At 55.8% G+C, this 45356-nt stretch carries 29 protein-coding genes; 26 read left to right on the forward strand and 3 right to left on the reverse strand.

The genetic code is table 11. The annotated features are described in order from the left end of the window. Window positions 1–236: 236 nt before the first annotated feature. From HMPREF2919_RS04515 to HMPREF2919_RS09130, 8 genes are all read left to right on the forward strand, one after another. Window positions 237–2801, forward strand: coding sequence for a Rib/alpha-like domain-containing protein (locus tag HMPREF2919_RS04515; protein WP_070666434.1), 2565 nt, complete (start codon window positions 237–239; stop codon window positions 2799–2801). Window positions 2802–2930: 129 nt separating this feature from the next. Beyond that, a complete protein-coding gene (locus HMPREF2919_RS04520; RefSeq protein WP_070666438.1) occupies window positions 2931–3374 on the forward strand; it encodes an ArsR/SmtB family transcription factor in 444 nt (147 codons plus the stop codon). A gap of 132 nt (window positions 3375–3506) precedes the next feature. Then, window positions 3507–5540, forward strand: coding sequence for a threonine--tRNA ligase (gene thrS, locus HMPREF2919_RS04525; protein WP_070666440.1), 2034 nt, complete (start codon window positions 3507–3509; stop codon window positions 5538–5540). A gap of 346 nt (window positions 5541–5886) precedes the next feature. After that, complete coding sequence (locus tag HMPREF2919_RS09360) at window positions 5887–6270, forward strand: HXXEE domain-containing protein (RefSeq protein ID WP_210398963.1); 384 nt, start codon at window positions 5887–5889, stop codon at window positions 6268–6270. 903 nt (window positions 6271–7173) lie between these two features. Further along, window positions 7174–7653: a hypothetical protein gene (locus tag HMPREF2919_RS09275; protein ID WP_246824050.1), complete on the forward strand. Its 480-nt coding sequence runs from the start codon at window positions 7174–7176 to the stop codon at window positions 7651–7653. 587 nt (window positions 7654–8240) lie between these two features. Continuing rightward, window positions 8241–9662, forward strand: coding sequence for a hypothetical protein (locus HMPREF2919_RS04545; RefSeq protein WP_070666443.1), 1422 nt, complete (start codon window positions 8241–8243; stop codon window positions 9660–9662). Between the two features lie 61 nt (window positions 9663–9723). Continuing rightward, window positions 9724–11424, forward strand: a complete 1701-nt coding sequence (locus tag HMPREF2919_RS09125; protein WP_141754838.1) for a DUF234 domain-containing protein — start codon at window positions 9724–9726, stop codon at window positions 11422–11424. Window positions 11425–11482: 58 nt separating this feature from the next. Continuing rightward, entirely contained in the window at window positions 11483–12442 is a 960-nt protein-coding gene (locus HMPREF2919_RS09130) for a hypothetical protein (protein WP_141754839.1), read from the forward strand. Between the two features lie 257 nt (window positions 12443–12699). Here HMPREF2919_RS09130 and HMPREF2919_RS04555 read toward each other — a convergent pair whose 3' ends face one another. The 3 genes from HMPREF2919_RS04555 to HMPREF2919_RS09135 form a co-directional block, all read right to left on the reverse strand. Continuing rightward, the gene (locus tag HMPREF2919_RS04555; protein WP_070643493.1) at window positions 12700–15609 is read right to left on the reverse strand and encodes an FAD-binding and (Fe-S)-binding domain-containing protein; all 2910 of its coding nucleotides are present in this window, start codon (window positions 15607–15609) and stop codon (window positions 12700–12702) included. A 340-nt stretch (window positions 15610–15949) separates the two neighbouring features. Continuing rightward, complete coding sequence (locus tag HMPREF2919_RS04560; protein ID WP_005505835.1) at window positions 15950–16945, reverse strand: restriction endonuclease; 996 nt, start codon at window positions 16943–16945, stop codon at window positions 15950–15952. 140 nt (window positions 16946–17085) lie between these two features. Then, entirely contained in the window at window positions 17086–17316 is a 231-nt protein-coding gene (locus HMPREF2919_RS09135) for a hypothetical protein (RefSeq protein ID WP_141744435.1), read from the reverse strand. A gap of 113 nt (window positions 17317–17429) precedes the next feature. Between HMPREF2919_RS09135 and HMPREF2919_RS04565 the strand changes: the two genes are divergently transcribed. From HMPREF2919_RS04565 to HMPREF2919_RS04650, 18 genes are all read left to right on the forward strand, one after another. Then, window positions 17430–19112 (forward strand): potassium channel family protein, encoded by a 1683-nt coding sequence (locus tag HMPREF2919_RS04565; protein WP_049345528.1) that lies wholly within the window; start codon window positions 17430–17432, stop codon window positions 19110–19112. A gap of 493 nt (window positions 19113–19605) precedes the next feature. Next, a complete protein-coding gene (locus HMPREF2919_RS04570; protein WP_012903445.1) occupies window positions 19606–20253 on the forward strand; it encodes a hypothetical protein in 648 nt (215 codons plus the stop codon). Window positions 20254–20340: 87 nt separating this feature from the next. Beyond that, window positions 20341–20916, forward strand: a complete 576-nt coding sequence (locus HMPREF2919_RS04575) for an HIT family protein (protein ID WP_049350129.1) — start codon at window positions 20341–20343, stop codon at window positions 20914–20916. Window positions 20917–21406: 490 nt separating this feature from the next. Then, window positions 21407–22624: a hypothetical protein gene (locus HMPREF2919_RS04580; protein ID WP_070666449.1), complete on the forward strand. Its 1218-nt coding sequence runs from the start codon at window positions 21407–21409 to the stop codon at window positions 22622–22624. 187 nt (window positions 22625–22811) lie between these two features. Continuing rightward, on the forward strand, window positions 22812–24095 hold the full coding sequence (locus HMPREF2919_RS04585) for a Mur ligase family protein (protein ID WP_070666452.1): 1284 nt from the start codon (window positions 22812–22814) through the stop codon (window positions 24093–24095). Next, window positions 24095–24862 (forward strand): type 1 glutamine amidotransferase, encoded by a 768-nt coding sequence (locus HMPREF2919_RS04590; protein ID WP_049356834.1) that lies wholly within the window; start codon window positions 24095–24097, stop codon window positions 24860–24862. The genes HMPREF2919_RS04585 and HMPREF2919_RS04590 overlap by 1 nt, the downstream gene beginning before the upstream one ends. Window positions 24863–24994: 132 nt before the next feature. Continuing rightward, entirely contained in the window at window positions 24995–25753 is a 759-nt protein-coding gene (locus tag HMPREF2919_RS04595; protein ID WP_049342025.1) for a YebC/PmpR family DNA-binding transcriptional regulator, read from the forward strand. A gap of 298 nt (window positions 25754–26051) precedes the next feature. Further along, window positions 26052–26741 carry a crossover junction endodeoxyribonuclease RuvC gene (gene ruvC / locus HMPREF2919_RS04600; protein WP_049342024.1) on the forward strand — a complete coding sequence of 230 codons (690 nt, stop codon included), beginning with the start codon at window positions 26052–26054 and terminating at the stop codon, window positions 26739–26741. Window positions 26742–26972: 231 nt separating this feature from the next. Continuing rightward, the gene (ruvA, locus tag HMPREF2919_RS04605) at window positions 26973–27593 is read left to right on the forward strand and encodes a Holliday junction branch migration protein RuvA (RefSeq protein ID WP_005505871.1); all 621 of its coding nucleotides are present in this window, start codon (window positions 26973–26975) and stop codon (window positions 27591–27593) included. A gap of 171 nt (window positions 27594–27764) precedes the next feature. Then, entirely contained in the window at window positions 27765–28751 is a 987-nt protein-coding gene (gene ruvB / locus HMPREF2919_RS04610; protein ID WP_172855776.1) for a Holliday junction branch migration DNA helicase RuvB, read from the forward strand. Between the two features lie 366 nt (window positions 28752–29117). After that, window positions 29118–29477: a preprotein translocase subunit YajC gene (gene yajC, locus HMPREF2919_RS04615; RefSeq protein ID WP_049342021.1), complete on the forward strand. Its 360-nt coding sequence runs from the start codon at window positions 29118–29120 to the stop codon at window positions 29475–29477. 99 nt (window positions 29478–29576) lie between these two features. Beyond that, on the forward strand, window positions 29577–31268 hold the full coding sequence (secD, locus tag HMPREF2919_RS04620) for a protein translocase subunit SecD (protein ID WP_070666456.1): 1692 nt from the start codon (window positions 29577–29579) through the stop codon (window positions 31266–31268). 2 nt (window positions 31269–31270) lie between these two features. Then, window positions 31271–32491: a protein translocase subunit SecF gene (gene secF / locus HMPREF2919_RS04625; protein ID WP_070666458.1), complete on the forward strand. Its 1221-nt coding sequence runs from the start codon at window positions 31271–31273 to the stop codon at window positions 32489–32491. A 281-nt stretch (window positions 32492–32772) separates the two neighbouring features. Beyond that, window positions 32773–35250, forward strand: coding sequence for a RelA/SpoT family protein (locus HMPREF2919_RS04630; RefSeq protein ID WP_070666462.1), 2478 nt, complete (start codon window positions 32773–32775; stop codon window positions 35248–35250). A gap of 309 nt (window positions 35251–35559) precedes the next feature. Continuing rightward, window positions 35560–36783: a DUF3320 domain-containing protein gene (locus HMPREF2919_RS04635; protein ID WP_070666464.1), complete on the forward strand. Its 1224-nt coding sequence runs from the start codon at window positions 35560–35562 to the stop codon at window positions 36781–36783. A gap of 44 nt (window positions 36784–36827) precedes the next feature. Further along, a complete protein-coding gene (locus HMPREF2919_RS04640) occupies window positions 36828–40265 on the forward strand; it encodes a helicase-related protein (RefSeq protein WP_070666467.1) in 3438 nt (1145 codons plus the stop codon). Window positions 40266–40388: 123 nt separating this feature from the next. Further along, window positions 40389–43454 carry a DNA methyltransferase gene (locus HMPREF2919_RS04645; RefSeq protein ID WP_070666470.1) on the forward strand — a complete coding sequence of 1022 codons (3066 nt, stop codon included), beginning with the start codon at window positions 40389–40391 and terminating at the stop codon, window positions 43452–43454. Window positions 43455–43638: 184 nt separating this feature from the next. After that, window positions 43639–44937, forward strand: a complete 1299-nt coding sequence (locus HMPREF2919_RS04650; protein WP_070666473.1) for an AlbA family DNA-binding domain-containing protein — start codon at window positions 43639–43641, stop codon at window positions 44935–44937. Window positions 44938–45356: the final 419 nt, after the last annotated feature.

A 45356-nucleotide genomic window follows, 5' to 3' on the forward strand; every position in this document is an offset into this window, starting at 1 on the left:
ATGTGACTCTAAACCTGAACCTTTATCAAAAAATCGGTGCCCAAAATCACAAACTCGTTTTGCGTTCACCCAAAAGACTATGTAGGGTATGGGGATTATCTGAGAGTTTCCTGAGAACTCCTGCCAGAAGATCAGGACCCACCCGGGCACACCCTCAGATGCATATTTCACTCACGTCCGTGTTTGTTCATACAAACGCACTCACTCAAATAAGCCGACACGAACGAAAGAAAAACATGACCGCAACTGCATCCAAAAACCCGGCACAGCGCCCGGCAAACCGCCGCCGTGCCACCATCGCTGCCTCCGCAGCACTGGCAACCGTCATCACCGGCGCGAATCTCCCCGCGACCTTCGGTGCAACCGCCCCCATCCGCAACGTAGCCGGTACCACCTGCGTCGACGCAGGCTACCGCACCGTGCCAACCCTGGCGAACCTCACCAACGTGGCGCCCGGTCCGACCTGCTACTGGAACCCCGACCAGAAGGCACAGAGCATCGCGACCCTCGCACCGGTTAACTCCTCCCTCACCAAGGCGCAGCTGACCACCACCGAGAACACCTCGCCCCTGAGCGGCAAGCTCGCCCGCGATTCATTCGCCGCCAAGAAGCTCACCGGCACCGAAGCCGTCGCAGCCAATAGCAGCGAAATCAGCCGCACCTTCCTCGAATACTCCGCCGATGCGGGCAACCACCCCATCACCACCGCCATCAACGCGGGCACCGTGAAGAAGGACCGCGCCCAGACCGTCGGTGGCCACGAGAACATCCCGACCCTCGCCGTGAACTCCGCGAACCCGCACCAGGAGTACGTCGAGGTCGTCTCCCGCGATGGCCGCGTCAACGCCAGCGCGGAGAACAAGCGCATCCTCACCGGCGGCGTCCCGATCCCGAACTGGCTTGCCGAGGACCACGGCCTCTCCGGCGACCAGTCCGTCGCCCTGTACGATGAGGCGACCGGCATCTGGCGCTCCTACTTCAAGTTCGTTAAGGATGCAGACGCACAGACCTACACCAGCACCGCCCGCGTGCAGGTGGGCGGCGGCAACGCGTCCACCCCCAAGAGCGCAAAGATTCAGTACGATAATGTCGGCCGCGGCAACGCAGGCCAGACCGTCACCATCAACGCACCCGTGAGCATCGACGCGAAGTCCGGCAACGCCCGCACCTCCTACCCGATTGCTCGCGGCGCGAAGTTCCGCCTGGCAAAGAACGTGCCCGGCGCGTCCATCAACGAGACCACCGGCGAGATTACCTACAAGATTCCCGCAGGCACCCGCGGTACCGTGGACATCCCCGTTGCGGTTGACTACCCGGCGACCTACCACGTGTCCTCCGGCGGCTACATGCTCGCTAAGCCGAACTTCGGCGGCGTGGGCGAAGACAACTACTGGCTGACCCTCAAGAACGGCACCTCCTCCGTGGTGGGTATGGCGAACGAGCTCACCCAGATTGGTGTGGACGAGCTCAAGGCCGGCAAGATCAACCACATGGTGTCCATCACCGCAGCTGACTATGCGGCGCTGACCGCCTCCTTCCCCGCGAAGGGCACCGACGGCAAGCTGGACATGAGCAAGTACCCGAACGCGCCCCGCGCTGGCCAGCGCGGCTTCCTGCCCGCAAGCTTTGACGTGGAAGAGCACCTAGCAAACACCGGCCACGCCGACGACCAGCTCACCCGCATGATCCTGACCGCCATGAAGGAATACGGCTTCATCCTCACGGACCACAACCTCTTCACCAACGCATTCAACCTGGAGGCGGCAAGCTCCTACGCACCCTACGCCCGCCAGGGTAAGAACGTGTACAAGGAAGACCCGCAGCTGGCGGCAATGTTCGCAAACTTCGTTCCCAGCGGCTTCACCGGCAACCAGTTCCCCTGGCAGCAGGTGCAGTGGATGCCCGTGAACTACACTGAATCCGCTGAGAACACTGCACGCCGCAACACCGCCAGCGCAGATACCAGCGTGAAGTTCAAGTACCCCTCGGATTCCTACGGCAAGACCGGCACTGGCTCCGGCGTGTTCTACCAGCCCGCCGAGCACCACGCCACCGTCTACTCCGGCGAGACCGCAGTCGCGCAGAGCGTGCACCAGTCGCACAAGGTCTCCCCGAACTACCGTTACGCCCGCGACTACAACTTCCAGGAAATCCAGCAGACCCCTAACTTCCGCCCCAGCCGCTGGGTCAACAAGGAGAAGGTCAACACTGCTGGCGGCCAGTTCTCCAGTGCAGAGACCGGCATCCGTTTTGCCTCCAACGGCAAGACCGGCACCTACTCGATCGACCTGAACACCCACGACGTCACCGGCACCACCTGGGACCTGCGCCGCGACAACGGCACGAACATCACCGTGAACCGCACCGGCAAGGCACCCGCACGCATGTCCGATGTGAAGGCGAAGAAGGGCTCCGCCGCACAGCTGTACTCGATCCCGCTGAAGGTTCACGTGGTGGACAAGAACAGCCCCATCGCACGTGAGGACTCCGTCTCCCTGTACTCGGGCACCACCCAGAACGTGGCGGTCCTGAACAACGACGAAGCATCCTTCGGCGCATACAGCCGCGGCGAGACCGTGAAGAAGCTGGAGCTGCTCAACCAGCAAGGCCAGGTCGTCAGCGCATACAGCGATGAATACGGCACCTACCGCGTGGTGACCCTGCCGAACGGCACCCAGGGTATCGCGGTTTCCGCGAAGTCCAAGCAGGGCTTCGCACCGGTGGTCCGCTACCGCGCAGTGACCGACAAGGGCGTAAAGTCCGCTGAGGGTTACCTGCAGGTAGCAGTCGCCAACCGCTAAAGGCCTGCTAAGGTTGCATACCCGCGAGCATCAGCGCACATAGGGGAGAGGGGCACGCTCAAGAAAGCACGCCGCACAGGCGTCACTTCCTTGACGTGCCCCCTTTCCTGTACATAAGGTGAAAATACTATGACTCAGAGCCAGCACACAGACCAGACCGAAACCACCCACGCTCACTACGCCGCCGAGCAGGTAGCGAAGCACGTAGCCGAGCACACCGCGGAGCACGCCCACGAGGCGCCCGCCAACGCGCCCCTCCTCGAAGGCAGCGGCCCCAAAGACTGGGAGGAACAGTTCGGCGGATCCGTCGCGATTTTCTCGGCGCTCGCGAACCCGCTGCGCCTGGCGCTTGCGCATCACCTGATGCACCGCCCGCACAGTGTGAGCGAGTTGCACACCTGCCTGGGCATTTCGCAGCCGCTCGCCTCGCACCATCTGCGCATCCTGCGTGAGGCGCACGTGATTGACCGTGAGCAGCAGGGCCGCACCACCATTTACCGTCTGAAGGACGACCATATTAGCCACATTGTGGTTGACGTGTATGAGCATACGCGTGAGCATCATGCGGACTAGTTTGCCCTCAAGCTGAGCGTTGGCTGGGAGCCGTTGTAAGATGGTGTGTGTCCGTGCACCAGTACAGTGCGGAATAGTATGCGCACCGGCGGCGCCCCGAGTGGCACGCTTGCGCCTGAGTTAAGGAGACTTATGTCTGCCGCTGATTCTTCAGCAATTGTTATTAGCGTTTCTGGTGAGGAGCGCGAGGTCACCGCGAAGACTGCCGCTGAGCTGTTCGCTGACGACCCGAAGATTGTTGTGGCACGCGTGAACGGCGTGCTGGTTGATCTCTCCCACGAGCTGTCTGCTGGCGACTCCGTTGAGCCGGTTTTCATTCACGAACCGGACGGCCTGAACGTTCTGCGCCACTCCGCTGCGCACGTGATGGCGCAGGCGGTGCAGGAGTACCGCAAGGACGCCAAGCTGGGCATTGGCCCGTACATTACTGACGGCTTCTACTTTGACTTTGATGTGGCTGAGCCGTTCACTCCGGAAGATCTGAAGAAGATCGAGAAGTCGATGATTAAGATCATCAAGTCCGGTCAGCTGTTCCGCCGCCGTGTGGTCACCCACGACGAGGCTGTCGCCGAGATGGCGAACGAGCCGTACAAGCTGGAGCTGCTCTCCCTGACCCAGGGCCCCGGTTCTGGTGCGGATGCTGCCGAGGGCGCATCCGTGGAGGTCGGCGAGGGCGAAATCACCATTTACGACAACGTGCACCCGAAGACTGGCGAGACTGTCTGGAAGGACCTCTGCCGCGGCCCGCACCTGCCGAACACCAAGCTGATTGCTAACGGTTACGCCCTGATGCGTGCCGGTGGCGCGTACTGGCGCGGTTCTGAGAAGAACCCCATGCTGCAGCGTATTTACGGTACCGCTTGGCCGACTAAGGACGAGCTGGTGGCGTACAAGGAGCGCATCGCTGAGGCGGAGCGCCGTGACCACCGCCGCCTGGGCCGTGAGCTGGACCTGTTCTCCTTCCCGAAGACCATTGGTCCCGGCCTGCCGGTAATCCACCCCAAGGGTGGCGTGATTAAGCGCGAGATGGAAGACTACGTGCGCACCCGCCACATTCAGGAAGGCTTCCAGTATGTCAGCACCCCGCACATTTCGAAGGAAGACCTGTTCTACACGTCCGGTCACCTTCCGTACTATGCGGACGGTATGTTCCCGCCCATGGAGCTGGATAACGGTCATTACCGTCTGAAGGCTATGAACTGCCCGATGCACAACGAGATTTACCGTTCTCGTGGCCGTTCGTACCGTGAGCTGCCGCTGCGTTTCTTTGAGTTCGGCACCGTGTACCGTGACGAGAAGTCCGGCGTGCTGCAGGGCCTGACCCGTGTGCGCATGATTACTCAGGACGACTCGCACTCGTATGTGACGAAGGAGCAGGCACCGGACGAGGTGCGTCACCTGCTGAAGTTCATGCTGAGCCTGCTTGAGGACTTCGGCATGACTGACTTCTACCTTGAGCTGTCCACCCGCGACACTGAGGGTGATAAGAAGGATAAGTTCATCGGTACTGATGAGCAGTGGGAAGAGGCTACCGCGGTTCTGGAGCAGGTTGCGAAGGAGACCGGCCTGGAGCTCGTTCCGGATCCCGGTGGAGCTGCGTTCTACGGCCCGAAGATTTCGGTTCAGGCGAAGGACGCGATTGGCCGTACCTGGCAGATGTCGACCGTTCAATATGACTTCAACCAGCCGAGCCGTTTCGGTCTGGAGTACCAGGCTGCTGATGGCACCGTGCAGGAGCCGGTCATGATTCACTCGGCGAAGTTCGGTTCGATTGAGCGCTTCTTGGGTGTGCTGACTGAGCACTATGCGGGCGCGTTCCCGGCGTGGCTGGCACCGGTTCAGGTGATTGGTGTGCCGGTGGCTGAGGCGTTCAACGACTACATGACCGAGATTGCGGACAAGCTGCGTGCGCACGGTGTGCGTGTTGAGGTGGATTACGGCTCGGATCGCTTCACGAAGAAGATTCGTACCGCGTCTACTGAGAAGGTTCCGTTCATCCTGATTGCTGGCGGTGAGGATGCGGAGCACGGCGCTGTTTCGTTCCGTTTCCGCGGCAACAAGCAGGAGAACGGTGTGCCCGTGGATGAGGCTGTGGCACGTATTGTGGAGCATATCCGCAACCGCGTGAACGAAGACCCCAAGCCCAGCACGGAGGCTGCTGAGTAGTACTAGGCTTTCTGGGTCTAGCTCATATATAGAAACCACCCCCTTTGCGGCGACAAGCTGCGGAGGGGGTGGTTTCTTTGTGTATTCTAAAAAGAGGAGTGTTCCAGTCTAAAATTTTTCACCACGGTCTTATAATTGAAATGATGATTATATTTGAAAAATAATAACGACAAGGAATTATTTGGTCTATGTAATTAAATCTAGATATTTGGAAGGTGAAAGTGGAAGTAAATCTGTGGTTGTTTCCTGTTATTTTTATGGTCCATGAGATGGAGGAGATAGTAGGTTTCAGGGTATGGTTTGAAAAAATCTTGACCTAATAGAAAAATATAGCATCCTTCGAAAATTGTATAGAAACTTCAGTACTGAAGGGTTTGCGGTTGCGGTTCTTGAAGAATACGTGATATGTATTGCGGTGACCTATGTGGCTACAATATGGAAAATGTATGTAGTGTGGATAGGTGTGTTTATCGCATTCTTGATACATTTATTAATTCATATAGCGCAAAGCATCGTAGTAAGGAGGTATATTCCGTCGCTAATTTCAAGCATTGTACTTTTTCCGGGTAGTGTTTATTTAGTATATAGTTCCGTTGAATATTTGGGGCTTACTTTTGAAAGTATAGTTGCAGCATCCATTCTGTGTGTAATTTTAATGTTTCTAAATTTGATATTTGTTCACTGGATAATGGGGGTAGTGACTCGTAAAATTGATAATAAAACACAATGAAAAGATGTAGCACGAAACAACCGTCAGATTCCTCTCAATTTTGGCGATTTTCTCGATAGATCAATATTATGTATACTGTAGATATTTAATATAACCCTGAAATGGCGTATCGCTGTTGATTATTGAGGGAGCACGAGCGTATGAAGTCGAGTAAGTATGTTCCTGTTGGGATGCTGTTCTTGATCCTGGCAATTATCTTGAATGTAGTGTCAAATGTCAGCGACCTAGTGCTTGGGATTCTCTACGGCATCTCGATAGCAGTATTGATTATTGGACTATTGAATAGTCGAAAATAAGTGCTGCAACTGAGAAAAGGGGGCTGGGGGTCTTCCCGGTTTGGCCGCTCAGCTGGGAGTAGCTGCATGGAGCTGCCGAGGTGAATTATAAGCAACCAAGGAGGTATATTATGAAAAGTATTAGTTTTCAGAGCATTGGTGCTTTTATCCTCGTATTTTCTCTTTCCTGTCTGTTCTTGACAGTGATTCAGGGAATGGGAAATCTTTGTTCACCAAACGTTCTTATGATTTCCTTAGGTATGGGTTTGGTATCGGCTACCATGTACTTCTTTGCATTCAGGAATCATGACTAGTCAACCGTGCTATCTTAAAACATCTTAGAGGTAGGGCTATTGTCAGCCCTACCTCTCTTTTGTGTGTCTGTGTCATATGGTGTGTCTACGGTAGCGCCCTAGGGTTCGTTTGAAATCCTGTACTCGCACCTAGTTGTTCCCAATCTTTTTGCGCGACGGCGGCGGTCAAGCACGGTGCTTGCGCGGGTATACCTGTGCCTTCGCTATTACATAGTCGAAGAGAACCGACCCCTGAATAGTATTATGGAAAGCAACGCCGCTTACGAAGAAGCAACAGCCTTTATCGTAGAAGGTGCATTTGAAAGGATTGAAGAATGGCAAGCATCGAAGTGATGAAAGAACGAGCTCGCATCGCGGGACGCTTCAACCTGTCTGCCCGCCGCAATCCAGAACACCGCGCACTCGTAGCCCTAGCGGCTCAACGTGCCGGAGGAGAATGCCACGTCATCCCCGCTGCACCCGGCGAGAAAGTCGCTGACGTCTTCCGCCGCTCCCGTAACATCGCTGGAGAATCAGCCGTCATCATCGTCACCGAAATCAACGGAACGCTCTACGCCCAGATTATCCAAGCCCAACGCGTCCGAAACCTCGGACAAGACTCACGAGGCGTAACAACCGTTGCGAGCGCATCCGGTGTTGCCCAGCCAGAAACCGCACACGAAGACCTGACAATCGGCACCTTCCTGCAGTACGCACAGATGATCCCGAACGGCTCAGTTGTCCTAGAAAGCGACCTGAGCCCGGTGCAGGCAGCGGCGCAGACCGCACTGGGAGCCCACCTGGTCACTGCCTAAAGACAGCCTAGAAGGAAACAAGCATAAAAGGACCCGGCGGCTATCAATCAGATAGCCCGCCGGGTCCCTTCTTTATACGGTTGCTATGCGCTTAGCTCTGTTAGCGGGTGGTGCGTTCCAGCAGCTGCAACACGTTCTGGTAGGTGTGGCCGGTGCGGGCTGACTGCGGTTGACTGTGACCAGCTAAGCTGGCCGAACTGGCACCGAGCCTATATATAGAAACCACTCCCTTTGCGGCGACAAGCTGCGGAGGGGGTGGTTTCTTTGTGCACCTTGAGGAGGCGAGGGTAGGGGAGTGCGGGTGGGCGTAGAAAGTTGTGTTGTGAGGGGAGTTTTCCCTAGTCCGGGCGGGTGTCTTCGTGCTAGTGTAAGTGATGGCGCTAACGTTCGTTGCCGTTCGGATGTGCCGGTAACTGTACGATTCGGATAAGGACGTCTGGATATGATTTGAGCGCTTCACAGGCATTTGATCGTCAGATATTCTATCTACAAGTTTAAGGAGGAGATGCAATATTCACGTATGTAATAATTTAGCAAATTTGATTCAAAAAATTTGGACGCCTAAGGATAATTTAAGGAGTGAGACAATGAAGACATATATTTTGGCTTCAATTTTTACTGATAAAAAAAGTTTAGAAGAATTCGAAAATAATGATGGAAATAAAGAAAAATGCTGGATTTCAGGCGTACCCGATGTGAAATATTTTATAGAAAAGAAAAATAAAGACGGGGAAAGTAAAGATCTTGAAGGGCATACTTCCAATGCTGAGAAACGATGGGATAATTTTTCTGAGACTATTTGGCACCTACTGTATAAAGATAATCATAGATATTATACGGAGAAAATAAAAAGCCACCTCGAAGTGGAGGAGGCAAATGAAGTGTATAAGTATCCTGTTACCCGCATTCAAGTACTTCTAGCTGAAAAAAATATCTGTTTATCAGATGAAATTCCAGGGTTGGCAGTACTTGAGGTTGAGGTACCCAAAGAAGAAACAGGTAAAGAATTTAAAATCAATATTAAAAATGTGTACCAGTATCTTGCTAAAAATCAATTGATTCCTGGACTTAAAATTGATGAGGAAGCAAAAAGGGATATGGATGAATCCGAAGGCGATAAGCTGCGGAAATCTATGTGGAAAAAGAATATTAAAGATTTTATGTTTACAGTGCAAATTGCTAACTCATTTAATTCTTTTGGCTCATCTAATACCCCTAAGAAGATTATGGATATTGGACCATACTCCAGAAAAAAGTTTATCAATGAATTACACGTTCTTGTTGATAGCAAGGGAGCCTCATACGATGCGCAGAAAAAGTGGGAGAAAGAGAGTCCTAGAGGGTTGAATATTTTGGGGTCCGGTGATTGGTGTTTCTATGCTCGTTCAAAAGGTGTAGTCTACTATGTTCCCTTCCAACCTAAAGAGGTTGAGGAGGAATTTTTGCCGCACTTTTTCCAAGGGTATGCGGAATCATTCCATTTGGATGCGATAATGCTGTCGATTTTAAAAAATATCCTTGTAACATATTATACAAATCAAATTCAAGATCGCATTAAATCAGGCGACAATCTAGCAATTAAGGAGATTAATAACACTATTAAAAAAATGTATATTATGTATGATATGGGTCGTACGGTTCCGCGAGGTGGGCAGCATAACATTGTTATGGCAAAGGTTGAATATGCTCTCCATTTTCAAGATAACCTAAATGTTCTAATTGATTCTACCGAAAGGATTGAAGAGGCTAACTCTGTGCAACGACAGGAAAATCTTGCTATTAGTCAAGAAAAACTCGCAAAGAGTCAAGAAGAACTTGCAAGGTATGCATTGTTAGTAGCGATGGTAATGATTATTCCTGGCGCGGTTTCATTTTTGAATGATGGTTCATCAGTCTTGAAAGATATCGGCATTCCCTGTCCACTCTGCTTGACTTGGACAAGTTTGGTTATTGTTATTGTGATTGCATTCATTATTTATAAACAAATTGAAGAAAAGGGAGGTAAGTAAAGTGCGTAAAAATTTACTAAATCTGGTCCGAAATATTTTTATAAAAACGAAGGTTAGTGACATGAATGCTGGGACTTTAGGCGATAAAGAAATGAATAGTGATAAAGAATTTATTAATTATCTTGAAAAATGTCTTGACTCTTTGATTGAAAAATTAGATGGTGAATTTCTTGAAAACTGCTGTATGGAATGTGCTTCCAAAATAGTTCCAAGATTTTTCCCTGATGTAAATGATATGACTCGTAGAATGTTAGTTAAGATATATGCAATAAAAGGTTCAGATCCTGGGGGGTGTATTGGTCCGCTTGGAAATCCTCATGGATGGGTATATGGAGAGTATAAAAGTGAATCTGAAATGAACAGGATTATTAAAGAAAGGGGTAATCAAAAAAATCCAGACATATTTGACGGTGGAATGCTTGGTTCTCATAGTGATTTAGGCAATATTCTATTACCCGTAAAGAATGCGCTATGGAAAGATCCTGACTCGAGCCTCTTTTCCATACACAGTGCAGTATATTGTTCATTTTTACGTCAAATAATTCTAAGTCAACTTCTACAAGATGTTAAATTTGCAAAGATTCGATACATCTTATCTAATGGATTATCTCAAGATCAAAAATCTATTGCTTATTCTGATGGTCTATCTAGACTAAAATCAATGCGAGTTAGGTTTTCGTGGGTTAGCTTTAAAATTATAGATATAATGCTCCAGGTTAAACAATTCTCTAAAATTCAGAAAATACTGGAACGGAATTCTGATGAGCAGCCCAGGGCTCTCCAATATATATTTTCTGAATATTTGAAGGAAATGGGAAGTATCATAAGTAAGAGGGGAGAAGAGAAAACTGGGAGCTTTGACTTCATCGATTATCTATCCAAAACTCAGGGTGAATTAAGGGAAAAATATAATCTAAAAGATATTGTAAGCCTTGACTCTTGGTATGCCAGCAGCGATGAGATTGTCCAGTTTATTAAGTATAAGAGTGGAGATGTATATATGTGTGATGGGCACGAGGCTACTATGGGACTCTATAAAATTCTTTTTAATAAACTAGATAATAGGTCTGGGGACCGTGGGGAAGCATTTGAAAATGTTGTACTGGAATTTTTTCGCAGTTACCTTAATCCTGATTGTGCTGACTCTTTCTATATTAAGAAGAAGGACAATAACGAGACTGATGTTGTAGCTTGGGGGTCAGCCGAAAGAGTCGTGATACTTGGTGAATGCAAAATGAATCAGAGATATAGTAGCCTTAAGGTATCTGCAGAGCGATCTGTGGGTTCCGGGGGTTATATTACAAAATCTGTTGCCCAATTAATAAAACGTAAAGAGCTAATTGAAAATGGAGAGGAGTTAAAACCCGTTATTTCTGGAAATTACGGTATTCCTAATGATATTAAAGAATACGATATTATTTCTTTGTCTATTCATGCTTCAGAGTATATTGCTCCGATGTGTCGGGATGGAGTGCATATAGTCTCTCTCGAAAGTCTGGTTATGATTCTCAGGTCAATAGACGGAATCAAAGACTTTCAGAAGTATATGTCTTTCAGGAAAGAATGTATACATAAAAATAGGGGAATGGAATTTGATGAATTTGATATTCTTTATGCCTTTTGTAAAGGTGTTACCGATCCGGAAAATCTGCAATCCTACCAATGTCACTCAGTCTTGATGCCTTTTGACATTTCTGATAATGGATGGCGTAGATTTATGAAGGGGGAGGGTAAGTATAAAAATTTAGTTTGGCAGATATAAATATATTATCGATTGCTGGTGAATTGATTACTGTATTACATTCCAAAGGAGGAAAACTATGAGTGATAACAACAAGAGGGATCACACAATTCCCGCCTGTGTCATTGGGCGTTTTACAAAAGAGAAATCTGAAAAAGGCTGGAGATGGCAGCGGGTCTGGGCCCGGTTTATCAACCAGGAGAAATATGCGCACCTTGATAGCGAGAATAAAGGTTACGCTGAAGTTGAAGCAGATGAGATTGGATGGTATAGAGGAATATATGACCCAAAATCTGAAACTGTCCTATATGAACTCTCTGACCATGAGAAAATCCCGCATTTAGATTATGAATTTAAGGATATTGAGGGTTCCATCTATAAGTTTGTAAGTGTTTTTGAGAAAAAAGGAGACCTGCATAAGGGGCAATATGAGAAGCAACTTGTTCCATACGTTTCCAGTCTATTTATAAGACCAAAATTTATGGGTGATATGATTGAAAGAGCTCTTCATTCATTATATCCTGCCAGTCATTCTGTGAATCTGGATGAAATTCAAGAATCTGCTAATGTCTCTAGAAAGAATTGGTATCGACATTATTTAGATAGCTATATTTATAAGTATTCGATACGCGTATTAAAAGATTCTAAGAAACGCTTTATACTTCCTGATATAGGAATATATCCTATGCTTACTGGGGAGAGAAGTGCTCCAGCCTTGGTTGTTCCTATATCTGCGAGTATTGCAGTTATGTTTGTGCGAGATGAGGAGCCACCTTTGGAAGGAGTCCATAGTGACTTGGTTCCTATGTCCTATCACGACATAACAAATCACCTAAGTTTGCTTAATGATTTAAATAATGAAGCGGTGAAGTGTTCGAGGGATTTTTATGTTGCATCAGACTTAGAGTTACTTCAAAATTACCTGTCTCAATCGCAACATCCTGACGAATATCTATATGCATACCTTTTCTATGAGATTAATAATGAGCAACCACGAGGGAATCTTAGTGTTCGTTTTGGATTTATGGGCACTCCATAATTTAATATATAAAGAGTTACAGCTGTGATAGGTAATAATTTTAACCATTATTCATTTGTTTATAGGATGTTGGGCGCTGATGAAGATTTTAAAAAATATAAAAATAAAGGTGAAATATTGTTGAAAGATGATTAAACTGTATCGTCCTTCTTTTATCCTATAAATGTGATTACTGGTATACATAAGGGACCCGGCAGGCTATCCATTAGATAGCCCGCCGGGTCCCTTCTTTATACCGCTGCTATGCGCTCAACCTTTTAGCGGGTGGTGCGTTCCAGCAGCTGCAGCACGTTCTGGTAGCTGTGGCCGGTCGCCTCCGTCATGCCCTGCTCACAGGTGCGGTTCGCCGAAATGTATGCGGCAAACTGCTTCTGCTCGCTCAGCTCAGAAGCCTCAGCCTCCGTAGCGCTCGCAGTCAGCTCGGGGTGCAGCATACCGCGGTCACCCGCATAACCACAGCAACCCCAGTGCTTCGGCACGTACACGTCGTCACTCATCGCGTTCGCAATCTTCTCAAACGCAGGCTGAGTACCCAAGTGAGTCATGGAGCAGGTCGGGTGCAGTGCAACCGACGGCAGGGGAGCAGACACGGTCAGCTTGTTCAGCATGTTATCGGCGGCGAACTGCACCGCATCGTACATGCGCAGACGCGAGTAGTCCGGCTCACCCGGCTTCAGGCCGTTCACGATCTTGTGCTCAAGCGCCTTAATAACCTTCTCGCGCATCACCTCAAGGCCCTCAGTACAGGACGAAGCGTCACACACGACCGGCAGGCGGCCACCGTCAGTAGCCTCCCACAGGGACTTCAGCACACGGTCGCTCATGATCGAGTAGCCGTCGGTGAAGCCCTTCGACTTCCACGGGGTAGCACAGCACATCTCACCAATATTGTCCGGGATGCGGTACTTCACGCCGGTACGCTCGCACAGGCGGATGAACGCCTGGGTTGCGTTGACCGGGTCATGCTTGCCGTCGCCGTCCACGCCGCCGAACATGGAGTTCACGCAGGCGGGGAAGAACACAATCTCAGCGGTTGCGTCCTTGTGCGGCTTACGTGCCGGGCCGCCGACCGGCAGGCCCTTCTTGTAGGAAGGAACCGTGTCGTCACCCATGACCTTACGGGCAATGTTGGTGGTGCCGTGCACCACGGGGAACGGCAGCTTCTTAGCCACAGTCAGGGACTTACCGGCAACCTTATCCATGATGCCCCACTGCTGTGCGGCGACCTTCCAGCCGGCGGCGGCCAGCTTGTCCTGGTTCTCAGAACGCAGGCGGCGAATCAGGTCACCAGTGTTAATGTTCACGGGGCAGCGGGTCTGGCACATGCCGTCCACGGCGCAGGTGTCGATGCCGTTGTACTCGTACTCCTTGCGCAGACGCTCGGCGAGCTCGTGGTCGCCGTTCGCCTCAGCGGCAGCAATCTCACGGCGCATCACGATGCGCTGGCGCGGGGTCAGGGTCAGGTTGCGGGAGGGGCAGACCGGCTCGCAGTAGCCGCACTCCACGCAGCGGTCGACTTCTTCCTCTACGGTTTCGGCAACCTTCAGGTCGGTCACGTAGTCGGTGTCCGGCTCGGCGAGCAGAACACCGGGGTTCATGAAGCCCTTCGGGTCAATGAGGCGCTTAATCTGGCGCATCACGTCGAAGAGTTCCTCACCGAACTGGCGGCTCACGAACGGCGCCATGATACGGCCGGTACCGTGCTCAGCCTTCAGCGAGCCGTCAGCGGAAAGGATCAGCTGAACCATTTCTTCGGTGAAGTCGCGGTAGCGGTCCAGCTGCTTCGGGTCGCGGAACTGCTCGTTCAGCATGAAGTGGATGTTACCGTCCTTCGCGTGACCGAAGATCACGGAGTCCTGGTAGCCGTGTGCGTCGAACAGCTTGGTCAGGTCGCTACAGGTGTTACCCAGAACCTCAACAGGAACAACCACGTCTTCAAGCAGTGCGTTAGTGCCGGAGCGGCGGTTACCCGCAACGGTGGTGTACAGGCCGCGGCGTGCCGCCCACAGTGCGTTACGCTCAGACAGCTTGCTGGTCATCGACACCGGCGAAGCCACCGGCAGGCTCTTAAACATGGGTGCTGCAGCGGCAGCCAGGTCGCTCAGCTCCTGCTCGGAGTTGCCCTGGAACTCAACCAGCAGGGCGGCGTGGTCCTTCACGTCGATGGCGGCGAGCGCCTCCGCAGCCTGACCGGTACGCTGAGCCACACGAATACTGGTGGCGTCCATCAGCTCGACGGTAGCGAGCTTGTTAGCAACCAGTTCGGGCACAGAGCGTGCAGCATCAATCAGGTTGTCGAACACGAGCAGGCCGGTGGAAATGTTCTTCAGAATCGGCAGGGTGCGGTAGGTAGCCGAAGCAACAAAACCGAGGGTACCCTCCGAACCAATCAGCAGGTGCTGCAGAATGTCGACGGGGGTCTCGAAATCGACCAGGGAGTTCAGACCGTAACCCATGGTGTTCTTCATGGAGTACTGCTGGCGAATCTTCGCCATGGACTCGGGGTTCTCAAGCACGCGCTTGCGCAGGCGCAGCAGGCCCTCGTGGATTTCGGGTTCAAGGGAGCGCAGCTTCTGGTCAGCGTCCGGCTCGGCGGTGTCGATGATGGTGCCGCTGGGCAGCACGAACACCATGGAGTCCAGGGTGTTGTACGTGTTGTACTTGGTGCCCGAAGACATGCCGGAGGAGTTGTTCGCAACCACACCACCGATGGTGCAGGCGGACCAGGATGCGGGGTCGGGGCCGAGCTTGTAGCCGTAGGGTGCCAGGTAGTTGTTGACCATCATGATGGTCGCGCCGGGCTGCACACGAACCTTCTTGCCATCTTCAAGGACCTCAATCTTCTTGAAGTGGCGGCGGGTGTCGACCATGAGGCCGTCACCGCTTGCCTGGCCGGAGAGGGAGGTGCCGCCGGAGCGGAAGGTGAGGGGCAGGCCGAGGTCGCCGGCTGCGCGGAAGATGTTTGCGACGTCTTCGGCGGAGTCGGGGCGAATCAGGCCGGCGGGCACGAGCAGGTAGTGGGATGCGTCGTGCGAGATTGCCAGGCGTTCGAGTTCGGAGACGCTGGATTCGACGGCTTCTGCGCGTGCATCGGAGAGTAGGCGCTTGAGGGTGTCCTCGTAGGGGGACTTGAGTGCTTTGGAAGTGTTTGACACAACGGTGGTCATGATGAATCTCCTTAGTGAGACTGTCTTACCTTTCAGTATGTGCTCTTGAACACCGTCTTTTCCGCTTAGCTATGGCTAAGCTTGGCGACTACTTGTCACCATAAAGGGGGTGGGTTATACACCGTGCTGATGCGGTGGTTTGCCGCGTATTTGCTGGCTTTCCGGGGGAATACGCCCGGGCCTGCGGAGGCGCACCCACCACACTCTGAACGCCGCGGTTGCTCTTAGGCGCGGCTGCCGAGGGTTGTAACATTCCAGCGGCTAACCCAAAAGGCGGCTAACCCAAAAGAAAGCGTGGGGCAGAAAGCTACATGCTTTCCACCCCACGCTTGTGTAACGTTTAGGCTTCGTCGAAGAAGTCCTCATCAAGCTTCATGATGGTGTACGTGCGTGCCACCTGTACGCCAACACCGTACTTAATCATGAGGCGCGCCAGGTGCTCACCATCAATCAGAACGAGGGAAACTCCGCCACCAAGTTCCTCCGCATAGCCGCGTGCGTCAGACGTATAGGAGCTCGACGTGATGAACACTCCCTGCGTTGCCTTGCCATGCAGTGCGCCCACAAAGCTCTGAAGGGCAGGGCGTCCCACCACATTGTCCTTGGCGTAACGCTTAGCCTGGACATAAATCTTTGAAAGACCCAACGCATCCTGGTCAATGATTCCGTCCACGCCGCCGTCATTGGAAGCCGGAGTAACGGTGCCGCGTCCTGCCGGGCCGCCGTAGCCCATCGCCAACAGAACATCCACCACCAGATGCTCAAAAGCAGTCGGAGACATTGCGCGGACGCGTTCCAAAATATCGTGCGTCAGCGCGGACTCAATCTGAGTGATGCTTTCATCAATGAGTTCCTGCGGGGTGCTATCAGACACCTCAGAGGGTGCAGTCGTGACGGCAACAGTCTTGGTAGCGGTCTTCGGGGTTTCCTGCGGGTCCTGCTCGGAACTATCAGACTGGGAACGCTCACGCGTGCTGCGGGCGGAACGAACGATATGCGCGACGACATCATCGGGGATGCCCCCAGGATGAGCCTCAATCAGCTTCAAGCCTTCGTCAGAAATAACCTGCTGACCGCGGCGAGGGGAATCAACCGCACCGAACATCTTGAGATAGGTCAAGCCCCAACTAATGCGGTCCACATAGACGGGACGCTTGCCGTTCGGCAGGTAGGGTAGTAGCTGCTCGTCAGAAAGCGGGTAGCGCTCTGCTACAGCGCTATAAATCTCTTTATTGGTGCGGGAGTTGCCGTCAGATAGGTAAGCAAGAATGCTGGGAATGAATTCGTAGAACTTGGGAAGTTCAACCTCAGTGGTATCAGGCGACTGAGCGGTCATCGGTGTATCTCCATTGATTGATAACGGCTGGTTAATAACGGCGGGTAGTCCGTTCTTAATATACCTCTAATACAAAAGATAATCGTTACCAGAGGTGCCTGTTTTCCCTTGTGCAGGCTTTATTAGCGCCGCAGCTGCTCTTAGGCGCGGCCGCCGAGGGCCGTAACATTCCAGCTAGCAGTACTATCAGAAGTCACCACACCACAAAACAGGGGAGAACCCGCCGAAGCACGCACCCCCAAATCCTCCACAAACACGCGGCCACCCGCAGGCACACTACGCTCCTTACGATCCACACCCGCACAATACACCGTCATCTTCGCACCCGAACGGTTCTCCACCGCAACCGAACCGCCGCCCGATTTCGACACAGTATCGTGCACAAAACCGCGGTGTAAAGACCGCCGCCCAAAGGTCACAGCACAAGGTCACAGTGCAACGAAATAGAAACGCAAACGCAACGGCGTGGAGTATCATTCACACTATGGATAAGGCAGAACAGAACCAGACAGACAACACGGTAAAGAACGGCACAGCACCCAATACCTCGGGGAATACCTCGGGCAATATTCCGGGGAACAGCCCGGTGGGTGCGTCTGCGCGCCCTGAAACTGTTGCATCTGAAACTACCGCATCTGAAGCCGCCGCTGAGAATACCACGAAGGCTGGTTATACCCAGTCGGCACCGGCAGAATCCAGTGCCGCCAAAACTAGTGCTGCAGCAAGTAGCCCCGCAGAGGCTACCGCCCCCGGCATGGAGGCAGTACAGGTTGATGCCGTGCAGATTGATAGCGCCCGCCTGGACAGCACCCACTCCGTCTACTCCACCGACCTGGACCCCGACGACTACGAAGAGGTCGTCGAAGAATACGCCACCACCGACGCGCCGGACGGTACGCACCGCGAGGAGCGTCGCATCACCCGCACCACGCATCACCCGCACGGCAAGGGCGACCAGAAAGCGGGCACCCAGGGTAACCCCGATGGTGACGCCGAGATTATTGATGTAGGCGAACCTGAAACGCACACCACGACTATCCGCACGGTCACCCGCACCGTCACGGACCCGCCGCGTCGCGCCCCGCGCACCCGCCTGTTCCGCACGCTCAGCAAGTACCGCGGCGAGAAGAACCTGGCGGCGTGGGAGGAACGCTCCTCCACGCCCATGTTCGTGGCGTCCGTACTGTACCTGCTCGCGTTCGCCGCGCCCATCATGAGCACACGCATTCAGGAGCCGTACGACGCGTACCTCAACATCATTCAGATGATCCTGTGGGGCCTATTCGCCGCCGACTACTGCATTCGCCTGTACTTGGCGCCGCGGCGACTCTACTTCATCACGCATAACCTGATGAACCTGGCGATTGTGCTGCTGCCCGCGTGGCGTATTGTCAGCTTCCTCTCCATGATTTATATGACCGCCAACCGCCAATATAAGAGGCTCTCAGAGCTGGCGGTGAAGCTCTTCGGATACACCGCGATCTTCATCATCATGTTTGCCCTGTCGATCTATTCGGTGGAGTCCTCCGAGCCGGGCGCGATGATTCGTGACCTGCCCACCGCCTACTGGTGGATGTTCACGACCCTCTCCACGGTCGGCTACGGAGACGTTTACCCGGTCACCGGTATCGGCAGGGTCATCGCCGTGATCGTCATGCTGTACGGCGGGGGCTTGGTCGCGGTTGCTACCGGTGCGCTCGCGAGCTGGATTATCGAAAAGTTTGGTGGCAGGGAGGAGCAGGAGTACCCCGCAACCAAGGCTGACGTGGACGATCTTCGCCAGGAGATTTCTGAGTTGCGTGCCCTGCTGGCTCGTGAGTATGCGCGCCGTGAAGCCCGCGACTACACGTTGCGTGAGGTCGTGGATGAAGACGGTGTGCACCCGGTTCCTTCGGATGCGGAGGCGGCACGCCGCGCCGGTTTCAGCGCCGCCGCGGGCTTTACTGCCCCTGGTACTCCTGGCGCTCCGGGTGCTGCTGCGGCAGCTTCTGCGGAGGCTACCCCGAACACCGCGCCCGGCGCCGCGCGGGCTGGTGAACCTGCCGACTCCTCGGCATCTCATGAGGTTGCGGTGCGCGAGCAGGAGCCGGTCGCCCTGCTGGAGGAGACCCGCCAGACGTTCACGATTATTCGTGAGAAGTTCTCGCTACGTTCCCGCAAGCAGTAGTCCGCTCGCAAATACCCTGCGGACAGTAACCGGGCTGTAGCGGCTCGGTTGCGGTAGCGCAGATAGCAGCGCAGATATAACAGTTCAGTTGAGGCTTGGCGCTCAAACCCACACCGCATACTTATTGAAGCGGTGGGTTTGGGTGCCGAGCCCACGCGAAGGCAAGACGAAGGCAAGAAAATTGCCGCCCACGCCACCGTGCGGGATATTTCGCCTTGTCGAGGCAAAATTAGCCCGTGGAGAGTGCAAATTGGGGCTCGTGTGCGCGAAAAACCCCTCAACTTAAGATCTAATGTGACCAAACTATCTTTTAAAAATGGCCGCCACTGGTGAAACTCCTAGCCAGAGCCTATAAACTATCTACCGTGCCGGTTATCGAACGCCCTGTAGCCTCAATGCGCTACGGGGTGTCGTCGTATCCCCACCTCACTCACGGGGAGGCACCACTCAACTCACAAACTCACTCAAACACATACTCTGTTAGGACACGTTCGTGGTACCTAAGTCCACTCTGGGCGCGCTCGCTCTACTCGGCGCGCTCTCTCTCACCGCGTGTGCACCCGCACCGAATAACGCCTCCGCAAGTGCGGTTGTTGACCCCGCAGCTTTTGAAACCGTCGAGCCTAGTGCCGTTTCCGCCCCCGGCGATGACAGCACCGGAATTAAGGCGGCGGTTAATGCCTCGCATGACCCGTCGATTCACCCGGCTGCGACCCAGCCCACTGAGACCCCCGCGCCGGACAACACGAGCAACCAGGAGCCTGCCGCATACACCGCGGCGCCCATGCCTTCCTCGGCAGCCGTTGCGCGCTCGCAGAAAATCATGGACGGCACCTGGGTTCAGCAGGACTCTACCAACCTTGAGAACTACATGGACGCAGTCATTCACGACGGCATTATCGAGGTCACCTACCACCTGAACCACGAAGAGCTGGCAACCCCCTTCTGGGCTGGCACTTTCGAGGCGAAGACCGGCAACTTCAGCTACATTTCGCACGTGGACCACGCGAAGCTGAGCCACGCACCGTACGCCTCCGATAAGGAAACCAAGGAATTCGTCATGGAGGACGGCGTGCTGAGCTTCCCCATGACCTTTGAGGGTGCCACCCGCATCATTCACCTGGAAAAGCAGCACAGCTAAGCGCGCTGCCGGGGGAGTTATCTCATATCTGGCACGCATGACGGACGGGGCGTTCCCGTTGCCGCGTGCGGGCTATAGAATGGGACTATGAGCGAGAACACGACCCCCGAGCATGGCACCGCAGCCTCGGTGCAGGATTCCTTCGAGCTACCCAGCGCACCGGACCAGTTCCAGCGCCTGTGGACCCCTCACCGCACCGCCTACGTGAGCGGTGGCCAGAAGGACTACACCGAGAAGACCTGCCCCTTCTGCACCGCGCCCAGCCGCAGTGACGAAGAGTCGCTGATTGTGCATCGCGGCGAGCATGCCTTCGTGATTCTCAACCTCTACCCGTACAACCCCGGTCACCTGCTGGTCTGCCCGTACCGCCACATCCCGTTCTACGATGATGCGACCGAGGCAGAAACCATGGAGATTGCGCAGCTGACGCAGCTCGCCATGAAGGTTCTGCGCGAGGTGTCGCATAATGACGGCTTCAACATTGGCATTAATCAGGGCAAGGTGGGCGGTGCGGGCATTGCTGATCACCTGCATCAGCACATTCTGCCGCGCTGGAGTGGGGATACGAATTTCCTGCCGATTATCGCTCACACCAAGACTATGTCCCGCACGCTGGACGATATGCGTGTGGCTATTGCGGAGGGGTTTGCCCGCCTCAGCTAGATGGCGTGGTTCATCCGTCAGATAGTCCGGCTGAGCGGCTTGGTGATTTTGAAATTTTGCACTAATTGCTTCAATTTGCCAGCTAGTGCATAGAAATTCTGCGTCATAAATGCGCAGATTAGGCAGTCGATGCGTATTTGAATGATGTTATGTACATTGGATATGGCAAAGTTTTAAATGCAGCGACGCTGTTGGGAAGCTTCCGGCTTCCAGAGACACCGCATAGCTCACCGAAAAATAGCGGTCACCGATCGCTTTCGGGCTTGGCAGGGTAAGCGCCCTGCCTCAACCACAGAGGTCAGCGCCTCAGCTGAGAACCCACCCCGTCGTGCGTGAACGCACGGCAACACTGCGGGGGTGCGGATCAGCGTGAAGGACGCTGGCCTCTTTTGCATTTCGAGGGCGCTGCTTTTGCCCCTCGGGGACGTTGCGCCAGGATGCGCCGCACCCCTCGAGAAAGAACCCGCCAGACCCGCTAGAGTGGAATGCTATGGACTACCCCAACCTGCTTGAGACTGCTTTCGACGAGTTTGCTGCTGCGCCCGCCGCCGGTAATAATGCTGGTGCCGGTCATGATGCCGCCGCCGGTGATTCTGCAGGCGCACCGCAGCTACTCATCTGGAGGCAGATCCGCTGGTCCAACCGCCGCCCGCTCATTGAGGTGGAACCGGTCGTGCCCGGCGGGGTTGCGGAAGGAGCTCATCACCGGGCATCTCAAGCGGCAGGGGCACCTCATATGACAGGGGAGAGCACCCCTAATCAGGAAAGCAGCCCCGCGCAGCGTGGCGTTCCGAGCGGGGTTCGCATCCAGATTCCGCTGACCCCTGGCGCCTACCTGGGGTTGCGTATTCCGCGTGATAGCGAGGGGGAACTCTACCGCTACTGCGCCGGCTACACCACCGGTACGAGCAATGACGCCGCCCCCGAATCCGCGGGAATCCGCCGCGTACCCTGTCCCGAAGGTGCCCGCATCCAGCGTGGCCAGCAGTGCCCGCGCTGCACCGCCCGCGACGAATTTACCGCCCTGCACAGTGCGCACCTGTACCCCGGAACGCTCACCGAATCCATGCGCGCCTACGCCATGCTGGAGCATCGCCTCTACATCGCGACCTTCCCCGACGGCACGCACAAGGTCGGCACGAGCTCCCTGCATTCGACCCCGCGCCGCCTGGACGAGCAGGCGGTCGCCACCGCCACCTACATTGCGCTCGCACCCGACGGCCTTGCCATTCGCCGCGCCGAAGACGCCGTGACCGCCCTCGCGAAGATTCCGCAGGTCAAGCAGGTAGCGAGCAAGTACCGCGCCTGGACGAACCCGTTGCCTGGCGCGCAGCTTCGCTCTGCCCACCAGGAGGCGGTTGCCCGCGCCCGCGAAGCGCTCGCCGAACTGGCGCGCACCGAGCCGGAGGTGCCGCTCACCGCCCTGGATGAGCCGTGGATTCCGTCGCTTGCCATGAACCGCCCGTATGCGGCTCTGCGCGCGCAATCGCCCGAACCGCTGGCGCCCTGTGAATCTGGTCTGGGTGGTTCCGGTACTGAGAGCGGGGCGGCTGGCTTCTTCTGCACGGGCGCGGCGGGTCAGTTTTTGAGCGCCCACACCGGCGATGCTGACGCGGCGTTCCTGGTGAATACTGCCGCGTGGCGGAATGTGCTGGTGGAGCCGGCGCAGGAGTTCACGCGGGTGAGGGTGCAGGGTTCTCTGTTCTAAGCGGGCTTGCTCTTCTAAGCGGGCTCGCTGTTCTAATACCCCCGGCGCTTCGCCCTAGCCGGAGCCCCGCACCAAACCCCACCCCGCCCGAACCAAACCCCGCACCAAAACCCCAGTAACCCCGCCCCGTCCGGCATGAGCGAACGAGCCCGGCGGGCCATTCAGCCGCTGGCGTGCGTGTACTAAAATGGTAAGCATGTCCAAACCCCTCATTCGTCTTCTCGGCCAGGGCGTACGCGCCGCGACTAAGCTTCGCGGCGGCGGCTCCGCCTTCCCCGGCCTTGTCATGGAAAAATTGCACCCCGACTTCGTTGCTGAAGAGCTCGCGAAGCTGCCCTACGGCGTGGTTGTTGTCTCCGGCACGAACGGTAAGACCACCACCACGAAGATGGCTGTGCAGCTGCTTGAAGCTCAGGGTCTGAAGGTTTTCACTAACCGCACCGGTTCGAACTTTGTGCGCGGTGTCGCTGCGGCACTGCTGGGCGAGATGACCCTCGGCGGCAAGCTTGAGGCCGACATCGCCGTGCTGGAGCTCGACGAGGCGCACGCCGTGCACTTCGTCAAGGCCGTCAAGCCCGACTATGCGCTACTGCTGAACGTTCTGCGCGACCAGCTGGACCGCTTCGGCGAGATTGACACGACCCGCCGCATGCTCGCGACCGTGGCCGCCGCAACCACCAACACCGTGGTGCTCAACCGCGAGGACCCGCGCATCCGCTCCCTCGCTGAGAACGTGCAGCCGGGCGTGAAGGTCAACTACTACGGTCTGGCCGAGTCCCTTCGCTCGTACTTCCCTTCGGACGATGAGATGCGCGGCGGAACCGTCGCGAAGGCAACCCTGCCCGAGGCAGACGTCACCCTGACCGCGTTCTCCGGCACCTCCGCAACCTTCGACCTGGCGGGTGTGGAGCGAGTCGGCGAGATCAACCTCTACGGCATTTACAACATCTTCAACGCCGCCGGCGCTATGGCCCTGACCCGCGCGGTCATGGGCGATAAGCTCAATGAAGATAAGCTCATCGCAGAGTTGGCGAAGATTACTCCCGCCTTCGGACGCGGTGAGACCCTGAACGTGAACGGCCGCCCGCTGCAACTGCTGCTCGTGAAGAACCCCAGCGGCTTCCGCCTGTCCCTGGCGAGCGCAAACGCTGACGACTACGCCACCATGATTACGATTAACGACCAGTACGCTGACGGTCGCGACGTGTCCTGGCTGTGGGATGTTGACTTCGACGGCCTGCGCGGCACCGGCGTGCAGATGGTCTCGGGCGTGCGCGCCTGGGACATGGCGCTGCGCCTGGAGCACGACGGCGTGAAGGTCGGCGAGGTCGACGAGAACCTGGCCGATGCGCTCAAGCAGTTCATCGCCTCCAGCGGGGATGCCCCCATGCGCATCTTCTGCACCTACACCGCCATGCTGGCCCTGCGTGAAGAGCTGGCAAAGATTACCGACGTTGAGAAGGTCTCATAATGACGGCAACCCACACTTTTGAGGGCACCCCGGCGCCCGGCCCGAACAACGGCAAGACGCTGCGCATCGTGCAGCTCTACCCGCTGGACATGAACATCTACGGCGACTGGGGCAACACCCTGGCGCTGGCCCGCCGCGCGCAGGCACACGGCTTCGACGTGCAGATTCTGGACCACAACCCCGGCCAGCCCTTCCCGGAAGATGTTGACATTATTCTGGGTGGCGGCGGCCAGGACTCCGGCCAGTCCGTGATTCAGGACGACCTGCACGCTAACGGTGACACGCTGCGCTCGCTGGCTGAGGCTGGCGTACCGATGCTCGTCATTTGTGGCCTGTACCAGCTGTTCGGCAAGGAGTTTCGCACCCGTGAGGGTGAGGTGCTGAAGGGTATCGGCATTTTTGATGCGCATACGGTCGGCGGCGATGACCGCCTGATTGGCAACATTGTTGAGGAGTCTGAGGAGTTCGGCACCGTGATTGGTTTTGAGAACCACTCGGGCCTGACCTACCTGGGCCCCGGCTGCACCCCGCTGGCTACCGTCACCAAGGGTGAGGGTAACAACGTGACCGATGCGTATGAGGGTGCGCGCGTGCACAACGTGATTGGCACCTACCTGCACGGTTCGCTGCTGCCGAAGAACCCGAAGATTTCGGACTACCTGATTGAGCAGGCGGCTAAGCGTAAGTTTGGCGAGTTCACGCCGAACACGATTGACGACTCGCTGGTGGAGAAGGCGCGCGCTTCGGCTGCGTCCCGCCCCCGCTAGCCTATTCCTGGCGGTGGCGTGCACTTTCTGAGGTGGTGTGCGCCTCCGCTACGGTATAGTTATGTGAGTACAGTACGGTGCGTGGGACGTTTCGCCGTGCCCGCACGGAGGTTTTGACTAAGGGAGATACGAATGTCGGGTCACTCTAAATGGGCGACTACTAAGCACAAGAAGGCTGCTATCGACGCTAAGCGCGCGAAGGCTTTCGCGAAGTTCATTAAGGCTATTGAGGTTGCGGCACGTATGGGTGGCGCCGATATCGCCGGTAACCCCGCTCTTGACCTTGCTGTGTCGAAGGCGAAGAAGAACTCCGTCCCCAACGACAACATCGACCGCGCTATCAAGCGTGGCGCCGGCCTGACCGGTGAGACCATCGACTACACCGAGATTATGTACGAGGCACGCGGCCCGCAGGGTACCGCCCTGTACATCGAGTGTCTGACCGATAACCGTAACCGTGCAGCGTCTGAGGTTCGCCTGGCTGTGACCCGTAACGGCGGCACCATGGCTGACCAGGGTTCGGTTGCGTTCCTGTTCGAGCGTAAGGGCGTTGCTGAGGTCACCAAGACCGACGGTCTGACCGAGGACGACGTTCTGATGGCTGTTCTGGATGCAGGTGCCGAAGAGGTTCTGGACGAGGGCGATATTTTCACCGTTGTTTCCGCAGCGACCGACCTGCCCGAGATCCGTAAGGCACTGGACGAGGCTGGCCTGGAGTACAACAACGACGACCCGGTCTTCCGCCCGACCATGCAGGTCGACCTGGACGCCGAGGGCGCCAAGAAGTTCCTGAAGCTGGCAGACGCTATTGAAGAGCTCGACGACGTTCAGAACGTCTACTCGAACGCTAACGTCTCTGACGAGGTTATGGCAGAGCTGGAAGCTGAGTAATCACTCGGATTCTGATATCTGATGCTTGAAGAAGCCGCTCCTTTAACCGAGCCGCCGTAGGGTGGCTGGTTGGGGGAGTGGCTTCTTAGCGTTTGGGCTGTATTGCCTGCGATACCGCATTTTGGGGAGGCGCTGGGTACTTTTCGCGGGGCACGCGGTGACTGTTCTCGCGGTGACCGTGCTTGTAGTGACTGCTCTTGTAGCGACCGTGCTCGTGGCACACCCCAGTGCCGGGTGCTAGGATTCTGAAGGGCTAGAATCTAGAGATTCTATAGGGAGTTTGTCGAAAGGGGAGATGATGGCCGCCGCTCAACCTGCCGCACGCGATAGCATGCGCGAGAACCGTACCGCCGCCGCTGTGGAACGTGTGCCGGGTGCGACCCGCATCATGGGTGTTGACCCGGGTCTGACCCGCTGCGGCTTCTCCATGCTCGATATGACCGCCGACCGTAAGGCGCACTTCGTGAACGTGGGTGTTGCCGGCACAATCCCGGCGGAGTCCCTGGACCAGCGTATTCTCTGGATTTTCAACGCCGCCTCCCACTGGCTGGACACCTATAAGCCGGATGCCCTGGCGATTGAGCGTATCTTCGCTCAGGAGCAGGTGAACACGGTGATTGGTACGGCGCACGCTTCGGGCGCGGTGATTTCTGCAGCGGCGATGCGCGGCGTGCCAGTGTTCTTCCATACCCCTTCGGAGGTGAAGGCGGCGGTGACCGGTAGCGGCCGCGCCGATAAGGCGTCGGTGGGTCGTATGGTGACCCGTATTTTGGGGCTGGATTCCATGCCGAAGCCTGCCGATGCTGCCGATGCCCTGGCGATTGCGATTTGTCACGGTTGGCGTGGCGGCGGCATTGGTTCGGGCATTAATATGTCCGCTCAGACGCAGACTCACCAGGGCTCACGCCCGGCGCAGGCGCCTCGTGGCGGGTCGTTGACTCCGGCGCAGCGTGCCTGGATGGAGGCGGAGGCGCGTGCTCGCCGCTAGAGGTGCCGCCGCTAGAGGTGCCTTCGCGGGCCTGTGTGCCGTCTCCTGTTGGCTCGCATGTATTCGCTAAGAAGTTCGAATATATGCTTGATTTCAGAAGAAATATTCTAATATACTTGTAGTGTCTCCCCGTTGAACTGGGGGAGTGCGTTCTGCGGGTGCCGGAGTTCCCGGTGCCCTCACACTGCCGCGAGCCTCATTCCTAGGCGCGGTGTTGAAAGGTGGAGAGAAATGATTGCATCCCTGACCGGTCGTGTGGCTCAGGTGGGCCTTGATCATGCGGTGATTAACGTGAACGGTTTTGGCATGCTCGTGTACGCTACCGCGCGTACTCTCTCCAAGTTGCGCACGGGTGAGGAGGCTACCGTGCTGACCACCATGATTGTGCGTGAAGAGTCGATGACTCTGTACGGTTTTTCGGAGCCTGCCGAGCGTGAAGTGTTTGACATGATGCTTTCGGTTTCCGGTATTGGTCCGCGTATTGCGCTGGCGGTGTTGAGTGTTCACACTGCCGCTGAGGTGGAGCGCGCCGTGGCGACCGGTGACGATAAGGCGTTCACGAAGGTTCCCGGTATTGGCCCGAAGGGTGCCCGCCGTATTGTGCTGGAGCTTGCCGGTAAGCTGATTCTCAGCGATGGCCAGACCGATGAGCTGCCGCTGAGCCAGGGCATTGTCTGGAAGCCGCAGGTGCTTGACGCTCTCACCTCCTTGGGCTGGAGTGAGAAGGACGCTTCCGCCGCTATTGACGCTTACGTGCAGCACAACCCTGCCGCAGAGACTGAGCCGGTGGGTGTGGCTCTGCGCGGTGTGCTCGCATCCTTGGGTACTCAGAACACGGTGGGCCGCCACTAAGCGGCGCGCCCTGTTCGATGTATCCCACTCAAACTTTTGTGAAAGAAGAATTCTATGAGCCAGAATCCCTATGAGCCGCAGCCCGCGGCGTCCCTGGTTTCCGGCGGGTATTTTCCCGGTCAGGTGCCCGGCACTCAGGCGTCTTCAGCTCCCGCCCAGCGCCTGGTGGCGATGGAAGAAGAGCCTGAAGAGAAGATGATTGAGGCGGCACTGCGCCCTAAGTCCCTGGACGACTTTGTGGGTCAGCGCCGCGTGCGTCAGCAGCTGTCCCTGGTGTTGGAGGCTTCGAAGATGCGTGGCCGTAGCGCCGACCATGTGCTGCTGTCGGGCCCTCCCGGTCTGGGTAAGACCACTCTCGCGATGATTATTGCGGCAGAGATGGAGGCGCCGCTGCGCATCACCTCCGGCCCGGCGATTCAGCATTCGGGTGATTTGGCGGCGATTCTGTCTTCGCTGACTCCCGGTGAGGTTTTGTTCCTGGATGAGATTCACCGTATGAGCCGCCCGGCTGAGGAAATGCTCTACATGGCGATGGAAGATTTCCGTGTGGACATTGTGGTCGGTAAGGGTGCGGGTGCGACCTCCATTCCGTTGGAGCTGCCGCAGTTCACCCTGGTGGGTGCGACGACCCGTGCGGGTCTACTGCCCGGTCCTCTGCGTGACCGTTTCGGTTTTACCGGTCACCTGGAGTTCTATTCGGTGGAGGAGCTGGAGCTGGTGCTGCGCCGTAGCGCTGGTCTGATGGATATGCAGATTACCTCCGAGGGTTTCACCGAGATTGCCGGTCGTTCCCGCGGCACGCCGCGTATTGCGAACCGCCTGCTGCGTCGTGTGCGTGACTGGGCACTGGTCAACGGTGTGGACCGCATCAATGCGACCGATGCCGCAACCGCCCTGGACATGTACGAGGTGGATTCGCGCGGCCTGGACCGTCTGGACCGTGCCGTGCTGGAGGCGCTGATTCACAAGTTCGGCGGCGGCCCGGTCGGTCTGTCCACCCTCGCCATTGCGGTGGGTGAAGAGACGGAGACCGTGGAGACGGTTGCCGAACCGTACCTGGTGCGTGAGGGCCTGATTGGTCGCACCCCGCGCGGTCGTGTGGCTCTGCCTGCGGCATGGGAGCACCTCGGCTTGGAAGCGCCGGAGATTCAGCTCTAGATCCGTATCAGCTTTAGGTCGGCACCAGCTGATAACACTGTAGTAGCCCGTAGGAGGCAGTAACCTCCCGCGGGCTTCTCTGTGCCCCCGGTATCTCTTCTGCAGGGGCGGTAGTTCTTCTGCAGGCGCGGCAAGCTCTTCTACCGGTTCTGCAGGCTCCATCGAGCTCTGCCCGGCTCTGTCGGCGACATAAAATTACGCCGAGAGAGTCCAAAACTCAGGTTAACCTCACAAAAACGCTGGTTCGGGGCGCTAAAGCTCATGCTCTCGCGTAGGATGGATACGTACTGTATCTACGATTCCACACCTTCTGGTACGCTCAACCCTCGCGGTGAGCGGCACGGGTGCGGATGTGAAAGTGAGACCATGGATTTTAACCTCCTGATTATGATTGCCATGATGGCGCTGCTGGCATGGATGATGTTCTCCGCCCAGAAGCGTCAGCGTAAGCAGATGGAGGAACTGCGCGCAATGCAGCAGTCTCTCGTCCCCGGCACCCAGGTGATGACTGGTTCCGGCATCTACGGCACCGTTGTCAGCACTGACCTTGAGAACAACAAGCTGCAGCTTCAGATTGCGGACGGTGTTGTTATCACCCTGGCACTGAACGCGATTATGGCCGTCGTCGAGGAGGAAGCCCCCGCGGCGCCCCTGACCGAGGACGTGTACGAGGCTACCGCATCCGAAGCTCCCGCTTCCGATACCTCTTCTGATACTGCTAAGTAATTCAGAGCGTATGAGCCCGGCGCCCAGTGAGCGGCGTCGGGTTTTCGCGTTACGGAATCTGTAGAACACTCAATACTATTCACACGAAGAAGGAACATTATGGCTAAGCGTTCACCGCTTGCAGCCGCGCGAGGGGCGCTCCTCTCGATGGTCCTGCTCATGGTTGTTATGGCTGCCGGTATTTTCGGCACCACCTATTCGGGAGGTTCTTGGGCGCCGAAGCTCGCCCTGGACCTTTCGGGTGGTACTCAGATGATTCTTTCTCCGAAGGTTAACGGCTCTTCGGATGAGAACGTCTCCCAGGAGCAGTTGAACCAGGCGGTTGAGATTATTCGTCAGCGCGTTGATGGTGCCGGCGTTTCGGAGGCGGAGGTTACCACCTCCTTCGGCTCGGGTAATAACGTGGTTGTTTCGGTTCCCGGAACGATTAGCGCTGAGACTCGTCAGCTGATTCAGGCGTCTGCAAATATGACGTTCCGCCCGGTGCTGCTTTCTGGTGCCGGTACTGCGGTGGCTGAGGATGCCCGCACTGCGGACGATAAGCTGCCCAAGCCGTCCGCGGAGCCGACTGATGGTTCGGACCGTAACTGGATTACTGCAGACCTGTACAAGCAGTACGAGGCGAAGGACTGCACCGCGGCACGTAATGAGGACGCCGATAGTGCGGACCCGACTAAGCCGATGGTGGCGTGTTCCACTGACGGTCAGGAGAAGTACATTCTGGGTCCTGTGGAGCTGAGCGGTAGCGATATTTCTACCGCAAGCCACTCGCAGGAGACGACCGGTCAGGGCGTGACTACGGGCCGTTGGGCTGTGAACATTCAGTTCAACGATGAGGCTCGTGAGAAGTTCCAGAACATTACTTCTCGCCTGAACGCGATTCGTGCACAGAACGCAAATGATCCGCGTGCCCGCTTCGCGATTCTGCTGGACGGCAAGGTGCTGTCTTCCCCGGTGTCGCAGGCTGTGATTTCTGACGGTAAGCCGCAGATTACCGGTAACTTCACCGAGCAGGAGGCGAAGGCTCTCGCCGATCAGCTCAAGTACGGTGCCCTGCCGATTAGCTTCACGATCCAGTCGGAGCAGCAGATTTCTGCGACCCTGGGTTCGGAGCAGCTGCGTGTGGGTCTGCTGACCGGCCTGATTGGTCTGCTGCTGGTGTTCGTGTACTCGCTGTTCCAGTACCGTCTGTTGGGCTTTGTCACGATGATGTCGCTGGTTGTGGCTGGCATCATCTCGTATGAGGCGATTGTGCTGCTGGGTTGGGCGTTGAACTACCGCCTGTCCCTGGCTGGTGTGGCGGGTCTGATTGTGGCGATTGGTGCTACGGCTGACTCGTTCATCGTCTACTTCGAGCGTATCCGTGATGAGATCCGTGCGGGCCGCACGATCCCGTCGGCGGTGAACCACGGTTGGCAGCGTGCATCCCGCACTATTTTGGCGTCGAAGGCTGTGAACCTGCTGGCTGCTGTGGTGCTGTACGTGGTGTCGGTCGGTTCGGTGAAGGGCTTCGCGTTCACCCTTGGTTTGACTGCGATTGCTGACCTTGTGGTCGTGTACCTGTTCACCCACCCGATGCTGACTCTGCTGGCGAATACCCGCTACTTCGGTGAGGGTCACCGCCACTCGGGCTTGTCGCCTGAGTCGCTGGGCGCTACGCCGCTGTACCGTGGTGCCGGTCGCCTCCGCAGCCCGGAGGAGAAGCAGTTGAGCATTGCTGAGCGTCGCCGTGCAGAGCGTGCTGCCGCTGAGGCTGACGAGTCTGCTTCTGATGAGAAGAAGGAGAGCTAAGCATGGCTACCGATGTGAAACCTAATGCTTTTGCCCGCTTCGGTAATGACCTGCATTCGGGTGCCCGCTCGTACCCCTTCGTGGGTAAGCGCCGCCTGTGGCTACTGCTTGCGGCTGTGCTGATGGCGGTTTCGGTTCTGATTCCGGCTGTTGGTGGCGGCTTCAACCTGGGTATTGATTTCCGTGGCGGTTCGGAGTTCGTGGTCTCGAAGACTGCGCACGTTGATACTGCTACGGGTGAGCGCATTATTCACGAGAAGGCGAAGGACGCTTCGGATGTTCGCGTGACCAATATTGCGCCGGGTACGATTCGTGCCCAGATGAGCAAGCTCAGCGATGATGAGACTTTGCAGGTGAAGGCGGCTCTGCAGGAGGGTTACGGCGTCTCTGAGAATGACGTGACCTCTTCGTTTGTGGGCCCGACCTGGGGTGCGGATGTGACCCGTCAGGCGTTCTGGGGTCTGGTCGCGTTTGTGGTGCTTGCGCTGATTGGTATGGCGTTCTACTTCCGCACCTGGAAGATGTCGCTGGCGTCTATTGCGGGCCTGTTCTTCACCGTGGTGGTGACGGTTGGCCTGTACGCCGCGTTCGGCTTCGAGATCACTCCGAGTGCAATTATTGGTTTCTTGACGATTCTGAGCTACTCGCTGTACGACTCGGTGGTGGTGTTTGATAAGATCCGTGAGAACACCGAGGATGTGCTGGAACGCCGCGACACGACCTTTGCCGAGCAGATTAACCTGGCGGTGAACCAGACTCTGGTCCGTTCGATTAACACCGCTATTGTGGGTGTTCTGCCGGTGGGCGCGATCCTGTTCATTGGTGCGTTCATCCTGGGTGCGGGTACTCTGCAGGACCTGTCCCTGTCGCTATTCGTGGGTATTCTGGTGGGCATGTTCGGTACGCTGTTCGTGTCTGCGCCGCTGTATGCTTCGCTGCGTTTGGGCGAGCCCCAGATTCGTGAGCACACCGCGAAGGTGGAGAGCGGCAGCTTCAAGGACGCTGAGGATGCTGACGAGGCTGAGGGTGACTCTTCGGAGGAGCCCGCCGAGGCTGAGAAGGCTGCTAAGTCTGAGAAGTCCAGCAAGTCTGCTGAGGAATCTAAGGATTCTGCCGACGAGGCGACCGATGCGGACAACGCAGCCGAGAAGGCAACCGAGAAGCCCGCTAAGAAGCCGGCACGTGCAACCATTGAGATTCACCGCGTGAACCTGAACGGTTAGCCAACGTTCCGCCAGCGCTACTGGCGTTACTAACGATAGGGGAGTCGATACCGAAAGGTGTCGGCTCCCCTTTAGCGTGCCCGATTATTTCCTAAACAACGCGCTCTGGTGTGTTAAAACGTCGCATAGTTTGGCGCGTTCCAGACCGCTGGGTAGGATAAGAAGTGAAGATACTGTGCGCTCGCGTTTGAGCCTGCTGATGGCTGGTTTGGCCGGTATAGCCCTCAACGATGAGGAACCTGAGTGTGCGGCTGATTATCTTGAGTCCGAAGGAGCCTGGAATGAGTGCAGAACCTGCCGTGAACACCAACGCTGAGAACCCTGCAGGGACCGCCGAGAAGCCCGCGGTTCGGCCCGCTGGCCCGATTCCTCTGCCTGAAACTGATTCGTCTGACGCAAAGAAGAAACGCGGCTCGCACCGCGTCATGGCTGCTGGCGGACGTGTGCCGAACCGCCTCGTCTTCGGTAGCCGCAGCAGCACGATGGAGGCGTCCGATTCGCACGGCGGCACCATCCGTTTCTCCCCGATGATTGCGCCGGTCGTGCGTGCCGTGCGCCGCTACCACCCGGATGAAGACATCCAGGTGCTGCAGCGCGCCTACGAGGTGGCGAACCGCTGCCACGAGGGTCAGAAGCGTAAGAGCGGTGACCCGTACATCACGCACCCTGTCGCTGTGACCGCGATTCTTGCGGAGATGGGCGCGACCGGCCCCGTGCTCGCCGCCGGCCTGCTGCACGACACCGTGGAAGACACCGACTACACGATGGAGCAGCTCACCGAAGAGTTCGGTGAAGAGGTCGCCTACCTGGTCGACGGCGTGACCAAGCTGGACAAGATGACCTACGGCGAGAACGCCTCCATTGAGACGATTCGTAAGCTCGTGCTGTCCATGAGCAAGGACATCCGCGTGCTGCTCATCAAGCTTGCCGACCGCCTGCACAACGCCCGCACCTGGCGTTTCGTGCCGCAGGCTTCCGCCGCGAAGAAGGCAGAAGAGACCCTGAAAATTTACGCGCCGCTCGCGCACCGCCTGGGCCTGAACACGATCAAGTGGGAGCTGGAGGACCTGTCCTTCGCCGCCATGAGCCCGGAAATTTACGCCGAAATGGTGCGCATGGTTGGCGAACGCACCCCCGCCCTCGAAAAGTTCCTGAACGAGGCGCGCACCAAGATTACGGACCGCCTGAAAGAGGTGGGCATCGACGCGACCGTGACGGGCCGCCCCAAGCACTACTACTCGATTCATCAGAAGATGAAGACGAAGGGCCGCAGCTTCGACGAGATTAACGACATCCTCGCCGTACGCATCATGGTCGAGGAAGAGGCGGAGTGCTACACCGTGCTCGGCCACGTGCTGTCCCTGTGGCCGTCGATGACCGGCCGCTTCAAGGACTACATTAAGAACCCGAAGAACAACAACTACCAGTCGCTGCACCTGACCGTGTACGGTCCGGGCAACCTGCCGCTTGAGATTCAGATCCGCACCTACAAGATGCACGAAGAAGCTGAGTACGGTGTGGCTGCGCACTGGCGCTACAAGGCGGCGTCGCGCGGCGAGAAGGTCGCAGCTCGTGGCGGCGCGCCTGTGAAGGACCCGAAGGAGCCGGGCACCCAGACCTCGGCGATGATGAACGTCGGCATCCTGCAGTCCATTGCCGAGATTTCGAACTCCAACCCGGAGTCGGAGAAGTTCTACGAGTCGCTCGCGGACACCCTCGACACCGACGAAATCGTGGTACTCACCCCCAACGGCGAGGCAATCGCCCTGCCCAACGGCTCCACCCCCGTGGACTTCGCCTACGCCATCCACAGTGAAGTCGGCGACCGCACGGTCGGCGCGAAGGTCAACGGCCGCCTCGTGCCGCTACACACGGTCCTGCCCACCGGCGCGACCGTGGAGATTATGACCACGAAGAACGAAGACGCCGGACCCAGCGAGGACTGGCTGAAGTTCGTTCGCTCCTCACGCGCTCGCACAAAGATCCGCCAGTACTTCGCGAAGGAACGCCGCCTGGAGGCGCTGCTCGCCGGCCGCGAGATGCTCACCAAGAGCATGCGCAACAGTGAGCTGCCGCTGCAGAAGATGATGAGCCCGGAGATTATGACTCAGGTGGCTCAGCTGCTGCACAAGAACGATGTGGCGTCGCTGTACCGTGCGATTGGTGAGCACGAGATCGCGCCGAAGCAGGTCATTGACACCCTCGTTGAGGTGCACCGCGGCGACGAGCCGGCACCCGAGGTTGAGGTCAGCGACTTTGACGAGACGCTGCTGAAGTCGACCCGCAAGGCGATTGGCGATAACGGCGTGATTGTGCCGGGTGCTGAGGGTGTGCTGACGAAGATTGCGCGCTGCTGCACCCCGGTCCCGCCGGATGACATTATCGGCATTGTGACCCGCTACAACGGCATTTCGGTGCACCGTCGCGACTGCCCGAACATGCGTAACGCTGACGAGGAGCCGCGCGTGACCACGGTCGAGTGGGCGTCTTCGCCGACCGCTACGTACCGTGTGCAGATTCAGGTGGAGGCACTGGACCGTAAGGGCCTGCTGAGCGACCTGATCCGTGCAATTTCTGAGTCGGGCGTGAACATCCTGGATGCGCGCGTGCACACCTCGGAGGATCGCACCGTGGTGGACCGCTTCGCCCTGGAGCTGGGTGACCGCTTCATGCTGGAGCACGTGCTGAACGTGGTCCGTAATGTGACGGGCGTGTACAAGGCGTACCGCCTGACTGGCGCGAAGCCCTCGGAGGCGTAGGCTCTTTAGAAATATCCTTCATGTGTTGATTTTGGGGTGCTGGTTTTTGTACTCTGGAGTTAACCGTTCGGCCCGCTACTCTTGATGGAGTAGACGGGCCGGATTTCTATTTTCTGGTCTTTACGTTGAGAAGCCACATGTGTTTCGAAAAGCCACTTCTTTGGTGGCTTCTCGAAACACATGTGGCTTTTCGCGGTTAAGCGGGTTGGGTTCCATAATGACGAACCAGTACGCACAGGTCGTTCTCATTGGGCATAATGAATGTGGTGGCAATGGTCGCCGCTACACATACAACGAAATGGTTTTTATATGTCTATTGAAAAGGCAAACGCTCACATTTCCTCGTGCCTGTACTATCTGAGCCGTGAGCTTGACCCTCTGCTGACTGAGTTGTTGGCTCAGAAGGAGTTCATGCCTCAGAAGGTTCTTGAAGAGCGTGGCTGGACCATCATTTTGAAGATTCATGATGAGAATCGTGACCGCCTCCGTCACCCTGATCTCTACAACCCGAAGGACCTTCAGGTTCAGCTTCGTATGTTTACTGAACCTGTGGGGCCCCCGAACAATAAGTTCCCTTTTGAACCTGACGGCGCTCGCAAGGTGCGCACTTATGCGCAGGACCTGCGTATTTTCCGTAATAAGAGCGCGCATTATGTTGATTTGGACCGCAATGATGCGGTGCGTATCTACGATTCGGCGGCGCGTCTTTTTGAGGCGTTGGGTGCGCCGGAGCAGAAGGCGTGGTGTGAGGACCAGCTGGACCGTGTGCATGCTGATTTGTTTGGTGCGGGTGAGGCGGCTCAGGTTCGTCGTGAGCTGGACGAGGAGGTCCGCCAAGCTACGTCGACTGCTCGTGAGGTGAAGACTGAGGTGTCTGCGCCTCGTGGTGCGTTTACTCGCCCGGCGCGTCCTGCACCGGTTTCTCGACCTGCTCAGACGGTGGCTCCTGCTTCGGCTTCTCAGCCGGCACCGGCTTCTGATTCCTCGGTTCCTCCGCTGTGTCTTGCGGTGGGGGAGGGCCGTTACCCGTTTGAGCCGTGGGAACCGATTTCGCTGGGTGACCGCGATATTTTTGATTCGCTGCGCAGTAAGCGTTCTAAGGATCAGATGTCTGCTGCTCTTGAAGAGATTGTGTCTGCTGAGGGTCCGGTTCAGGCAGATCGTTTGGCTACTTTGGCGGCGCAGTGCTTTGGTGTGAGCCGTTTGGCGAAGAAGAACCGCGACTGGATTATCCGTTTGGCGGACCGCATGCCCGAGCTACAGGTGGATGAACATAAGTTCGTGTGGCATGTTGAGGAGCCGCGCGAGGAGTATGGCGAGTTCCGTCCTTCGGTTGATGGTGCGGTGCGCGAGTTTGACCAGATTAGTCCGGTTGAGATTGCGAATGCTTGGCGCTTTTATGAGCAGAATCCTGAGCTGATGGATGAGGGTCAGGATGTTGAGTCGGCTGTGTTGGCGACTTTTGGCCGTAAGCGTCGTACGGCGAAGGTTAAGGCTCAGCTGGAGCTGGCTAAGGCGCTGTTGGCTGCCTAGTTTTTCACTCACTTTTTAATCACTCACATGTAAAGGTTATTTTCATGGCTGAAATTTACGATAATCTTGGTTACCTTCCGCAGGGGGAAGGTAAGGGCGCGAAGCTTGCTGACGCGCTGCATCGCACGATGAAGTACTATGACCGTCTGGATATTGCGACGGGCTATATGAACTTGAGCGCGTGGGATGAGTTCGCTGATGAGATTGGTCAGGCTCCGTTTGAGCCGGGCACTCCGGTGGCTCGTATTCTGCTGGGTATGGTGCCTCGTTCGATTACGGAGCAGATGCATCGTGAGGCGCAGGCGGAGATGCGCGGCGAGTCGGTGTCTTTGGTGCCGAAGAATGATGAGCGTGCGGGTTATCGTGATGAGCTGGTTCAGCATTTGCGTGGTCAGCTGATGGCCGGTGGTACGAGTTCTGCGCGTCGTCAGGCTTTGTTGACTTTGAAGGAGCATTTGGAGTCTGGCCGTGTGCAGATGAAGGTGTACACGAAGCAGGCGTTGCACGGTAAGACGTATGTTGCGCACACTCCGAAGCCGGGCAATATGCATCCGGTGATGAGTTTTGTGGGTTCTTCGAACTTTACTCGTCCGGGTTTGCACACGAATTTGGAGCTCAATGTTGAGTTGACTGATTCGGATCATGCGGCGAAGTTGAAGAATTGGTTTGAGAAGCTGTGGCGTGAGCGTACGTCGTTTGATATTACCCGCGAGATTATTGATTTGATTGACCAGTCGTGGGTTGAGCCGGCTGACCCGTATGACGTGTATATGAAGGTCTGCTACGAGCTGTCTGAGGATGCTCGTTTTGGTGAGCAGGAGTATGCGCTTTCTCCGCGTTTGGAGCATATGCTGATGGATTATCAGAAGTCGGCTGCTCATACGTTGGCGCGCCGTTTGATGCGCCGTGGTGGCACGATGTTGGGTGACGTGGTGGGTCTGGGTAAGACTTTGACTGCGATTGCTGTGGCGTCGATGTTGCAGAACGAAGAGAATATGCGCGTTCTGGTGTTGTGCCCGAAGAACTTGGAGCAGATGTGGGATAAGCATCTGAGCGAGTATGACGTGGTGGGTAAGGTGGTTCGCTATTCGATGGCGGCTGCTGAGTTGCCTGATTTGGCGCGTTATCAGTTGGTGATTTGTGATGAGTCGCATAATCTGCGTAATGAGAATACGCAGGTGTGGCGTGCCATTAAGGAGTATGTCTCGCGTAATGAGTCGCGTGTTCTGCTTCTGACTGCGACCCCCTTTAACCTGTCGTTTAGTGATGTGAAGGCGCAGTTGGCTCTGTATCTTGATGAGGATGCTGACCTGGGCATCATTCCTGAGGCAGGTTTGAAGGAGTACCCGAGGAAGTTCGACAAGCTGGAGGGTAACCTGTCGACCCTGCGTGCTTTTGAGATTTCTGAGGAGCCGGAGGATTGGCGCACGCTGATGAGTGACCATCTGGTGCGTCGTACTCGTGCGTACACTAAGCGCCAGGCACCGACGGAGATGTGGACTTCTCCTGATGGTTTGGTGACGAAGGAGCGTAGCTACCTGGAGCTGTCGACGGGTAAGTTCTATTACCCGGATTGGGTGTCGCAGCCGGTGAGCCATAGTTTTAAGGCTGATGACCCCGCCCGCTTTATGGAGGATGACCAGACCCTTGATGATTTGAGGGATTTGCGTCTGCCGCGTTATGACATTTCGGGGTATGACAACCCGAATGCTCGCCATTCTCCGGAGGATAGGGCGGTTATTGAGGCGGCTCGTTCGGGTCGCGGTAATGTGCGTGGCTTTGTGCTTTCGGGCTTGTATAAGCGTTTGAGCTCTTCGGGTTATTCGTTTATTCAGTCGTTGACTCGTCAGTTGATTCGTAACGAGCTGTGGATTTATGCGATTGACCATCAGCTGAGTGTTCCGACGGGTAGTTTCTCGGATGACCAGTTGGGCCTGGAGGGTTCTGACGCGGCTGATTTTGAGTCTGTGGATGGCCTGCAGGTTCAGGACCTGAGCGGAAACCTGGAGCAGATGTATGAGAGCCTGGTTCAGAGTGCGCCGGCTCAGACGAAGTGGGTTTCCTCGACGGTGTTTACGTCTCGTCTGCGTGATGATTTGCAGCATGATAGCGAGCTGATTAAGGCTATGCTGAGGCGCTTTGGCGCGTGGCAGGTTGAGACTGACTCGAAGCTGCACGCTCTGCGTGATTTGATTGAGCAGAAGCACGCGAATGATAAGGTGCTGGTGTTCACGGAGTATAAGGACACTGCGTACTACATTGCTGAGGGCCTGCAGAAGCTGGGCGTTGAGAATGTGGCTGCGGTGGCTGGTGATACTGATGATCCGGCTTCGTATGCTCGTCGTTTCTCGCCGGTGTCGAACCGTGTGCCGACGGAGCAGGCATCTGACGCGGAGGCTCCTGCTCTGAATGGTCCTGAGCTGCGTGTGCTGGTAGCGACCGATGTGCTGTCTGAGGGTCAGAACCTTCAGGATGCTCATGTAGTGGTGAACTATGACTTGCCATGGGCGATTATTCGTCTGATTCAGCGTGCGGGTCGTGTGGACCGTGTGGGTCAGGTTCATCATGAGGTGAACGTGTATCTGATTTCGCATCAGACGGTGGAGAGGACTTTGAAGTTGCGTTCGCGTATTCGTGAGCGTTTGGAGTCTGCCGCTAAGGCTTTTGGTGCTGATCAGGCGTTCTTTACTGATATGTCTTCTGATGATGCTGCGGCTCGTACTCTTGAGGATTTCTATTCGGGCAATCTGGATAGTTCGGAGCCTGATGAAGAGGGTATTGACGCGGTGTCTGAGGCTGCTGAGCGTTGGGCTGATTTTGCGAAGAAGTATCCTGAGGATGCTGAGCGGATTATGAAGATGCAGGATAAGCGTTTGGCGACTCGTGCGTTGCGCGGTGAGTCGGCTGTTCATCCGGCGGATGATAATGCTTTGATGGTGTCGTATGTGCGCACGAACTCTGAGATTGACCTGTTTGCGGTGAGGTCGTATGACCCGGCTACGGACAGCACGAAGGAGAGCATGGTGCCGCCGGCGAAGGCTCTGGGTTTGTTCTATGCTGAGTATTCGACTCCGAGTCAGGAAACTGATCCGAAGGATTATGACCTGCAGCAGAAGCTGACTCAGTATGTTTTGCGGCAGGAGGGCACGACGCACGGTAATCTGCGTGGTGTGCGCCGTCAGGTGTTCCGCCGTTTCTACGGGGCTGATCGCACGGCTTCGTTGGATACTTTGGAGCTGGAGGAGCGGGAGCGGAAGGTGCTGGATAAGCTGTACCATTACCCGCTGCGTCGTCAGGCTGAGTCTGAGCTTCGCCGTATGTTGCGCCGTAAGGCGGATAACCGCTCTTTGCTGGATGCGTTGTTGCGCATGCAGCAGGATGATGAGTTGTTGGTGAAGGAATCTGATATGCAGATGGCACGTGTGGTGTGTTCGTTGGCGATTTCGGATCCTGATTTTGAGGGTAAGAATCCCGTGCGTTAGTGCGCCCCTGGTGGGTGCTATGGCCTGTGGTGCGGGGCGTGGTGAAGCGTCTCGCACCGCGGGGCTGTGTGTAGTTTTTCTGTGAACCGTTGGTTCACTGTTCTCTTGTGAAGGAGTATTTTTATGGCTATTGTGTGGCCTGATGATGACCTGGACCAGGCGCGTTCGTACCTGGTGGAGGGTCGCCTGGGTGATTTCTTTAGGGAATCTCTGGGCTGGGATGAGTCGGATTTGGGAGATTCCTCATTTCAGACTGTGAAGGTGGATGACCCGCTGGTTCCTTCTGGCGTGTTGAACGTGGAGTGTGTGGCGATGCAGTCGGGCATTCCGGTGTGGGTGTGCCGTGTGGACCGTATTCCGTCGAACACTTCGCAGCTTGAGGTTGACCGTACGTTGCGTGCGTTGAGCATGCACCGCCTGTGCATTTTTGTGCAGGAGGGTGTTGGTTTTACGCCGCGTCAGGTGTGGCGTTGGCCGAGCGCTTCGTCCTCGCGCCTGACCCGCCACGAGCTGCTAGTCAGCGATGAGATTCAGGTTGATGCGTTGCTGGAGCGTTGCGTTCTGCTGTATCTGACCTCTGATGACATTGCGAATGGCGTGTCGATTCTGGGTCTTTTGGACCGTATGCGTTGTGGTTTTGACGATGAGACGTTCAAGGAGACTCATGTTGCGTCGAACCAGATGGCGGGTCTTTTTGAGTCATTGACGAAGGCTGGCATGTCTGATAAGCAGCAGATTTCGACGGTGATGGCGCGCCTGCTATTCTTGCTGTTCGCTGATGATACGCAGATGTGGTCTGAGTCTGAGGATTCAAACTCGTTTGAGCGGATGATTCGTGGCACCCACCAGGAGGGTACGGATCTTGCGCAGCGCCTGAATGAGCTCTTTGACTTGCTGAATAAGAAGCCTTCGGGTGCTTCTGTGGTGGCGGATGCTCCGGAGTATCTGTCTGGCTTTAAGTACGTGAATGGCGGCATGTTTGCGGACGCGGTGCCGATCCCTGCTGAGATGAGCGGCGCGGTGGCGAAGACGTTCCGTCAGCAGTTGCTGGCGACTTCGGAGCGTGATTGGTCGAAGGTTTCTCCGGCTATTTTCGGTTCGATGTTCCAGTCGGTGCGTGATGAGGAAACTCGTCGTGAGATGGGTGAGCACTATACCTCGGAGGAGGACGTGCTGAAGACCCTGAACCCGCTGTTCTTGGATGAACTGCGGGATAAGCTCACGAATGCGGTGGATAAGTCGGATGAGCCGACTCGCCTGCGTAATCTGCGCCGTGAACTGGCGAATATCCGCTTTATGGATCCTGCGTGTGGCTGCGGTAACTTCATCATTATTGCTTACCGTGAGCTACGTAAGCTGGAGCTGGATATTCTGGTGCGCCTGCGCAATCTGGGTCAGATTGATGAGAGCGAGTTGACCTCGCTGGTCGTGGGTAAGGCTGGCGTGAGTGAGGATGTGCGTAAGCGCACCCGCTCGATTGAGCCGCTGGTAACCATCGATAATTTCTATGGTCTGGAGCTTGATCCGTGGCCCGCGTCGATTGCACGTACCGCTATGTTCTTGGTGGAGCGTCAGATGGACCAGAAGATGATGGAGGAGTTTGGTTATGCTCCGGTGCGTCTTCCTCTGGCTCATAGCGCCCACATTCTTGAGGGCGATGCCCTGACCGAGGTTGATGAGGCCTCGGGCAAGCAGGTGGACCGTGATTGGTCAAAGGTTCTGCCGGTGACCGCGCAGGATGTGGCGAATGGCGTGCGCGTGTATATTGCGGGTAATCCGCCCTTTGTCGGTAAGGTGCAGCTGAACAAGAACACCAAACAAAAGACAGCCATGATGATTGCATGGGGTGATGAGTACGAGTATGCTATGGATTTCGTAACGAGCTGGTTTGTGAAAGCAGCTCGTTACTTGAAGGGCTTGCAGAATCAGTCTGAGGCACTGGGCGTGACCGAGGTACCGGGTGAGTTCGCCTTTGTCGCAACGAACTCCATTGTCCAAGGGGAACCGGTTCCTGCACTTTTTGGTCCGCTTTTCCGTGACGGTTGGCGTCTGAAGTTTGCGTATCGCTCTTTCCCGTGGGAATCGGAAGCTGCTGGTAAGGCTGCTGTGCACTGTGTGATTACGGGCTTTACTCGTTTGGTAGCTCCAGAGAATTCCCGAACTGTTCGAGTCTTTGACTATGACTGGACTACCCGTCAAACGGTAGAACGGGAACGGGTGCATGCTTTGAACGCGTATTTGTTGGATCAGCTAAATATTTTGGTAACTAAGAGGCTGAACTCAAAACCGCCGCTGTGTAAGCAGATTTCTCATGCAAATTTCGGGACAATGCCTGTGGACAATGGCAACCTGCTCGTTGAGGTGGAAGACTACCCAGAATTTGCCGCTGACCCTGTGGCAGCTCGCTATCTCCGTCCCTTTGTCGGCGCGGATGAATTGCTAAAGGCCAAGAAACGTTGGTGCCTGTGGCTGGAGTATGCTTTGGAGGAAATTGCTTCAAGTCCGGTACTGAGCGCTCGTGTGGAGAAAAATCGTGTTTATCGTTCCACAGCTAAAAAGACTGGCGATGCATATAAGTACCGCGATATCCCGCACCTGATGCGTCCGAATAAGGCGCGTCCTGTAGAACCGTATGTGTGCATCCCGTCTGTTGTGTCTGAGAAACGGCCGTTCTATACAGTGATGCCTTTCATGCCTGAAACTATTGCTAGTAACGCTACGTTTACTGTCCTAGATTCAGACGGCTTCCAGTTTGCTCTTCTTTCCTCTTCTATGCTTATTGCATGGCAACGTGCTATTGGTGGGCAACTGGAGTCTCGCTTGAGGTTCTCGAATACGGTGGTGTGGAATAACCTTCCGTTGCCGCAGATTTCTGAGGAGCAGCGGCAGAAGATTATCGCCGCGGGCCGTAAGGTGTTGGCTGCGCGTGAGGCGATTGAGGAGCATGCGGGTGAGCCGGTGTCGCTGGCTAAGATGTATGCTTCGTTGGCGACGATGGATCCGGCGTTGCGTGCGGCTCATGATGAGTTGGATTCTGCGGTGGATGTCGCTTTTGGTGCGTCTCGTCGTTGTTCTTCTGAAGCGAAGCGCCTGGAGATTCTTTTCGAGCGCTATCAGGAGCTGACTGCGGCGGAGGAAGCAGCGAAGCCGGCTAAGAAGCCTCGCACTCGCAGGCGAACCGCTAAGTAGCTGATTCGATAGGTGAAGGGCTGTGTGCTGGCTGAGTTATTCTCGGCGGGCACGCAGCCCTCCCGCATACCTGCACAATCTGACCAATTCAGGGGCAGAAATTTCGTGAGGAATCTATACTGAGGTTTGAGGGCGGATAGCACTCAGATTCTATGGGTATTTCCTCTTTTGATAAGGAGTTCTAATGTTTACACCCATTCACCGCGCCCTGGGCTTGGAACCTGGGAATCTTACGATGAACGATATCAATCAAGTCATAGCAGAGAAGGTGGAAGAGACAGCTGACCTTGATTGGAAAGAGAGTGTGTACGATAACAGAGACCCAAATTGGAGTGAAGAAGCCGCAAAGGATATAGCCGCTATGGCGAATAGTGGTGGTGGCTGGATTGTTTTTGGTATTGGAGACGACCGTAAGAATAATGCTGCGTCCTCAGTCAATCCTATCCAGTGGGCGGCGGGTAATGAACGGAAAATTCTTAATGTAGCCTACAGTAAGATTGGTCCGCCGGTTGTGGGCGTCGAATTCTTTAAAATCCCTTGCGGAGAAAATCCTAATGAGGGGTATGTTGTGCTCATGCATGTTCCGGATTCAGCGGATGCTCCTCATTTTGCGAGGAAGGGTGATGACGCTTTTCGCGCCCCGCGGCGCAATGGGTCTCATACCGTGTTCATGACTGATAGGGATATTGAGCGTGGTTTCCGTGAGCGTTTCCAGCGTGGCGTTGAGCAGGAAAAGACCCTACAGGGGTACTTTGAACAGGCGGCAGAAGCACTCAACCCAGAAGAGGGAGTATTCCTAGCAATCGCAGCCGTTCCTGTAACTACTAAAATCTCTGCAGGTTCAGTGGACAGAGGCACAGCTATTCAGCATACCAACCCGTGGGCATATTCCTACTTCATGACCTCATTCCTAGGAAATTATCCAAAAGACCCTAAAGTGTCAACAAATGGTCTGTTTATGTGGGGTGGCGGAGATATTGTCAAAGGAATGCGTCGGTGGGTGTTACGCAATGCTGCGCAAGCAACTGCTAAATATTGTAAACACCTACATGATGACGGAACTCTGACGGGAGGGTATTGTCTTAAAAGAGTACGGGGCACGCAATCTACTTCAGAACAGTATTTAGCTGGAGAAATTAATCGTTGCACCTCTATTGATGTAGAGAAGGCACTAATAGATTTCTTCTCTCTTCTTCGGGAACATGCACAAGAGCGTCGCACTTCTGGGGGATTCCACATTCGTGTCGGTTTGGTAGGCAATGCTAATAGCCCAATCGTCTTGAGAACCCATGATAGGTTTACGTGGGATTTTATGTCTGAAAGCGAACCTGAACCAATCAAACGTTTTCAACCTGTGTCGACATTTATTGATCCGCTGGCACCGATTGAGGATATCCTGCCGCCGTTGCGTACTCTGGCTCTGGATATTGTGAATCAGGGCGGTATTCAGAACTTGCAGGTTATTGCTGGAGAAGAGTCTTAGCCGGATTCATATCCCGCCCAGAAGCCACATGTGTTTCGAAAAGCCACTTCTTTGGTGGCTTCTCGAAACACATGTGGCTTTTCGCCGTTAAGCGGGGGAAGGGGTGGGGGAACTTTCGATAGGTTAGTGTTTTCGCCGTGGGTCTTTAACCCGCAGTAAAGACAGTAACCTATCGAAACAGTCAGCTACCCGCCGTGTAATCTACCCCCTCTGCACAGCGCCGATTTCCGGTCATGAGTTAGTGACTTTGGTGGGGGGTAAAACCCCAGCCCAAAGTCACTAACCCATGGTCGAAGTCCGTAACCCATGACTGAATTTCCGCACGGTGTGTGGGAGGCGGGGCAACGGCACACAGGAGGCAAGCCCGTCCGCGCCTAATCTTCCGTGCGGCGGGGGAGTTTGGCGGGGGGGGGGGCGCC

Source organism: Rothia sp. HMSC068E02 (assembly GCF_001813565.1).
Classification (GTDB): Bacteria; Actinomycetota; Actinomycetes; order Actinomycetales; family Micrococcaceae; genus Rothia.

Bases quoted from the DNA above. Each gene is read 5' to 3' on its own strand.
- HMPREF2919_RS04515 (WP_070666434.1), top strand. From the start codon at position 237: ATGACCGCAACTGCATCCAAAAACCCGGCACAGCGCCCGGCAAACCGC.
- HMPREF2919_RS04520 (WP_070666438.1), top strand. From the start codon at position 2,931: ATGACTCAGAGCCAGCACACAGACCAGACCGAAACCACCCACGCTCAC.
- thrS (WP_070666440.1), top strand. From the start codon at position 3,507: ATGTCTGCCGCTGATTCTTCAGCAATTGTTATTAGCGTTTCTGGTGAG.
- HMPREF2919_RS09275 (WP_246824050.1), top strand. From the start codon at position 7,174: ATGGCAAGCATCGAAGTGATGAAAGAACGAGCTCGCATCGCGGGACGC.
- HMPREF2919_RS04545 (WP_070666443.1), top strand. From the start codon at position 8,241: ATGAAGACATATATTTTGGCTTCAATTTTTACTGATAAAAAAAGTTTA.
- HMPREF2919_RS09125 (WP_141754838.1), top strand. From the start codon at position 9,724: ATGAATGCTGGGACTTTAGGCGATAAAGAAATGAATAGTGATAAAGAA.
- HMPREF2919_RS09130 (WP_141754839.1), top strand. From the start codon at position 11,483: ATGAGTGATAACAACAAGAGGGATCACACAATTCCCGCCTGTGTCATT.
- HMPREF2919_RS04555 (WP_070643493.1), bottom strand. From the start codon at position 15,609: ATGACCACCGTTGTGTCAAACACTTCCAAAGCACTCAAGTCCCCCTAC.
- HMPREF2919_RS04560 (WP_005505835.1), bottom strand. From the start codon at position 16,945: ATGACCGCTCAGTCGCCTGATACCACTGAGGTTGAACTTCCCAAGTTC.
- HMPREF2919_RS04565 (WP_049345528.1), top strand. From the start codon at position 17,430: ATGGATAAGGCAGAACAGAACCAGACAGACAACACGGTAAAGAACGGC.
- HMPREF2919_RS04575 (WP_049350129.1), top strand. From the start codon at position 20,341: ATGAGCGAGAACACGACCCCCGAGCATGGCACCGCAGCCTCGGTGCAG.
- HMPREF2919_RS04580 (WP_070666449.1), top strand. From the start codon at position 21,407: ATGGACTACCCCAACCTGCTTGAGACTGCTTTCGACGAGTTTGCTGCT.
- HMPREF2919_RS04585 (WP_070666452.1), top strand. From the start codon at position 22,812: ATGGTAAGCATGTCCAAACCCCTCATTCGTCTTCTCGGCCAGGGCGTA.
- HMPREF2919_RS04590 (WP_049356834.1), top strand. From the start codon at position 24,095: ATGACGGCAACCCACACTTTTGAGGGCACCCCGGCGCCCGGCCCGAAC.
- HMPREF2919_RS04595 (WP_049342025.1), top strand. From the start codon at position 24,995: ATGTCGGGTCACTCTAAATGGGCGACTACTAAGCACAAGAAGGCTGCT.
- ruvC (WP_049342024.1), top strand. From the start codon at position 26,052: ATGGCCGCCGCTCAACCTGCCGCACGCGATAGCATGCGCGAGAACCGT.
- ruvA (WP_005505871.1), top strand. From the start codon at position 26,973: ATGATTGCATCCCTGACCGGTCGTGTGGCTCAGGTGGGCCTTGATCAT.
- ruvB (WP_172855776.1), top strand. From the start codon at position 27,765: ATGGAAGAAGAGCCTGAAGAGAAGATGATTGAGGCGGCACTGCGCCCT.
- yajC (WP_049342021.1), top strand. From the start codon at position 29,118: ATGGATTTTAACCTCCTGATTATGATTGCCATGATGGCGCTGCTGGCA.
- secD (WP_070666456.1), top strand. From the start codon at position 29,577: ATGGCTAAGCGTTCACCGCTTGCAGCCGCGCGAGGGGCGCTCCTCTCG.
- secF (WP_070666458.1), top strand. From the start codon at position 31,271: ATGGCTACCGATGTGAAACCTAATGCTTTTGCCCGCTTCGGTAATGAC.
- HMPREF2919_RS04630 (WP_070666462.1), top strand. From the start codon at position 32,773: ATGAGTGCAGAACCTGCCGTGAACACCAACGCTGAGAACCCTGCAGGG.
- HMPREF2919_RS04635 (WP_070666464.1), top strand. From the start codon at position 35,560: ATGTCTATTGAAAAGGCAAACGCTCACATTTCCTCGTGCCTGTACTAT.
- HMPREF2919_RS04640 (WP_070666467.1), top strand. From the start codon at position 36,828: ATGGCTGAAATTTACGATAATCTTGGTTACCTTCCGCAGGGGGAAGGT.
- HMPREF2919_RS04645 (WP_070666470.1), top strand. From the start codon at position 40,389: ATGGCTATTGTGTGGCCTGATGATGACCTGGACCAGGCGCGTTCGTAC.
- HMPREF2919_RS04650 (WP_070666473.1), top strand. From the start codon at position 43,639: ATGTTTACACCCATTCACCGCGCCCTGGGCTTGGAACCTGGGAATCTT.